This is a genomic window from Isoptericola sp. NPDC057391, from assembly GCF_042668085.1.
In the GTDB taxonomy this organism is placed as follows: Bacteria; Actinomycetota; Actinomycetes; order Actinomycetales; family Cellulomonadaceae; genus Isoptericola.
The window spans coordinates 1-56674 of record NZ_JBHVBO010000002.1 but is presented as its reverse complement, the minus strand read 5'-3'; the positions used below and the strand labels follow the sequence as shown (position 1 = coordinate 56674).

The 56674-nt window shown below is 75.0% G+C and carries 53 protein-coding genes (1 of these 53 cut by a window edge); 30 read left to right on the top strand and 23 right to left on the bottom strand.

Going from position 1 to position 56674, the window contains the following annotated elements:
• The 6 genes in view from ACFUVW_RS00675 to rbsD are tightly spaced (at most 55 nt apart) and all read left to right on the top strand, a layout consistent with a single transcriptional unit that may run on beyond the window.
• Positions 1–488, top strand: the 3' end of a protein-coding gene (locus tag ACFUVW_RS00675) for an ABC transporter substrate-binding protein (RefSeq protein WP_430569417.1). It extends 790 nt beyond the left edge of the window; 488 of the gene's 1278 nt are visible here — the last part of the coding sequence; its start codon lies off the left edge, out of view; its stop codon occupies positions 486–488.
• 25 nt (positions 489–513) lie between these two features.
• Positions 514–1407, top strand: a complete 894-nt coding sequence (locus ACFUVW_RS00670; RefSeq protein WP_430569416.1) for a carbohydrate ABC transporter permease — start codon at positions 514–516, stop codon at positions 1405–1407.
• Complete coding sequence (locus tag ACFUVW_RS00665; protein ID WP_430569415.1) at positions 1404–2258, top strand: carbohydrate ABC transporter permease; 855 nt, start codon at positions 1404–1406, stop codon at positions 2256–2258. Before ACFUVW_RS00670 ends, ACFUVW_RS00665 begins: the two co-directional genes overlap by 4 nt.
• Before the next feature lie 42 nt (positions 2259–2300).
• Positions 2301–3005 (top strand): deoxyribose-phosphate aldolase, encoded by a 705-nt coding sequence (gene deoC, locus ACFUVW_RS00660; RefSeq protein ID WP_430569414.1) that lies wholly within the window; start codon positions 2301–2303, stop codon positions 3003–3005.
• A 55-nt stretch (positions 3006–3060) separates the two neighbouring features.
• A complete protein-coding gene (locus ACFUVW_RS00655) occupies positions 3061–4011 on the top strand; it encodes a ribokinase (RefSeq protein ID WP_430569413.1) in 951 nt (316 codons plus the stop codon).
• Positions 4008–4505: a D-ribose pyranase gene (gene rbsD / locus ACFUVW_RS00650; protein WP_430569412.1), complete on the top strand. Its 498-nt coding sequence runs from the start codon at positions 4008–4010 to the stop codon at positions 4503–4505. Before ACFUVW_RS00655 ends, rbsD begins: the two co-directional genes overlap by 4 nt.
• 50 nt (positions 4506–4555) lie before the next feature.
• Here rbsD and ACFUVW_RS00645 read toward each other — a convergent pair whose 3' ends face one another.
• Complete coding sequence (locus ACFUVW_RS00645) at positions 4556–5230, bottom strand: DUF4287 domain-containing protein (RefSeq protein ID WP_430569411.1); 675 nt, start codon at positions 5228–5230, stop codon at positions 4556–4558.
• A gap of 242 nt (positions 5231–5472) precedes the next feature.
• Here ACFUVW_RS00645 and ACFUVW_RS00640 point away from each other — a divergent pair, with 242 nt between their 5' ends.
• Positions 5473–7125: a DHA2 family efflux MFS transporter permease subunit gene (locus ACFUVW_RS00640; protein WP_430569410.1), complete on the top strand. Its 1653-nt coding sequence runs from the start codon at positions 5473–5475 to the stop codon at positions 7123–7125.
• Positions 7126–7210: 85 nt separating this feature from the next.
• Here the strand turns inward: ACFUVW_RS00640 and ACFUVW_RS00635 are convergent, their stop codons facing one another.
• Positions 7211–8572, bottom strand: coding sequence for an MFS transporter (locus ACFUVW_RS00635; protein ID WP_430569409.1), 1362 nt, complete (start codon positions 8570–8572; stop codon positions 7211–7213).
• 256 nt (positions 8573–8828) lie between these two features.
• Between ACFUVW_RS00635 and murA the strand changes: the two genes are divergently transcribed.
• The 3 genes from murA to ACFUVW_RS00620 are packed head-to-tail and all read left to right on the top strand — an operon-like array spanning position 8829 to position 11991.
• Positions 8829–10145, top strand: coding sequence for a UDP-N-acetylglucosamine 1-carboxyvinyltransferase (gene murA / locus ACFUVW_RS00630; RefSeq protein ID WP_430569408.1), 1317 nt, complete (start codon positions 8829–8831; stop codon positions 10143–10145).
• Positions 10146–10186: 41 nt separating this feature from the next.
• Entirely contained in the window at positions 10187–10945 is a 759-nt protein-coding gene (locus ACFUVW_RS00625) for a lysophospholipid acyltransferase family protein (RefSeq protein WP_430569407.1), read from the top strand.
• Complete coding sequence (locus ACFUVW_RS00620; protein WP_430569406.1) at positions 10942–11991, top strand: NAD(P)H-dependent glycerol-3-phosphate dehydrogenase; 1050 nt, start codon at positions 10942–10944, stop codon at positions 11989–11991. Before ACFUVW_RS00625 ends, ACFUVW_RS00620 begins: the two co-directional genes overlap by 4 nt.
• 18 nt (positions 11992–12009) lie before the next feature.
• Here ACFUVW_RS00620 and ACFUVW_RS00615 read toward each other — a convergent pair whose 3' ends face one another.
• Positions 12010–12720: a hypothetical protein gene (locus ACFUVW_RS00615; protein ID WP_430569405.1), complete on the bottom strand. Its 711-nt coding sequence runs from the start codon at positions 12718–12720 to the stop codon at positions 12010–12012.
• A gap of 101 nt (positions 12721–12821) precedes the next feature.
• On the opposite strand from ACFUVW_RS00615, the gene ACFUVW_RS00610 reads away from it, so the two are divergent.
• Positions 12822–13556 (top strand): HAD-IA family hydrolase, encoded by a 735-nt coding sequence (locus ACFUVW_RS00610; protein WP_430569404.1) that lies wholly within the window; start codon positions 12822–12824, stop codon positions 13554–13556.
• Here the strand turns inward: ACFUVW_RS00610 and ACFUVW_RS00605 are convergent.
• From ACFUVW_RS00605 to ACFUVW_RS00595, 3 genes are read right to left on the bottom strand one after another with little or no spacing between them, the layout of a single operon-like run.
• Positions 13549–14709, bottom strand: coding sequence for a trans-sulfuration enzyme family protein (locus ACFUVW_RS00605; RefSeq protein ID WP_430569403.1), 1161 nt, complete (start codon positions 14707–14709; stop codon positions 13549–13551). The genes ACFUVW_RS00610 and ACFUVW_RS00605 overlap by 8 nt on opposite strands.
• Positions 14710–14718: 9 nt before the next feature.
• Positions 14719–16278 carry a pyridoxal phosphate-dependent decarboxylase family protein gene (locus tag ACFUVW_RS00600; RefSeq protein WP_430569402.1) on the bottom strand — a complete coding sequence of 520 codons (1560 nt, stop codon included), beginning with the start codon at positions 16276–16278 and terminating at the stop codon, positions 14719–14721.
• Positions 16275–17663, bottom strand: coding sequence for an MFS transporter (locus tag ACFUVW_RS00595; protein ID WP_430569401.1), 1389 nt, complete (start codon positions 17661–17663; stop codon positions 16275–16277). Before ACFUVW_RS00595 ends, ACFUVW_RS00600 begins: the two co-directional genes overlap by 4 nt.
• Positions 17664–17720: 57 nt before the next feature.
• Here ACFUVW_RS00595 and ACFUVW_RS00590 point away from each other — a divergent pair, with 57 nt between their 5' ends.
• Positions 17721–18680, top strand: a complete 960-nt coding sequence (locus ACFUVW_RS00590) for an aldo/keto reductase (RefSeq protein WP_430569400.1) — start codon at positions 17721–17723, stop codon at positions 18678–18680.
• Between the two features lie 74 nt (positions 18681–18754).
• Positions 18755–19411, top strand: a complete 657-nt coding sequence (locus ACFUVW_RS00585; protein ID WP_430569399.1) for an SHOCT domain-containing protein — start codon at positions 18755–18757, stop codon at positions 19409–19411.
• 7 nt (positions 19412–19418) lie between these two features.
• Here the strand turns inward: ACFUVW_RS00585 and ACFUVW_RS00580 are convergent, their stop codons facing one another.
• From ACFUVW_RS00580 to ACFUVW_RS00565, 4 genes are read right to left on the bottom strand one after another with little or no spacing between them, the layout of a single operon-like run.
• The gene (locus tag ACFUVW_RS00580) at positions 19419–20612 is read right to left on the bottom strand and encodes an acyl-CoA dehydrogenase family protein (RefSeq protein WP_430569398.1); all 1194 of its coding nucleotides are present in this window, start codon (positions 20610–20612) and stop codon (positions 19419–19421) included.
• A 21-nt stretch (positions 20613–20633) separates the two neighbouring features.
• Positions 20634–21674, bottom strand: a complete 1041-nt coding sequence (locus tag ACFUVW_RS00575) for a CNNM domain-containing protein (protein WP_430569397.1) — start codon at positions 21672–21674, stop codon at positions 20634–20636.
• Positions 21671–23110, bottom strand: coding sequence for a hemolysin family protein (locus tag ACFUVW_RS00570; protein WP_430569396.1), 1440 nt, complete (start codon positions 23108–23110; stop codon positions 21671–21673). Before ACFUVW_RS00570 ends, ACFUVW_RS00575 begins: the two co-directional genes overlap by 4 nt.
• Positions 23107–23247, bottom strand: coding sequence for a hypothetical protein (locus ACFUVW_RS00565; protein ID WP_430569395.1), 141 nt, complete (start codon positions 23245–23247; stop codon positions 23107–23109). The genes ACFUVW_RS00570 and ACFUVW_RS00565 overlap by 4 nt, the downstream gene beginning before the upstream one ends.
• A 93-nt stretch (positions 23248–23340) precedes the next feature.
• Between ACFUVW_RS00565 and ACFUVW_RS00560 the strand changes: the two genes are divergently transcribed.
• Positions 23341–24993, top strand: coding sequence for an AMP-binding protein (locus tag ACFUVW_RS00560; RefSeq protein WP_430569394.1), 1653 nt, complete (start codon positions 23341–23343; stop codon positions 24991–24993).
• Positions 24994–25036: 43 nt separating this feature from the next.
• Positions 25037–26218 (top strand): D-alanine--D-alanine ligase family protein, encoded by a 1182-nt coding sequence (locus ACFUVW_RS00555; RefSeq protein WP_430569393.1) that lies wholly within the window; start codon positions 25037–25039, stop codon positions 26216–26218.
• A 19-nt stretch (positions 26219–26237) separates the two neighbouring features.
• Here the strand turns inward: ACFUVW_RS00555 and ACFUVW_RS00550 are convergent, their stop codons facing one another.
• Together ACFUVW_RS00550 and ACFUVW_RS00545 are read right to left on the bottom strand one after the other, a co-directional pair.
• Entirely contained in the window at positions 26238–26651 is a 414-nt protein-coding gene (locus tag ACFUVW_RS00550) for a VOC family protein (protein WP_430569392.1), read from the bottom strand.
• A gap of 46 nt (positions 26652–26697) precedes the next feature.
• Positions 26698–27189: a DUF3515 family protein gene (locus ACFUVW_RS00545; RefSeq protein WP_430569391.1), complete on the bottom strand. Its 492-nt coding sequence runs from the start codon at positions 27187–27189 to the stop codon at positions 26698–26700.
• A gap of 53 nt (positions 27190–27242) precedes the next feature.
• On the opposite strand from ACFUVW_RS00545, the gene ACFUVW_RS00540 reads away from it, so the two are divergent.
• Positions 27243–28262 carry a thiamine-phosphate kinase gene (locus tag ACFUVW_RS00540; RefSeq protein WP_430569390.1) on the top strand — a complete coding sequence of 340 codons (1020 nt, stop codon included), beginning with the start codon at positions 27243–27245 and terminating at the stop codon, positions 28260–28262.
• A 14-nt stretch (positions 28263–28276) separates the two neighbouring features.
• Here the strand turns inward: ACFUVW_RS00540 and ACFUVW_RS00535 are convergent, their stop codons facing one another.
• Positions 28277–28795 carry a GNAT family N-acetyltransferase gene (locus ACFUVW_RS00535; RefSeq protein ID WP_430569389.1) on the bottom strand — a complete coding sequence of 173 codons (519 nt, stop codon included), beginning with the start codon at positions 28793–28795 and terminating at the stop codon, positions 28277–28279.
• 207 nt (positions 28796–29002) lie between these two features.
• Complete coding sequence (gene rpmB, locus ACFUVW_RS00530) at positions 29003–29194, bottom strand: 50S ribosomal protein L28 (RefSeq protein ID WP_069984843.1); 192 nt, start codon at positions 29192–29194, stop codon at positions 29003–29005.
• A 157-nt stretch (positions 29195–29351) separates the two neighbouring features.
• On the opposite strand from rpmB, the gene ACFUVW_RS00525 reads away from it, so the two are divergent.
• Genes ACFUVW_RS00525 through rsmD form a run of 3 tightly spaced genes read left to right on the top strand, consistent with a single transcriptional unit; the run spans position 29352 to position 33978 of the window.
• Entirely contained in the window at positions 29352–31067 is a 1716-nt protein-coding gene (locus tag ACFUVW_RS00525; protein ID WP_430569388.1) for a DAK2 domain-containing protein, read from the top strand.
• Entirely contained in the window at positions 31064–33319 is a 2256-nt protein-coding gene (locus ACFUVW_RS00520) for an ATP-dependent DNA helicase RecG (RefSeq protein ID WP_430569387.1), read from the top strand. The genes ACFUVW_RS00525 and ACFUVW_RS00520 overlap by 4 nt, the downstream gene beginning before the upstream one ends.
• Positions 33320–33345: 26 nt before the next feature.
• Positions 33346–33978, top strand: coding sequence for a 16S rRNA (guanine(966)-N(2))-methyltransferase RsmD (rsmD, locus tag ACFUVW_RS00515; RefSeq protein WP_430569386.1), 633 nt, complete (start codon positions 33346–33348; stop codon positions 33976–33978).
• Here rsmD and ACFUVW_RS00510 read toward each other — a convergent pair.
• On the bottom strand, positions 33909–34727 hold the full coding sequence (locus tag ACFUVW_RS00510; RefSeq protein WP_430569385.1) for a GNAT family N-acetyltransferase: 819 nt from the start codon (positions 34725–34727) through the stop codon (positions 33909–33911). The genes rsmD and ACFUVW_RS00510 overlap by 70 nt on opposite strands.
• 84 nt (positions 34728–34811) lie before the next feature.
• On the opposite strand from ACFUVW_RS00510, the gene coaD reads away from it, so the two are divergent.
• The 6 genes from coaD (at position 34812) to mutM (ending at position 38589) form a co-directional block, all read left to right on the top strand.
• Positions 34812–35297 (top strand): pantetheine-phosphate adenylyltransferase, encoded by a 486-nt coding sequence (coaD, locus tag ACFUVW_RS00505; protein WP_430569384.1) that lies wholly within the window; start codon positions 34812–34814, stop codon positions 35295–35297.
• A 58-nt stretch (positions 35298–35355) separates the two neighbouring features.
• Positions 35356–35925 (top strand): hypothetical protein, encoded by a 570-nt coding sequence (locus ACFUVW_RS00500; protein ID WP_430569383.1) that lies wholly within the window; start codon positions 35356–35358, stop codon positions 35923–35925.
• 230 nt (positions 35926–36155) lie between these two features.
• Positions 36156–36707: a YceD family protein gene (locus tag ACFUVW_RS00495; RefSeq protein WP_430569382.1), complete on the top strand. Its 552-nt coding sequence runs from the start codon at positions 36156–36158 to the stop codon at positions 36705–36707.
• A 2-nt stretch (positions 36708–36709) separates the two neighbouring features.
• The gene (gene rpmF, locus ACFUVW_RS00490) at positions 36710–36904 is read left to right on the top strand and encodes a 50S ribosomal protein L32 (RefSeq protein ID WP_079574722.1); all 195 of its coding nucleotides are present in this window, start codon (positions 36710–36712) and stop codon (positions 36902–36904) included.
• A 1-nt stretch (position 36905) separates the two neighbouring features.
• Entirely contained in the window at positions 36906–37652 is a 747-nt protein-coding gene (gene rnc, locus ACFUVW_RS00485) for a ribonuclease III (RefSeq protein ID WP_430569381.1), read from the top strand.
• On the top strand, positions 37645–38589 hold the full coding sequence (gene mutM, locus ACFUVW_RS00480; RefSeq protein ID WP_430569380.1) for a bifunctional DNA-formamidopyrimidine glycosylase/DNA-(apurinic or apyrimidinic site) lyase: 945 nt from the start codon (positions 37645–37647) through the stop codon (positions 38587–38589). The genes rnc and mutM overlap by 8 nt, the downstream gene beginning before the upstream one ends.
• Before the next feature lie 20 nt (positions 38590–38609).
• Here mutM and ACFUVW_RS00475 read toward each other — a convergent pair whose 3' ends face one another.
• Positions 38610–39548, bottom strand: coding sequence for an NAD(P)-dependent oxidoreductase (locus ACFUVW_RS00475; protein ID WP_430569379.1), 939 nt, complete (start codon positions 39546–39548; stop codon positions 38610–38612).
• Between the two features lie 126 nt (positions 39549–39674).
• Between ACFUVW_RS00475 and ACFUVW_RS00470 the strand changes: the two genes are divergently transcribed.
• The 4 genes from ACFUVW_RS00470 to ACFUVW_RS00455 are packed head-to-tail and all read left to right on the top strand — an operon-like array spanning position 39675 to position 44653.
• A complete protein-coding gene (locus tag ACFUVW_RS00470) occupies positions 39675–41153 on the top strand; it encodes an APC family permease (RefSeq protein WP_430569378.1) in 1479 nt (492 codons plus the stop codon).
• A 1-nt stretch (position 41154) separates the two neighbouring features.
• Positions 41155–41667: a hypothetical protein gene (locus tag ACFUVW_RS00465; RefSeq protein ID WP_430569377.1), complete on the top strand. Its 513-nt coding sequence runs from the start codon at positions 41155–41157 to the stop codon at positions 41665–41667.
• On the top strand, positions 41664–43052 hold the full coding sequence (locus ACFUVW_RS00460; protein WP_430569376.1) for a dipeptidase: 1389 nt from the start codon (positions 41664–41666) through the stop codon (positions 43050–43052). Before ACFUVW_RS00465 ends, ACFUVW_RS00460 begins: the two co-directional genes overlap by 4 nt.
• On the top strand, positions 43049–44653 hold the full coding sequence (locus ACFUVW_RS00455) for a phytoene desaturase family protein (protein WP_430569375.1): 1605 nt from the start codon (positions 43049–43051) through the stop codon (positions 44651–44653). Before ACFUVW_RS00460 ends, ACFUVW_RS00455 begins: the two co-directional genes overlap by 4 nt.
• 4 nt (positions 44654–44657) lie before the next feature.
• Here ACFUVW_RS00455 and ACFUVW_RS00450 read toward each other — a convergent pair whose 3' ends face one another.
• The 7 genes from ACFUVW_RS00450 to ACFUVW_RS00420 all read right to left on the bottom strand — a co-directional run bounded on the left by ACFUVW_RS00450 (position 44658) and on the right by ACFUVW_RS00420 (position 52589).
• Positions 44658–44882 (bottom strand): hypothetical protein, encoded by a 225-nt coding sequence (locus ACFUVW_RS00450; protein ID WP_430569374.1) that lies wholly within the window; start codon positions 44880–44882, stop codon positions 44658–44660.
• A complete protein-coding gene (locus tag ACFUVW_RS00445; protein ID WP_430569373.1) occupies positions 44882–45478 on the bottom strand; it encodes an ABC transporter permease in 597 nt (198 codons plus the stop codon). The genes ACFUVW_RS00450 and ACFUVW_RS00445 overlap by 1 nt, the downstream gene beginning before the upstream one ends.
• Positions 45475–46401, bottom strand: a complete 927-nt coding sequence (locus tag ACFUVW_RS00440) for an ABC transporter ATP-binding protein (RefSeq protein ID WP_430569372.1) — start codon at positions 46399–46401, stop codon at positions 45475–45477. Before ACFUVW_RS00440 ends, ACFUVW_RS00445 begins: the two co-directional genes overlap by 4 nt.
• 70 nt (positions 46402–46471) lie before the next feature.
• A complete protein-coding gene (gene cydC, locus ACFUVW_RS00435) occupies positions 46472–48226 on the bottom strand; it encodes a thiol reductant ABC exporter subunit CydC (RefSeq protein WP_430569371.1) in 1755 nt (584 codons plus the stop codon).
• Complete coding sequence (gene cydD / locus ACFUVW_RS00430) at positions 48223–49992, bottom strand: thiol reductant ABC exporter subunit CydD (protein ID WP_430569370.1); 1770 nt, start codon at positions 49990–49992, stop codon at positions 48223–48225. Before cydD ends, cydC begins: the two co-directional genes overlap by 4 nt.
• A 4-nt stretch (positions 49993–49996) precedes the next feature.
• On the bottom strand, positions 49997–51046 hold the full coding sequence (cydB, locus tag ACFUVW_RS00425; RefSeq protein ID WP_430569369.1) for a cytochrome d ubiquinol oxidase subunit II: 1050 nt from the start codon (positions 51044–51046) through the stop codon (positions 49997–49999).
• A 43-nt stretch (positions 51047–51089) separates the two neighbouring features.
• Positions 51090–52589: a cytochrome ubiquinol oxidase subunit I gene (locus ACFUVW_RS00420; protein ID WP_430569368.1), complete on the bottom strand. Its 1500-nt coding sequence runs from the start codon at positions 52587–52589 to the stop codon at positions 51090–51092.
• 450 nt (positions 52590–53039) lie between these two features.
• Between ACFUVW_RS00420 and ACFUVW_RS00415 the strand changes: the two genes are divergently transcribed.
• The gene (locus ACFUVW_RS00415) at positions 53040–56621 is read left to right on the top strand and encodes an Rne/Rng family ribonuclease (RefSeq protein WP_430569367.1); all 3582 of its coding nucleotides are present in this window, start codon (positions 53040–53042) and stop codon (positions 56619–56621) included.
• The last annotated feature ends 53 nt before the right edge of the window (positions 56622–56674 follow it).

Genomic DNA, 56674 nt, shown 5'->3' with positions numbered 1-56674 from the left:
ACGTCGGGATCTACCCGATGGGCTCCTGGTTCACCACGACGCTCGCGGGGTCGCCACCCGAGTTCGAGGTCGGGATCTTCGCGCCGCCCGTGGACGACGCCGGCGACCAGCCGGCGCCGATGGGCGCCACGATGGCGTTCCCGTACATGGTCTGGAACGGGACGCAGGCCAAGGACGCCGCCACGCAGCTCGTGGAGTACCTCGTGACGGACGAGGCCGCCATCGCCGCCCAGGCGGAGATGGACAACTTCAACCGCGAGGGCCTCGACACCAGCGCCAACCCCTACGCGGGCCAGGTCCAGGAGCTGCTCGACGCCGCGCCGTCGTTCGTCGTGCCCGGCAACCAGACGGTGGGCGACTTCGCCCTGCCGGTCGCGGGGTTCAACGAGAAGTTCACCGAGGTCGCGCAGGGGCTGTGGCAGGGCACGTCGGCCGCGGACGCCGCCGCCCAGCTCACCGCCTGGTACGACGCGGAGGCAGCGGGCTGACATGGCTCGAGCGAGGACGGCACGCGTGCTGGGGAGAAGGGGCGCGCTGGGCCGGGGCCTGATGACCGTCCCGGCGGCGCTGGTCTACGTCGGTCTCATGGTGGTGCCCGTCGGGTACGCCGTCTACTACTCGTTCACCGAGTACAACGGCATCCCGACCCAGACGCCCGAGTGGGTGGGGCTGGAGAACTACACGCGGATCTTCACCGACCCGACGGGCGACATGCACTCGTCGCTGTGGGTCACCGGGGTCATCGCGGTGGTCGGCGCGTTCGCCGTCAACGCGATCGCGCTGGCCCTGGCGCTCCTGCTGCGCCGGACCACGCCGTTCACCGCGTTCGCCCGGGCCGTGATGTTCTACCCGCACGTGCTGTCGGCCCTCATCGTGGGCTTCCTGTGGCAGGCGATCCTCGGCCCGCAGGGCGCGGTGAACAACCTGCTCACCGGGTCGGGCCGGTCGGCCCTGCCGTTCCTGTCCGACCCGGACTGGGCGCTCGCGACGATGATCGCCGTCATCGTGTGGGCCCAGCTCGGCGTCCAGCTCGTGCTGTACCTGGCCGGGCTGCAGGCCGTGCCGGCGGACCTCCAGGAGGCGGCGACGCTCGACGGCGCCGGCCGCGTGCAGGTGTTCCAGCACGTCACGTGGCCGGCGCTCGCCCCCACCGTGACGGTGACGATCGTGACGTCGGTGCTGTCGCTGCTCAAGGTCTACGAGGTCGTCCTCGGCCTGACCAACGGCGGGCCCGGCGACGCCACGCAGACCTGGGCCTACGAGATCCTCGCGGTCTCCTTCGCCAACAACAAGGTAGGCCTGGCGTGCGCCCAGGCGGTCCTCCTGATCGTCGTCGCCGGGATCCTGTCGTTCACGATCATCGCGCTGCGCAGGCGCGCCGAAGAGGGAGCGGAGGCGCTGTCATGAGCCTGTCGGGCAGCCGGACGGCGCGGTCGCGCGCGACCGTGCGCACCGTGGCGATCGCGGTCCTGTCGGTCGCGATGCTCGTGCCGCTGTACATCGTCGTCGTCAACGCGTTCAAGCCGCAGCAGGAGATCCTGCTGTCCCCGCTCGGGTTCGACCCGGCCACGGCCACGACCCAGTTCCTGCAGGACGCGTGGACCAACCCCAACTTCCCGGTCGTCTCCGGTTACGCGGTGACGCTCTTCCTCGTCGTCGCGTGCAACGTCGTGGCGATCGGGGTCTCGGTCCCCACCGCGTACGTGATCGCCCGGACGCCCACGGCCTGGTTCCGGGTGCTGCTGATGTTCTTCGTGGCGGGCATGTTCATCCCCGCGCAGATCATCCTGGTGCCGGCGATCTTCGTGCTCAAGGCGCTGCACCTCATGGGGACCCTGCCGGGCCTGGTGCTCTTCATGTCGTCGACGATGATCCCGTTCACCCTGTTCATCTTCACCGGGTACATCCGCATGCTGCCGAAGTCCCTCGACGAGGCGGCGGCCATCGACGGCGCGAGCCAGCAGCGCGTGCTGTGGCGGATCGTGTTCCCGCTCATGAAGCCGATCGTCGCGACGGCGTTCATCCTCAACGCGCTGAGCGCGTGGAACGACTTCGTCAGCCCGCAGCTCATCCTCGGTCCCGGGTCGTCGTTCCGGACCATCACCACCGGGGTGTACGCGGCCGTGTCCTCGTACACGACCAACTACGAGATCGTCTTCCCCACCCTGCTGCTGGCGGTGGTCCCGATCCTGCTCATCTTCGTCCTCATGCAGCGGCACGTCATGAGCGGCCTGTCCGCCGGCGCGGTCAAGGGCTGACCTGCGCACCCCACCCGTCTCCCACCAGTCTTGGAGCACCGCATGACCCTCGACTTCACCGACCGGGCGCAGGTCGCCCGGGCGATCCAGTACACGAACGTCAACCCCGACCTCACCCGCGACGGCGTGGTGAAGCACCTCGAGACGTGCGCGGCCTACGGCTTCGACGCCGCGATGATCGCGCCTTACTGGGTGCCGCTGGCCAAGGACGTGCTCGCGGGGACCGGCGTCAAGGTCGCCTCCACGCTCAACTTCCCGATGGCGAACGACACCCCCGAGATGCGGCTTGCGGCCCTGCGCGCGCTCGTCGCGACAGGGGTGGACGAGTTCGACTTCCCGCCGCACCCGGGCCTGCTGCTCGGCGGCGACGAGGACCTGTACGCCCGCGACGTCGAGGACGTCGTCCGGCTCGCGCACGCCGAGGGCGTGGCCGTGAAGGTGATGCTCGAGTTCGGCTTCCTGCCCACCGACGACCTCAAGGCCCGCGCCACGCGGATCGCGTACGAGGCCGGCGTCGACTGGGTGAAGCAGTCCTCGGGCTGGGGCAAGGGCGGCCTGGAGGCGACCGAGCACGACGTCCGGCTGCTCGCCGCGAACATCGAACCGCCGTGCCGGGTCAAGGTGTCCGGCAAGGTCAACTCGCTGGAGAAGATGCAGCGCCTGTTCGAGGCGGGCGCCGAGCTGGTCGGCACCAGCTCCGGGCCCGCGATCGTCGACGGGCTCGTCGGCGACGCCGACGCCTACTGACCCGCACGCCGGACGGCGCAGAAGACCGCACGACGACGCGACACGAAGGGGAGCGATGAGGCTCACGGTGGTGGGGAGCTATGCCAAGGCTCTGGTGATGACGGTCGACCGGCTGCCCGAGGCGGGGGAGACGCTGCTCGGGCGCGAGTACCGCGAGACGTACGGCGGCAAGGGCTCCGACATGGCCGTCCAGGCGGCCCGCCTCGGCGCCGACGTCGTGTACGTCGGGGCGGTGGGCGACGACGCGCACGGCGCGGAGTTCCGGGCCCTGATGGCGGCCGAGGGGGTCGACGACTCCCGGGTGACGGTCGACCCGGCCGCGCCGACGGGGGTCGGGTTCATCGTCAAGGACACGGCCGGGCGCAACCTCATCGTCGTGGACAAGGGCGCCAACGACGGGCTGCTGCCCGAGGTGCTGGACGCGTCCGCCGACGCGCTGCGCGGGGCGGACGTCGTCCTCGCCCAGCTCGAGATCCCGCTCGGCTCCGCCCTGCACGCGCTGGGCGTCGCGCGGGACGCGGGCGTGCCGACGGTGCTGAACCCGGCGCCCGCCGTGGACCTGCGGGGCGTCGACCTCTCGGCCGTGGACGTGCTGACGCCGAACGAGCACGAGGCCCGGGTCGCGCTGGGCATGCCGCCCGGCGACCCCACGCCGGTCGAGGAGCTCGCGCGGCGGCTGCTCGCCCTCGGGCCGCGCGCCGTCGTCGTCACCCGCGGCGAGGACGGCGCGCTCGTGGTCGACGCCGCGGGCGCGACCGCGGTGCCGACCGCGGCGGTCGACGTCGTCGACTCCAACGGGGCGGGCGACAGCTTCAACGCGGCGCTCGCCGTCGCGCTCGGCGAGGGGCACGGCCTGCGGGCCGCAGCCGGCTTCGCGGGCGTCGTGGCGGCGCTGTGCTGCGAGCACTGGGAGACGGTGCCGTCCTACCGGACGCGCGCCGAGGTCGAGGAGTTCCTCGCCACCACGAATGCCACCACGAATGCCACCACGAAGGAGACGGCATGAGAAGCGGACGGATCCTGCACCCCGGGCTGGCCGGGGCGCTCGCGACGCTGGGGCACACCGACGTCGTGCTGGTGACCGACGCGGGGTTCCCCATCCCGAAGGACGCGCACCGGGTCGACCTCGCGCTCACGCGCGGGCACCTCGACGTGCGGACGATCCTGCGGGTGCTTCTGGAGGAGGTCTTCGTCGAGGAGGTGCACCTCGCCACGGAGGTGAAGACGCACCACCCGCGGCTGTACGGCGACGTGCAGGACCTCTTCACCGGGTCGGGCGCCACGTTCCACGGCACCACCCACGGGGACCTCGTCGAGCACTGGGCGCCGCGGGCCAAGGTCGTGGTGCGCTCGGGGTCGTTCGAGCCGTGGGCCAACTTCGCGCTCGTCGCGTCGACCGCGCCGTTCGAGTGGTTCGCCGACGAGGACGTGACGATCCTGCCGGAGTACGTCGAGCGGCGGCGGCTGATCGCCGAGGGCGTGCGTCCCGGGCTCGGGTAGCTCGCCCTCGGCGACCGGCCGGCACCGGTCGGGCACCGGTGGGGTGCCCGTCAGGCGTCGTCGAGCGCCGCCAGCCAGTCGGCCCAGAACGCCTTCCACAGCTCGGCCGCGGCCGCGGAGCCGAGCCGCTCGTGGGTGACGGTGAGCCGCAGCCGGGACCCGGCCGGGTCCAGCGAGAACATCGCGACGCCGTGCTCGCCGTCGCCGTCGGACACGCCGAACCGCGGGCTCTTCACGCCCGGTCGCGACCGCGGCACGAGCGTGAGGCCCGGCACGAGGTCGGCGCGGTCCGCCTCGTCGTCGAGCAGCGCCCGGAGCGCGTCCCGGTCGACGTCGAGCAGCCGCGACCGGCTGACGGAGAACGTGCCGTCCGGCCTCTGGCCCGGCACTCGCAGGCCCGTGATGCGCTCGTAGCCGACCGTGACGGACTGCGCCCACCAGCCGGACACGCCGTGCGCGTCGACGAGCCAGGCGGCGATGGCGGTGTGCCCGGCGTCGCGGCCGGGCCCGGCGTCGACGAGCGCGACCCACTCGTCCCACCCGCGGCCGGTGCTCTCGCGGATCGTGTCGTCGGACAGGTCGGGCTCCGAGACCCAGGCGCGGGCGGGGGTGGTGCCCGGGGGTGCCGCCTGGGCGAGGAGGGTGCGGCGCGCGGCGCCGTACTTCTCGCCGGTGGTGGCCATGCGCGCGCGGACGCGCTTCTTGAACGACTCCTGCGTGGTCATGAGGACTCCTGCGTGCTCGCTCGGTGCGCCACCCGCGGCTCGCGCCCGCCGGCAGGCACCGGTGAACACGGTGTCCTGACCGCGTCGAGCACTCGAGGTCCCCTCTGCCCCCACCGCTCGCGCGGTCCCGACGGCGCGAGCGCCGGTCCGGGGGTCGGGCGGGACGCGCCGCCCTGCCGACCAGCATAGGGGCAGGCCCGGAACGGCGCGCGGGCGTGGGTGGCGCGTGCCACCCTCGTCGCATGTCCACCTCGCCCGGGCGCGCCCCGGTGACCCCGCTCGTCGACCTGCACGGCAGGTCCGCGTGGAGCGTGCTGCCGCCGCTCATCCTCGGCTTCTTCATGATCATGGTCGACACGACCATCGTGAACATCGCCATCCCCACGCTGACCGAGCAGTTCTCCGCCTCCCTCATCGAGGTGGGCTGGGTCAACAGCGCCTACCTGCTGTCGTACGCGGTGCTGATGCTCCTCGCCGGCCGGCTCGGCGACCGCTATGGGCAGAAGTCGGTGTTCGTCGCCGGGCTGATCGTGTTCACGACGTTCTCGTTCCTGTGCGGGTTCTCCGGCAACATCGGCTCGGAGCCCGAGATCGGCTGGCTCATCGCATTCCGCGTGGTCCAGGGCGTCGGCGCGGCGATGATGACGCCGCAGACGATGTCGATGATCACGCGCGTCTTCCCGCCCACCCAGCGTGGCGCGGCGATGGGGCTGTGGGGCGCGACGGCGGGCGTCGCGACGCTCGTCGGGCCGCTGCTCGGCGGCGTCTTCGTGGAGACGATCGGCTGGGAGTGGATCTTCTACGTCAACATCCCGGTGGGCGTGGCGGCGCTGTGGCTGTCGGTCGCGCGGCTGCCGCACCTGCCCTCGCACGGCACCACCATGGACCCGCTCGGCGTGGTGCTGTCCGTGCTGGGCCTCGCCGCCGTCGTCTTCGGCCTGCAGGAGGGCGAGAACTTCGACTGGGGCCACATCTGGGGGCCGTTCTCCGTGTGGTCGATGGTGGGCCTGGGCGTCCTCGTGCTCGCGGTCTTCGTGTGGTGGCAGCACAAGCAGGGTTCGCGGGCGCTGCTGCCGCTGCGGCTGTTCCGCTCACGGAACTTCTCGCTCGCGAACGTCGACGGCATGGTCGTGACGTTCGCGATGATCGGCATCTTCTTCCCGCTGACGATCTTCCTGCAGTCCATCCTCGGCCTCACGCCCATCAACGCGGCGCTCGTGATGATGCCCGGCTCGCTCGTGTCCGGCGTCGTCGCACCGTTCGCGGGCCGGCTGTCCGACCGGGTACCCGCCAAGTGGGTGGTCGCGGCCGGGTTCGCGGCCATCGCCGGGGCGGTGCTGTGGCTCGCGGCGGTGCTCGACCCGGACCTGTCGCCGGTCGCGCTGCTGTGGCCGATGGCGCTGTTCGGCGTCGGCACCGGGCTCACGTTCTCCCCGCTGTCCAACCTGGCCACGTCGGGGCTCGACGCGCGCACGGCCGGTGCGGGCGCGGGCGCGTTCAACACCAACCGTCAGGTGGGCGGCGTCATCGGGTCGGCCGTCGTGGTCGCGGCGCTCTCGGCGCGCCTGGGTGTCACGGTCCCCGCCGCCGCGCAGGACGTCGCCGCGCAGCTGCCGGAGCAGTACCGGCAGGCCTTCGTCGACGGCATCTCGCAGGCGAGCGGCAGCCTCGGCGCGACGGCGGTGGGGTCGGTGCAGCTGCCCGACTCGGTGCCGCCGGCGGTCGCCGAGCAGGTCGGCGCCGCGGCCCAGCAGGCGTTCTTCGCCGGCTTCGCCGACGCGGCGGCGCAGACCCTGCTGCTCGTGGGTGTCGTGCTCGTCGTCGGGGTGCTCTGCGCGGCGGCGATGTCGCCCGTGCAGCACCGCGAGCACGAGACCGCGCCGACGACGGCCTGAGACCCTCGGGAAAGGTTGTGGGCGCTCGTCTGGCGCTATTCCTTCCCGGAACGGCACCAAACGAGCGCCCACGACGCTCGATGGCTCAGGCGCGGATGTCCCCGCTGAAGTCGATGTCCCTGGTCTCCTTCTGCAGCCACAGCGCGACGAACGTGATCGCGGCCATCACCGTGAGGTAGACGCCCACCAGCACGGGGGACTCGGCGGCCTCCCACAGCCACACCGCGACGAACGGCGCGACGGCGGCACCGAGGATCGACGCGAGGTTGTAGGACACGGACGCCCCCGTGTAGCGCACGTTGGCGGGGAACAGCTCGGGCAGCAGCGCCGCCATCGGGCCGAAGGTCAGGCCCATGAGGGTGAAGCCCAGGATGAGCAGCGACTGCACGCCGACGGTGCCGCCCGCGAAGAGGGGCACGAACAGCAGGCCGAAGACGCCGATGCCCCCGGTGACGACCAGCAGCATCGGGCGACGACCGTACTTCTCGGCCAGGGGCCCGGACGCCAGCGTGAAGAGACCGAAGAAGACGCAGCCCACGATGAGCATCCAGAGGAAGTCGATCTTCTCGTAGCCCAGGCCGGCGGGGGAGCCGTCGGTGGGGGAGGTGGCCGCGACGCCGTAGTTCAGCGTGAACGTGGTCATCAGGTAGAAGAGCCCGTACGTGGCGAGCATGATGAACGTGCCCGAGACGATCTTGCGCCACGAGGTGCGGAAGACCTCGGCCACCGGCACCTTCGCCACGGCCTCCGCCTCGACGACCTTGGTGAAGGCCGGCGTCTCGATCAGCTTGAGCCGCACCCACAGGCCGACGATGACGAGCACCGAGCTGGCGAGGAAGGGCACGCGCCAGCCCCACGAGGTGAACTGCGCGTCGGTGAGGGCCTGGGACAGCCCGATGAACACGAGGTTGGCGAGGATGAAGCCGATCGGCGCGCCGAGCTGCGGGAACGTGCCCCAGATCGCCCGCTTGCCGGCCGGCGCGTTCTCGGTGGCCAGGAGGGCGGCGCCGCCCCACTCGCCGCCGAGGCCCAGGCCCTGGCAGAACCGGCAGAGGACCAGCACGAGCGGCGCGAGCACGGCCCAGCCCGGGGTGCTGGCGGCCGGGATGAGGCCGATGACGACGGTGGCGATCCCCATCGTGAGGAGGGACGCGACGAGCGTCGTCTTGCGCCCGACCCGGTCGCCGAAGTGGCCGAAGAGCACCGAGCCGAGCGGCCGGGCGACGAACGCGACGCCGAAGGCGGCGAACGAGGCGAGCAGCGCCGTCGTGCCGTCCTGGTTCGGGAAGAACAGCGCCGGGAACACGAGCGAGGCCGCGGTCGCGTACGCGTAGAAGTCGTAGAACTCGATGGAGGTGCCGACGAGCGATGCGACGATGACACGGCCGCGCGAGTTGACGGCCGGCGTCGGCGTGCTCGGGGCGCCCGACGTGACGGAGGAGGTCATGGTCGACGACCGTACGACCGGCGTCCCGCATCATGAACAGATGTCTCAGAATGTGAATTGCTCCCCGCTGCGTGCCGGTGCCTGCGGCGTGAAGGTGTGGTGAACGTGAATAAGCCCGCCGTGGCGCGTGTTGGCACCACCGTGCCGGGCGAGGCAGGATCGACGGCGCGCTGGGACGACGGCGGACGACGGCATCGACCACGTCGACGACGTCCCGGGACCACTGCATCCGTAACGACGGGACGAACACGACGACATGAACGATCTGCTGCACGTCAACGGCGGGACTCCTCTCGAGGGCACGATCACGGTGCGCGGGGCGAAGAACTTCGTCTCCAAGGCGATGGTGGCGTCGCTGCTGGGTGAGTCGGCGAGCGTGCTGCGCAACGTGCCGCAGATCCGTGACGTCGGCGTGGTCACCGGGTTGCTGGAGCTGCACGGCGTGACGGTGAAGTCGGACCCGGACGCCGGGATCCTGGACCTCGACCCGTCGAACGTGGAGTCGGCGCACGTCGCGGACATCGACGCGCACGCGGGCTCCAGCCGCATCCCGATCCTGTTCTGCGGGCCGCTGCTGCACCGGTTGGGCGAGGCGTTCATCCCCGACCTGGGCGGCTGCCGGATCGGCGACCGGCCGATCAACTACCACCTGGACATCCTGCGCCAGTTCGGCGCCGTCGTGGACAAGATGCCCAACGGCATCCAGCTGCGCGCCCCGCGCCGCCTGCAGGGCACGAAGATCTCGCTGCCGTACCCGTCGGTGGGTGCCACGGAGCAGCTGCTGCTGACCGCGGTGCGTGCCGAGGGCATCACGGAGCTGACGGGTGCGGCGATCGAGCCGGAGATCATGGACCTGATCGCGGTGCTGCAGAAGATGGGCGCGATCATCTCGGTGGACACCGACCGGGTGATCCGGATCGAGGGCGTCGACCGGCTCGAGGGCTACTCGCACACGGCGCTCGGCGACCGGATCGAGACCGCGTCGTGGGCGTCCGCGGCCCTGGCCACCGGCGGCGACGTGACGATCAAGGGCGCGACGCAGCCGGAGATGATGACCTTCCTCAACACGTTCCGGAAGGTCGGCGGCCGGTTCGACGTGCAGGAGGACGGGATCCGGTTCTGGCACCCGGGCGGCGACCTGGACTCCATCGTGCTCGAGACGGACGTGCACCCCGGGTTCATGACGGACTGGCAGCAGCCGCTCGTCGTGGCGCTCACGCAGGCCAAGGGCCTGTCGATCGTGCACGAGACGGTGTACGAGAACCGGTTCGGGTTCACGGACGCGCTGCGCAAGATGGGCGCGACCATCCAGGTGTACAAGGAGTGCCTGGGCGGTCGTGACTGCCGGTTCGGGCAGCGCAACTTCCACCACTCGGCCGTGATCTCGGGCCCGACGCCGCTGTCCGCGGCGGACATCGTGGTGCCGGACCTGCGCGGCGGGTTCTCGCACCTGATCGCGGCGCTGGCGGCGAAGGGGACCTCCACGGTGCGGGGGATCAGCCTGATCGACCGCGGGTACGAGTCCTTCCAGGACAAGCTCGTCGCGCTCGGCGCCGACGTCGCCCGCGGCTGAGGCGTCTCGACCACCGGGGCCGGGAGGTAGGCTCTGGGCCCGTGCCGATCGCCCGTCCTGACTCCCGTGGTTACCGCCTCGTCGCGCGCATCGTGCGGCCGCTGCTGTTCGCGATGGTCCGCTACGACTGGGACGGCGGGCAGGCGAACCTCCCCCGCGAGGGCGGCTTCATCGCCGCTGCCAACCACGTCACCGAGTTCGACGCGCTGACGCTGGCGCACTACCTCTTCGACAAGGGGTTCGAGCCGCGGATCCTCGCGAAGCGCGGCCTGTTCACCGCGCCGGTGGTGGGGTCGGTGCTGCGCGCGACGCGGATGATCCCGGTGGACCGTGGCACGGCCGCGGCCGCCCGGTCGCTCGAGGACGCGGGCAACCAGCTCGGCAGCGGCGCCTGCGTCGCGATCCTGCCGGAGGGCACGCTGACGCGGGACCCGGACCTGTGGCCGATGGAGGGCAAGACCGGCCTGGCGCGGATGGCGCTGGCCAGCCGCCTGCCGGTCGTGCCGGTGGCCCAGTGGGGCGCCCACAAGATCCTGCCGCGCTACGGGCGCCTGCTGCGGCCGTTCCCGCGCAAGCGCGTGACGATCGTCGCCGGCCCTCCCGTGGACCTGTCCGACCTGTACGACCGGCCGATCGACACGCAGACCCTGCGCGAGGCCACCAACCGCGTCATGGACGCGATCACCGTGCAGCTCGCCGGGATCCGCGGCGAGGCGGCCCCGTCCGCCCGCTTCGACCTGCGCAAGCACCCGGAGTACGAGCGCAAGCAGACCGTCTACCCGCCCGTGGAGCGCCCATGACGAACCCGACCGCCGCACCGTCGCCCGCGCCGCCGGGAGAGCCGACGCGCGTCGCCGTCCTGGGCTCGGGATCCTGGGGGACGACGTTCGCGATGGTCCTCGCCGACGCGGGCTGCGACGTCCGGCTGTGGGGCCGCGACCCCGCCGTCGCGGAGGAGGTGACGACGCGGCGCACGCACCACAAGTACCTGCCGGGGGTCGAGCTGCCCGCGATGACCGCCACCACCGACGCGGCCGCAGCGCTGGCCGGCGCGCAGATCGTCGTCGTGGCGGTGCCGTCGCAGGTGGCTCGCGCCACGCTGACGAGCCTGCGCGGGCTGGTGGAGCCCGACGCCGTGGTCGTCTCGCTGATGAAGGGCGTGGAGCTCGGTTCGGACGAGCGCATGAGCCAGGTGATCGTCGAGGCGCTCGACGTCCCGATGTCGCGGGTGGCCGTGGTCTCCGGCCCGAACCTCGCGGCCGAGATCGCGCGCCGGCAGCCCGCGGCGACCGTGGTGGCGTGCACCGACCCGTCGGTGGCGCGGCTCGTCGCCGACGCCTGCTCGAACTCCTACTTCCGCCCGTATACCAACGACGACGTGGTCGGTGTCGAGTTGTGCGGGGCGGTGAAGAACGTCGTCGCGCTGGCCGTCGGCATGGCGCAGGGCCGCGGCTTCGGGTCGAACACGGTCGCAACCGTCATCACGCGAGGGCTGGTCGAGATCACGCGCCTGGGCCTCGAGCTCGGGGCGGACGCCGCGACCTTCGCCGGCCTGGCGGGCATGGGCGACCTGGTGGCGACGTGCACCTCGCCGCTGTCGCGCAACAACACCCTCGGCCGGCACATCGGCGAGGGGATGACGCTGGAGGAGGCGGTCGCGGCCACCGGCACCACGGCGGAGGGCGCCAAGTCGTGCCGCTCGGTGCTCGACCTCGCCGCCAAGCACGGCGTCGACATGCCGATCACCGCCGGTGTCGTCGCGGTGCTCTACGAGGGCCTCCCGGTGGAGGAGATGGCGCGCGGCCTGCTCGCCCGTCCGCAGAAGTCCGAGGGCGTCGGCGGCTGACGCGCGAGGTGGTCGGCGTCAGCCGTCCGCCGGGTCCTGCACGTCGACGACGACGCGCGCCGGGTCCTCGAGCGCGAACACGCGGAACGGCAGCCCGGGCTCGTCGACGCCAACGAACGCGGTCGTGTACCCCTCGAACCAGAACCGGTAGACGACCTCCTCCACGGCCTGCGTGCCGTCGGGGTCGATCGTGGCGCCGTCGTACTCGGCGATCTCCGGGTCCTCGCCGGGCATCGCCATGCCGGACAGGCGCACCTGCAGCACGCCGTCCCCGTCGACGCGCACGGGCTCGCCGCTGCCGTCGTCCGCGGCCGCGTCCACGTACTCGACGCTCCAGCCGGGCCGGCCCCCGCCCTCGAGGTCGAACACCACCCGGTCGAAGCCGTCGTGCCGGCCCACCCGGACGTCCGTGACCACGAGCGCGGCGTCGGCGCTCGGGTCCGCGGAGTCCGGCGACGCGTCGGCGGGGAACGGCGCGGTGGTCGCGGGGCCGTCGCCGGCGGTGTCGTCGAGCGGTGCGTCGTCGTCGCCCGCGTCCGGTGTGCCCGAGGGCGTCCCCGAAGCCGTGTCCGACGGCGTGGCGGCGTCGCCCGGGGACGTCGTCGGGCCGGCGCCGGGGTCGTCGCCGGTGCCGTCGCCCGCGCACGCGGCGAGCGCGAGGGAGAGCAGCGCGGCCGCCAGCGCCCCGGCGACGGGCCGGGCCCTGCCACGGGTCCTGGTGCTGGTCATGGCGCCTCCCGGTGTCGACCTCCGTGCGGCACGACCGTACGCACCCTCGCCCGGTCCTGCAGCGCGTGGCCCGCGGCGGACCCGGCCCGTACCGTGACGACATGACTCTCTCGCCGCGGCCCGTGCTGGTGCTCGACGTCCTCGGCACGCTGGTCGACCAGGCGGGGAGCCTCGTGTCCCAGGTGCACGAGGCCGCGGGCCTCGACGCGGACGCCGCCCGCGACGTCGTCGCGACGTGGCTCGGCCGGGTCGCCGACCGGGAGCGCGCGGTGGTCGAGGGCCGCCGGGCCTTCGCGCCGAGCGGCGTCCTGGACCGCGAGGTGCTCGCCGGGCTGGCCGCCGAGGGCGCGCTGCCGGCGTCCGTCGTCGACCGGCTCGCGACCGCCGCCGAGCGACTGCGTCCCTGGCCGGACTCCGTGGCGGGCGTGGCGGCGCTGGCCCGTGACTTCACCGTGCTCGGCCTGTCCAACGCGGACCGACGCACCCTGGCGGCGCTGCGCGCGGGCGCCGGGCTGCGGTGGCACGGGGCGCTGTCGGCGCAGGACGTGGGCACCTACAAGCCGGCCCCCGGGATCTACGCGGCGGCGGTCGCCGCCGCGGGAGAGGCCCTGGCCCCGGGGCGGGCGGACGGGCCGGTCGCCGTCGAGCCCGTGATGGTCGCCGCGCACGCGTGGGACCTGCGCGCGGCGGCGGCCGCGGGGATGCGGACCGCGTACGTGCCGCGCCCGCAGGGCGACGACCCGCGGGCCGACGACGCGTTCGACCTGCACGCGGTCGACCTGGCGGACCTGCACGACCGCCTGCTCGCCGGGGAGCCGAGCGCGCGGCTCAGCTGATGACGGCGCCGGAGCGCAGCGCCTGGTCGAGGTCCGCCCAGAGGTCCTCGACGTCCTCGACGCCGACGGACAGGCGCAGCAGGTCCTCGGGCACGGTGACGGACTCGGTCGCGAAGCGGCGGCGGCGCTCGAGCGTGGACTCGACCCCGCCGAGCGACGTCGCGGGCACCCACAGGCGCACGGCGGCGACGACCGCGTCGGCGGCGGCGGGGCCGCCGTGCGGGCGGACTCCGAGGATCGCGCCGAAGCCGTTCATGAGGCCGGCGGCGCGCTCGTGCCCGGGGTCGCCGGGCAGCGACGGGTGCCGCACCTCCGCCACGCCGGGGTGCTCCGCGAGCCGGCGTGCGAGCTCCGCCGCCGAGGCGTTCGCCCGCTCCACCCGCAGGTGCAGCGTGCGCAGCCCGCGCAGCGCCAGCCACACCTCCATCGGCCCGGGGATGGCGCCGTGCAGCGTGCGGTACGCCCGCAGCCCGGCGGCGACCTCGGCGTCGCGGGTGACGGCGGCGCCCAGCACGACGTCGGAGTGGCCCGCGAGGTACTTGGTGACCGAGTGCACGACGACGTCCGCCCCCAGGTCGAGCGGGCGCTGCCCGAGCGGCGTCGCGAACGTGTTGTCGACGACGGTGCGCACGCCGCGCTCGCGCGCGGCCGCGAGGATCGCGGGCAGGTCGGCGACCTCGAGCATGGGGTTGGTCGGCGACTCGGCGAGGAGCACGTCGGCGCCGTCGAGCGCGGCCACGACCTGGTGGGTGTCGGCGATGTCGACGCGGCGCACGTCCACCCCGTGCCGTGCGGCGAGGTCGTCGAGATAGCCCAGCGACACCTGGTAGGCGTGCCTCGGCACCACGACCGCGCCGCCGTCGGGCACGTCGCCGACGGCCGCGATCACGGCCGCCATCCCCGAGCCGAACACGACGCCGTGGCCCGCGCCCTCCAGCGCCGCCAGCGCCTCCTCGAACGGGTGCCACGTCTCCGTGTCCATCCGCGTGTAGAGGAGCTCGCCCGGTCCGGTCACGCCCTGGTTGACGTAGGTCGAGCTGAGCACGACCGGCGGGTTCACGGGGCCGCCCTGGACGCGCGGCGGGCGGCCCGCCGTGACGGCGAGGGTGGCGGGGGACAACGGCACCTGCGGTCCGTGCGGGTCGTGCGTCATGCGCGAAGGTTACGACGCGGGCTCCACGAGGCGCGCCAGCAGCTCGACCAGCAGACGCTCGACGAGCGGCGCGGGCAGCGCCTCGACGAGCGCCAGCAGCGGCGCCATGGGGCCGACGCCGGGCGCGGCCCCGGGGACGCGGCCGACGGCACCCAGCCCCACCGCCTCGAGCAGCGCCGCGGCCGTCGCCGAGTCGAGGGGCGTGGTGGGGTCGAGCGACGGGAGCGCGCCCAGCAACGCGCCGGCGTCGGGCCGCGGGCGGCCGCGCACGTCGTCCGCCGCCGCGCGGAGCACGGGCACCAGCTCGTCCAGCACCCCCACGGTCACGGGCGTGACGGTGAGGTGGGTGGTGTTCGGCAGACGCGTGCCGTCGGCCTGGTCCAGCCCGGGCTGCGCCTGGAGCGTCCAGCCTCGCGCGGCGACGGCGTCGGCCCAGAGGTGCGGGTCCACGCGCCGCTCCGCCGGAGCGGCGTCGTCGGCGGCGACGGCGAGCAGCGGCCCGACGGGCGAGCCGACGACGCGGAGCCCGTCGATCGCGCCCACCGCGTCGCGCAGCGCGAGCGTGGCGCGCCGGGCGCGGCCGGCGAGCGTCGCGAGGCCGTCCGTGCCGAGCGCCTGGAGGATCGCCCACGCGGCGGCGAGCGGGCCGCCCGAGCGCGAGCCGAGCAGGGTCGGGTTCACCACGGGGTAGCCCGGCCAGCGGGTGGTGGCGAAGTACTGCGCCCGCTGCCGGTCGCGGTCGCGGTGCAGCAGCACCGACACGCCCTTGGGGGCGAACGCGTACTTGTGCAGGTCGGCGCTCACGCTGGTCACGCCGGGCACACGCAGGTCCCAGGCGGGCAGGCCGGGCCAGAACGGCAGGGCGAAGCCGCCGATGCACGCGTCCACGTGCACCGGCACCCCGGCGGCGGAGGCGACGGCCGCGACGTCGGCCACCGGGTCGGCGGCGGCGTGCGGGTACGACGGCGCGGAGACGACGACGAGGGCGACGTCGTCGGCACCGTCCGGGCCGGCGCCCAGGCGCGCGCCGAGCGTCGCGGCGTCCACGGCCCCCGCCCTCGGCCCCTCGGCGGCGACGGGCACGAGGTCGAGCTCCAGCCCGTACAGGTGCGCGGCCTTCTGGAACGCCGCGTGCACCGTGACGGGCGCGACCAGCCGGGGCCGCGCCTCGCCCGGTCGCAGCCCGCGGGCGGCGAGCCACGTGTCCCGCGCGGACTGCACCGCGAGGAGGCAGCTCTCCGTCCCGCCGCTGGTCACCGTGCCGACCGTGCCCGCGTCGCCGCCCAGCAGGTCCCGCGCGAAGGCGACGACGTCGCGCTCCAGGGCCGCCACCGAGCCGAACGTCGTCGGGTCGAGGCCGTTGACGGCCTGCATGGCGCGGGCCGCGTCGCCGGCGAGCGCGTCCAGCTCGGGGACGCCGGGGTCGTAGACGTAGCTGAGCACCCGGCCGCCGTGGGTGGGCGCGTCGCGGTGGCGCAGGGTGGCCAGCGCGGCGAGCACGGCGGCGGGGTCCTGGGTCAGGTCGAACCGGTCGTCGAGCGCGTCGGCGGGCAGGGCGGGGCGGTTCACGGGGTCTCCTGGTGGTCGGTGGTGCCGTGGGCGAGGGAGTGGCGGGTGGCGTCGACGTCGTCACGGCGCAGCGGGTAGCGCCCGAGCGGCAGCAGGCTCGCGGCCACGAGCAGCGCGGGCAGGACGCTGAACGACGCGACGATGCCGAGCACGGCGGCGGGCGGCTGGTCGACGGTCTGCCCGCCCGTGGACTCCACGTAGCCGGTGACGGCGAGCACCACGGTCAGCAGGGTGGTGCCGAGGGCCATGCCGCTCGTCTCGCCGGCGGTCCAGACACCGCCGAACGCGCCGGCCCGGTCGACACGCGTCACGCGGGCGTCGTGCGAGATGACGTCGGGGAGCATCGCCATCGGCAGCGACTGCATGCCGGCGTACGCCGCGCCGGCGAGGGCCACGGGCGCGTACACCCAGGCGCCGGGAGCCCAGGCGAGGGGCAGCAGCGCGAGCGCCGCCACGGCGAAGAGCACCGACGCCAGCCGGAACGCGCGCTCCTTGCCGACGCGCCGGGCCACCACGCCCCAGGCCGGCGTCACGACGAGGGCCGGCCCCACCAGGGCGACGAACAGGAACGTCACGGCGGCGGTGTCGTGCAGCACCCAGGTCGCGACGTACTGGGCGCCCGCGAGCATGGCGCCGGTGGCGAGCGCCTGCAGCACGAAGGCGCCGAGCAGCGTGCGGAACGGACGGCTCGAGCGCAGCAGCCCGAGGCCCTCGCGGTAGTGGGCGGCGAGCCGGCCCCGCGCCGGGACCGGCCGGGGCGGGGCGGGCGGGCCCGCGGAGCGCTCGACCGTCGACGCGACGAGCAGCGCCGCCCCGAGCACCAGGGACGCGGCCACCGCCATGAGCAGGTAGCCGAGCCGCTCGTCGTCGCCCCCGAGGCCCCGCAGCGCGGGCCCGCCGCCGCCGAACAGCAGGATCGCGGCGGTGAGCACCACGACGCGTGCCGTGAGCAGGCGGGTACGGGCGTCGTACGTGTCCGCGAGCTCGGCGGGCAGGGCGATGTACGGCACCTGGAACAGGCTGAACGCGGTCGCGGCCGCGAGGAACGCGAGCAGCACCCACGTCGCGGCGCCCGCGGGTGCCAGCCCGGCCGGCACCGCGAACGTCAGGGTGAAGAACACCGGCAAGGCCAGCCCGCCCACCACCATGAGGCGACGACGGCGGCCGGTGCGGGCGCGCTCGCGGTCGCTGGCCGCGCCGATCAGCGGGTCGACGACGACGTCCCACACCTTCGCGCCGGTGACCAGCAGGCCCGCCAGCGCGGCCGCGACGCCGAGGGTGTCGGTGAGGTAGAAGACCAGCACCAGGCCGGGGAGCGTCGCGAACCCGCCGGTGCCGACGGACCCGACCGCGTACCGGGCGACCGTGCCCCTGCGCAGCGTCATGACGCGGGATCGTAGCGGTCCGGGAATGCCGCGGGCTCCGCCGGGCTTGTGGGTGCTGTGACCCAGGCGACGAACTCTGCCCCGGCCGGCCCCGCGCTCGGCTCCCTCGACCTCGCCGGCGCGCCGCTGGTGCTGGGCGGCAACGTGTTCGGCTGGACGGCCGACGACGCGGCGTCCTTCGCCGTCCTCGACGCGTTCGTCGACGCAGGCGGCCGGATGCTCGACACCGCCGACGGCTACTCCGCCTGGGTGCCCGGCAACTCCGGCGGGGAGAGCGAGGCGACGATCGGACGCTGGCTGGCCCGCACCGGGCGCCGCGACGACGTGCTGGTCGCGACCAAGGTCTCCACGCACCCGGAGTTCCGCGGGCTGGCGGCGGAGACCGTGCGCGCGGCGGTGGAGGCGTCCCTGAAGCGTCTCGGCACCGACCGCATCGACCTGTACTACGGGCACTTCGACGACCCCGACACCCCGATCGAGGAGACCGCCGCCGCGTTCTCCGCCCTCGTGGACGACGGCCTCGTGCGCGAGATCGGCGTCTCCAACTACACGCCGGAGCGGATCGACGCGTGGTTCGCCGCCGTCGAGGACGGCGGGCTGCACCGCCCCGTGGTCCTGCAGCCGCACTACAACCTCGTGGAGCGCGGGTTCGAGGACGGCCTGCGGCAGTCCGCCGAGCGGCACGGGCTCGGGGTGCTGCCGTACTACGCGCTCGCGGCCGGTTTCCTCACCGGCACCTACCGCGACGGCGAGACGCCCGACAGCCCGCGGGCGCAGGGCGCGGCCCGCTATCTCGACGACCGCGGGCGGCGCGTGCTCGCCGCGCTCGACGACGTCGCCGCCGCGCACGACGTCCCCGTGGCGTCCGTCGCGCTGGCCTGGCTGCGCGCGCAACCGACCGTCGTCGCGCCCGTCGCCAGCGCCCGGCACACGGGCCAGCTCGGGGCGCTGCTGCGCTCGATGACGCTCGAGCTCACCCCCGACGAGCTCGCCCGCCTGGACGGCGCCTCCGCCTGAGCCCTCCACCTGAACCCTGCGACTTAGCCTCCGCCTGAACACGGCTCGACGCCCGGGTCCGGGACAATGGGCGCATGCCCGAGCACACCGATCCGTCGCCGCACGCGCTGGAGGACGACCTGTACGCGTCCGCGCGCCGCATCCGCTGGACGAACGACGGCGTGGCGGCGCTGATCTCGCTGGTGCCGGCGGTCGGCGCGGTCCTGCTGCTGCACCTCGGCGCGCGCGAGTGGAACCTCGTGCGGTGGGAGTGCGCCGCCGCGAGCTGCGCCTCCGACGACTTCGCCTCGGTGACACCGGTGCTGGGCGGCGGCCTCCTCCTGCTCGCCGCGCTGATGAGCCGGCGCGCCACCCGGCGGGCGTCCTTCGGGCTGGCCCTCGCGGCCGCGGCGGGCGCCCTGCTGTGGGGGTGGCACGACGCCGTCGCGCAGCACCTCGCCACGCCTGACGAGGTCCACCTGCGGGTGATCCTCGGCTGGGTCGCCGTCGGCGTCGGGCTCGTCGGCGCGGTGGTGGGGCTGGCGCGCGGACCGGTGTCGCCGCGGCCCGAGACCCCGAGCCTCGCTCCGACGCCCGCGCCGTCGGCCCCGGCCTCGCCGACGGCCCCGCCGCCACCGGGGGGCGGTGACGTCGTCGACCGCCTGGAGCGGTTGGACGCGCTGCACGCCGCCGGGTCCCTCACCGACGCCGAGTACGCGAGCGCCAAGGCCCGGGTGCTGACGGGCGGCTGACAGGGCGTCAGTCCTCGAGCGGGCCCAGGATCGCCTGCGCGACGGTGGCGTGCGCGGACTCGTCGTCGGACGGGTGGAAGATGCCCGCGAGCACGTCCCGGTACAGCCGCCCGAGCTCGGAGCGGTTGAAGTACGTCGACCCGCCGGAGCAGCGGATCGCCTCGTCGACCACCTCTCGCGCGGTCTCCGTGACGCGCACCTTGAGCCCCGCCGTCGAGCGGAAGAACCCGGCGCCCTTGTCCACCTGCGCGTCGACCTCCCCTGCCACCAGGTCGAGCTGCGGCCACAGCCCGTCGAGCGCGAGGGCGGCCGTGCCGATGCGCCAGCGGATGTCCGGGTCCTGCGAGTACGCCTTGCCCGTCTTCATCGAGCGCCGCTTGCCCACCGTCTCGACGGCGAGCGCCAGCGCGCGGTCGGCGATGCCGAGGTACACGCTCGCGAGCAGGATCTCGAACGACGTGAAGATGCCCAGCACGTAGGGGTCGAGGCTGGGGCCGGGCGCGATGCGCCGCAGCACGCGGTCGGCGGGCGCGTGCGCGCCGTTGAGCACGGTGGTGCACGACTGCGACGCCCGCATGCCGAGCGTGTCCCAGTCGTCCTTGATCTCGAAGCCCCCGCCGTCGCGGGTGACGAACGCGTGCACGATGCGCGGGTCGTCGGGGTCGGTCGCGTCGTCCAGCCCCATGACGCCGAGGCGCGTCCAGCCGGGGGAGTTGGACGTGAAGATCTTGGTGCCGTGGAAGGAGTAGCCGCCCTCGCCGTCGGGGCGGGCCTCGGTGCGCGAGCCGAGCAGCACCAGGTCGTTGCCGGCCTCGGAGTAGCCGAAGCCGAAGACCTCGCCGCGCGCCGTCTCCTCGAGCAGCCAGTCGAGGGAGGAGTCGCCCCGCTCGTGCAGGAACCGGGCGACGCCCACCCACACGTGGTGCATGTTCACCGCGAGGGCCGTGGCAGGCGCGGCGCCGGCGAGCCGGGCTTGCTCGCGCGCCGTCTCGCGCAGGGTCAGGCCGGCGCCGCCCAGGTGCTGCGGGACCATCGCCTGCAGGTACCCGGACGCCTTGAGGTCGGCGAGGTCGTCGGCGAAGAACGCGTTCTCGCGGTCGTACGTCGCCGCACGGCCACGGATCGTCTCCAGCAGCTCGTCGGTGAGGATCTGGCGAGGGGTCGAGAACGGTGACGGCGCGTCGAACGGTGAGGGCGGCATGCCCTCACCGTACGACGACGGTCAGTCGACTGCGGCGACGGGCTCGGGGAGCAGGCGGTGCAGCACGTCCGCCAGCGTGACGACGCCCAGCGTGCGCCCGTCGCGGCGCACCAGCGCGAGCTGCTCGCCTGCCTCCCGCAGCAGGGAGATCGCCGCGTGCACGGTGGTCGACGCGTCGAGCACGAACGGCGCGCGCGCCACCGGCGCCACCGGGGCGGCGTCGTCGAGCAGCAGCGTGTCGCGCACGTGCACGACGCCGGTCACCTCGCCCTCAGCAGTCTCGGCCCCGGCACCACCGTCGCGCACCAGGATGCGGAGGTGGCCGGACGCCACGGACGCGGCGCGCACGTCCGCGGCGGTCGCGTCCGCGGCGACGGCGGTGGGGCGCGCCCCCGGCGGCACCAGTGCGTCGACGGTGAGCGTCTCGAGCTCGAGCGCCCCGGCGATCTGCGTGGAGTACGTGGCGTCGAGGGCGCCGACGTTCACGGAGTGCTCCACGAGGTGACGCAGCGTGGCCGGGTCGTGACCCGCCTCGATGTGGTCGACCGGCTCCACGCCGACGGCCTGCAGGCACCGGTTGGCCAGCGCGTTGAGCCAGCGCAGCACGGGGCGCGTGAGCCCCATGAACGCCCGCATCGGCAGGGCGAGGAGCGTGGCGGACGCCTCGGGGTGGGCGATGGCCCACGACTTGGGCGCCATCTCGCCCACCACGAGGTGCAGGAACGTCACGAGGATCAGCGCGAGCACGAAGCCCGCGACGTCGGCCACCCAGTACGGCGCGCCCCACGCCGCGAACAGCGGCGTGAGCCAGTGGTGCACGGCCGGTTTGGTCACGGCGCCGAGGGCGAGGGTGCAGGCGGTGATCCCCAGCTGCGACCCGGCGAGCAGCAGCGTGAGCTCGGACGAGCTGCGCAGCGCGGCCCGCGCGGACCGGCTCCGGGGGGCGGCGTCCTCCAGCCGGTGGCGGCGCGCACCCAGCAGGGCGAACTCCACGGCCACGAAGAACGCGCTGAGCGCGATGATGACGACGGTCGCGGCGACGACGACCCAGGGGTTGCTCATCGGTCGTCCTCCGTCGTCGTGGCGGTCCCGCCGGTGTCCTCCGTGCCCTGCGTGGTGTCCTGCGTGGTTCCCTGCGCGGCGTCCTGCGTGGCGCCCTCGAACAGCCGCACGCGCACCAGGTGGGGCACGTGCCGCTCGACGGAGATCACGTCGACGTCGAGCCAGCGCCGGTGGGGCTCGTCGTGCACGAGGTCCGCCGGGTCGAGGGGGAGGTCGACCGTCACGGTGTCCCCCGCACGCGGCAGCGCGCCGGTCTGCGCGATGAGCAGCCCGGCGACCGTCTCGTGGTCGCCGCGCGGCAGGTCGTGCCCGATGGCGCGCTCCGCCTCGTCCAGGTGCACGTCGCCGCCCATCACCCAGGCGCCGTCGTCCTCGTACGCCACGGTGACCGGCAGGGCCGGGTCGTGCTCGTCCGTGATCTCGCCGACCAGCTCCTCGGCGAGGTCCTCGAGGGTGAGCACGCCGGCGAAGCCGCCGTACTCGTCGACGACGACGGCGAGCTGGTTGCGCGTGCGCGTCAGCTCGGTGAGGGCGTCCGGCAGCGCCATGAGGGTGGGCAGCACGGTGACCGGGCGCATGAGGTCGGTGACGGGAGCGGAGTCGTCGAGACCGGTGCGCAGCAGGTCGGTGAGCTGGACGACGCCGAGCGCGCGGTCCTCGGCGTCCACCACCGGGTAGCGGGAGTGGCCGCCGGCCATGAGCGTGCGCAGCTCGCCCACCGTGAGGGCGGGGTCGACGGTGCCGACGCGCGAGCGCGGGATCATCGCGTGCTCCACGTCCTGGTGCGGGAAGTCGAGGATGCGGTCCAGCAGCACCGACAGGTCGCCGGGCAGGTCGCCGCTCTCGCGGGAGTCCGCGACGATGTGCTCGAGGTCGCGGGCGGTGGCGGAGTGCTCGACGTCGTGCACCGGCTCGATGCGCAGCAGCCGCAGCAGCGCGTTCGACGCCTTGTCGAAGACGGCGATGAGCCAGCCCAGCACCGTGAGGTACGCCGTCGTCGAGCCGGCCAGGCGCAGGGCGGTGGGCTCCGGCCGGGCGATGGCGAGGTTCTTCGGGAACAGCTCGCCGAAGAGCATCTGCACCAGCGTCGAGACGACGAGGGCCGCGACCGTGCCGACGGCCACGCCGACCCCGGTCGGGACGCCGACGCCGCCGAGCAGGGTGCCCAGCGCGTCGCCCACCAGGGGCTCGGCCACGTAGCCGACCAGCAGGCCGGTCACGGTGATGCCGAGCTGGGCGCCCGAGAGGACGAAGGACGTGCGTCGGGTGACGGCGAGGGCCCGCTTCGCGGTCGCGTCACCGGCCTCCGCGCGGGCGGCGAGCCGGGAGCGGTCCACGGTCATGTAGGCGAACTCCTGGGCGACGAAGTAGGCCGTCGCCGCCGTGATCACGAGGATCACCAGGATGCCGAGGAGGAGGGAGAGGACGGCGGTCACCGGTGGCGCACCGCCTCAGGGTCGAGCGGAGTCGGGAGCTGGGGCGAGCCCGGACTATGACTGGGGTCGTCGGCGGGCGCGGCCTGGTCCTCGGCCGCGGGCGCCGCGACGGCGTTCGCGTCGTTCGTGATGTCCACGATCGCCCCAACGACGCTCCCGCGCCATCGGTTCCCGGCGCTACGCTCCCGTGCACACGGTCGACGAGGACCGTGCCGCACGAAGGGACCGCCATGTCCGACCTGTTGCCCGAGGCCAGCGCCGACACGAGCGTCGACACCGTCGCCGACCGTTCCGCCATCCGCAGCCCGCACCCCGACGTCGAGATCCCCGACGTCAGCCTCTACGAGTTCCTGTTCGCGTCGCTCGGCGACGACGACGGCGGCTCCGACGCCGACCGGGTCGCGCTGGTCGACGGCCCGAGCGGCGCCACGACCACGTACGGCGAGCTGCGCGACCGCGTGGACGCGATCGCCGGGGCGTTCGCCGCCCGCGGCCTGGGCGTCGGGGACGTGGTGGCCCTGCACAGCCCCAACGTGCCCGCCTTCGTCGCCGTCTTCCACGGCCTCCTGCGGGCGGGCGTCACGGTGACGACGATCAACGCGCTCGCGTCCGGGCGTGAGGTCGCCAAGCAGCTCGAGTCGTCCGGGGCGAAGGCGCTCGTGACGGTCTCCGCGCTGCTGCCCGCCGCCGAGGCCGGTGCCGACGCCGTCGGGCTGGCCGCCGCCGACGTCGTCGTGCTCGACGGCGCGGACGGCCACCCGTCGCTCGCCGAGCTCCTCGCGGGCGGGCATGCCGCACCGGACGTCGCGTTCGACCCCCGCACCCACCTCGCCGTCCTGCCCTACTCGTCCGGCACGACCGGGCTGCCCAAGGGCGTCATGCTCACGCACCGCAACCTCGTGGCGAACGTCGTGCAGACGGAGGCGTTCCTGCCGCTCGCGCCGGACGACGTCGTCCCCGCGGTCCTCCCGTTCTTCCACATCTACGGCATGACGGTGCTGATGAACGGCGCGATCTACCAGCGCTCGGCGCTCGTCACGCTGCCACGGTTCGACCTCGCCGAGTACCTGCGCGTCGTCGAGCAGCACCGGGCCACCGTGCTGTTCGTCGCGCCGCCCATCGCGCTCGCGCTCGCCAAGCACCCCGCGGCCGCCGACCGCGACCTGTCCAGCGTGCGCATCCTCATGTCGGGGGCGGCACCGTTCGACGAGCACCTGGCCGAGGCCGTGGGCCGGCGGCTGCCGGACGCGCGGGTGCTGCAGGGCTACGGGATGTCCGAGATGTCGCCGGTCTCGCACGTCATCCCGGTCGACCGGACCGACATCTCGCCGGGCACCGTCGGACTGCTGGTGCCGAACATGACCGCCCGCATCGTCGACCCGGCGACCGGCGAGCCGATCGCGCAGCCGCGCGAGGGGGTCAGCGCGCCGGGCGAGCTGCTGTGCGCCGGGCCGAACGTCATGGTCGGGTACCTTGCCGACGAGCAGGCCACCCGCGACACCCTCGAGCCGGACGGCTTCCTGCACACCGGCGACATCGTGACCGTCGACGCCGACGGCGCGTTCACCGTCGTCGACCGTCTCAAGGAGCTGATCAAGCACAAGGGGTACCAGGTGGCGCCCGCCGAGCTGGAGGCGCTGCTGCTCACGCACCCCGAGGTCGCGGACGCGGCCGTGATCGGCGTGCCCGACCCCGAGTCGGGGGAGGTGCCGAAGGCGTTCGTCGTGCGGGCCGAGGGCAGCGCGTTGACGGGCGCGGACGTCCAGGACTTCGTCGCCGAGCAGGTCGCCCCGTACAAGAAGGTGCGCGTCGTGGAGTTCGTCGACGCGGTGCCGAAGTCGGCCGCGGGCAAGATCCTGCGCAAGGAGCTCCGCGCCCGGTGATCCGGTCCGGACGGCGGGGACGGGTCCGGTAGGTTGGGCGGCGATGTCCGACGCCACCACCGCTCCCTCGACGAGCCCCGTTCCCGCCGTGCCGATCGCGGGCGACGGCACCCCGCGCAAGACCCGTGTCGCCGTGCTGTTCGGCGGCCGCTCGGGCGAGCACGCCATCTCCGCGTCCACCGCGGCCGGCGTGCTGCGCGCGATCGACCGCGACCGCTACGACGTCGTGCCCGTGGGCATCACGCGCGAGGGCCGCTGGGTGATCGCCGCCGACGACCCGGAGCGCTGGCAGATCGCCGACGGGCGCCTGCCGGAGGTGACGGCCGACTCGGGCGCCGAGGTCGTGCTGTCGCTCACCCAGGGCGAGCGCACCCTGCGCGTGCTGGAGCCGGGCCAGGTGCCCGCGCTGCTCGGCGAGGTCGACGTCGTCTTCCCGCTGCTGCACGGCCCGTTCGGCGAGGACGGCACGGTCCAGGGCCTGCTGGAGCTGTCGGACGTGCACTACGTCGGCGCGGGCGTGCTCGCGTCGGCGGTCGGCATGGACAAGCACTTCATGAAGCTCGTGCTCGCGGGTCAGGGCCTCGCCGTCGGCCCGTACGTCGTGATCCGCCCCCGGGACTGGGAGCGGGACCGTGACGCGTGCGTGGCCGCCGTCGAGCCGCTGGGCCTGCCGCTGTTCGTCAAGCCCGCGCGCGCGGGGTCGTCGCTCGGCATCACGCGCGTGGACGACCTGGCCGACCTGCCCGCCGCCGTCGAGGCCGCGCGCGAGCACGACCCCAAGGTGGTCGTCGAGGCCGGGATCGAGGGGCGCGAGATCGAGTGCGCCGTGCTCGGCGGGCACGACGGCGCGCGGGCGCGTGCGTCGCTGCCCGGCGAGATCGTCGTCGACCACGACAGCCACGCGTTCTACGACTTCGAGGCGAAGTACCTCGACGAGGCGCACGTCGACCTGCGCTGCCCGGCCGAGCTGCCGCAGCCCGTCATCGACGAGATCCGCGAGGTCGCGGTGCGCACGTTCGAGGCCGTGGAGGCCGAGGGGCTGTCGCGTGTGGACGTCTTCGTCACGCCCGACCAGCGCGTGATCGTCAACGAGATCAACACGATGCCCGGGTTCACGCCCTTCTCGATGTACCCGCGCATGTGGGAGGCCTCGGGCGTGAGCTACCCCGAGCTCGTCGACGAGCTGATCCAGCTCGCCCTCGAGCGGCCCACCGGCCTGCGCTGACCGCGCCCGGTCCGGCGGGTCAGGGCACCACCAGCCCGCCGAGCGGGCCCGGCGCGTGCGCCACCTCCCACAGGAACCCGTCGGGGTCGGTGAAGTACCCGGAGTAGCCGCCCCACTCCCGTGCCACGCCCTCGCGGACGGTCGGGGCGCCGGCGCGGCGCGCGTGCTCGAGGACGGCGTCCACGTCGGCCGGCGCGCCGACGTTGTGCGCGAGGGTCAGCGGCGCCGTGCCGCCGCGCACCACCGGCCCGATCTCCTCCGTGGCGTGCCCCTCGTCCCACATCGACAGCACGACGTGCTGCCCCACCTGGAACATGAGCACCTCGCCGGGTGCCTCGACGAGCGGTTCCCAGCCCAGGCCGTCCACGTAGAACCGCCGGGTGGCGGCGAGGTCCGCGACGACGAGGGTGACGAGGCTCAGGCGCTGATCCATCCCGACACCGTGCCACGGGCGCCCGACACGCGCCTCGGCAGCGTCGTCAGGTGCACTGCGCGGTCGGCGGCACGTTGCTCACGGCCTGGGCGAGGTCGCCGACGAACGACGTCGAGTGGTCCTCGGTGACCGACGGCGGCACGACGACCTCGACGGCGGGCTCGCGGCCGTAGGTGGTGAACCGCCAGGTGCCGTCCTGGCCGGCCTCGACGATCCAGTCGACGGCACCCCCCGGGGACTCGACCCGCTGGCAGTCGGGGGACGGGCCGGGCGGCGTGACGCCGCAGCGCAGGGTCACGGCGGCCCCGGGCTCGCCCCACGCGGCGGTGGCCTGCGCGTTGGTCTTCGCCTTGTCGAGGTCGCCGGCGAGCACGTCGGGCAGCGCGAGCATGACGGGCGCGCAGTCCGGGTTCGCGGCGTCCTCCGCGGGCGTGGCGCCGATCGTGGTGGCGCACGCCGCCAGCGGGACGACGAGGACGCCCAGCGCGACGGCGCGGGCGGCACGGGACGGCATCAGGGCACGGGCACGACGGGGCACGGCGACCACGCTACCGGCCGGGACCCGCCCGACGACCGCCTACAGTCGTCCCCGTGACCGACGCCACCCGCCCCCTCGTGCGCGACCTGTCCGAGGAGGACCTGCTCGCCCGGATCTTCCCGCTGCTGCCGGCCGCGTCGGCGACCCTGCTCGGCCCGGGGGACGACGCGGCGGTGGTCGCGGCCCCGGACGCGCGGTTCGTCGTCACCACGGACGTGCTCGTCGAGGACCGGCACTTCCGCCGGCGCTGGTCGGGCGGGTACGACGTCGGGGCGCGGGCGGCGACGGCGAACCTCGCGGACGTCGCGGCGATGGGCGCGCGCCCGACGTCCCTGGTCGTGTCGCTCGTGGTGCCGGGGGACCTGCCGGTCGACTGGGTGACGGGGCTGGCCCGCGGCCTGGCCGACGTGTCCGCGCCGGTCGGGGCGGGCGTCGTGGGCGGGGACCTGTCGGGCGGCGAGTCCGTGGTGGTGGCGGTCACCGCGCACGGCGACCTCGAGGGGCGCGCGCCCGTGACACGAGCCGGAGCGCGGCCGGGCGACGTGCTGGCCTACGCGGGTCACCGGGGGCTGTCCGCGGCGGGCCTCGCGCTGCTCGACGCCGGTGCGGCGAGCGCCGCCGACGCGACGGCCGTCGACGAGGCGGGGGTCGCGGCCTGCGTGGCCGGCTACCTGCGCCCGCGGGCGCCGCTCGCCGCCGGCCCGGCGGCCGCGCGGTGCGGGGCGACCGCGATGCTCGACGTCTCGGACGGCCTGCTGCGCGACGCGGGCCGGCTGGCCCGCGCGAGCGGCGTCGGGGTGGACGTCGAGGCGGCCGCGCTCGCGGCCGACGTCGCGCGCCTGCTGCCCGCCGCCCGGGCCCTGGGGCTCGGGCCGGAGGCGGCGCAGGACGCCGCGCTGGGCTGGGCGCTGACCGGGGGAGAGGACCACGGCCTGCTCGCCACGTTCGGACCGGGCGTCGCGCTGCCCGAGGGCTTCCGGCGGGTGGGGCGCGTGCGCCCGGGGCCCGCCACCGTCACCGTGGACGGCGCGGAGCCCGCCGTGCCCGGCGGGTGGGACCACTTCGGCGGCTGACGCCCCGGAGCCGGTCAGCCGCGGCGGTAGCGCACCTCGGTCACGGGGGTGTCGCCGATGTCGTCCATGCGCTCGACGCCGTCGGGCTGGAACCCGTGACGGCGGTAGAAGTGCCGGGCGCGCTCGTTCTGCGCGAGCACCCACAGCGACATCGGCACGCCGTCGGGGACGTCCGCGAGGACGGTGCGCATGAGGTCACGGGCCACGCCCCGGCCCCAGGACTCCGGGTCGAGGTAGATCGCGTAGAGCTCGAGGTCGCCGTCCTCGGCGTCCTCGTCGCGCGACGGGCCGTAGCTCGCGAAGCCCAGCAGGCGCCCGTCGCCCTCCGCGACGAGCGTGGTGCGGGTGCCCTCGTCGAGGATCTGCTGCCACTGGGCGGCGCGCTCGGAAGCGTCGAGGGAGTCGAGGTACTCGGCCGGCAGCACGCTGGCGTAGGCGCCCTTCCACGAGGTGAGGTGCACCTGGGCGATCCGCCCGGCGTCGGTCACCGCGGCGGGCCGGATCTCCACGTCGCTGTCGGTCTGCACGATCATCTGCTCAGAGTGCCACGGGGGTACGACCCCGGCCAAGGCAGTTTGGTGAATCCTTCACGAATTCTTTGCCGGTGTCCGCGGGCGACCCGTGCGCGGACGACCCGGAGTCGTCGACCCGTCCGAGGGGACGACGAGACGCCCGCCGGGAAGATCCCGACGGGCGTCTCGTGGAAGCGTCGATGCACCGGGGCGTCCCGGTGCGCAGGCTCAGGCCTGGCGCGTGACCTTGCCCGCCTTGAGGCAGGAGGTGCAGACGTTCACACGCTTGGGGGTGCCCGCGACCACGGCACGGACGCGCTGGATGTTCGGGTTCCAGCGGCGCTTCGTGCGGATGTGGGAGTGCGAGATGCTGTGCCCGAAGCCCGGGCCCTTGCCGCAGACGTCGCAGTTGGCAGCCACGGTCTCTCCTGAATCGTCGTGACACGACCCGCGCCAGGGCAGCAGGACGTGAAGCTTGGTGGTTGGGGGAGCCCGGAACAGGCCGGGCAACCACACGAGGATAGCCGATCCCGGGAGTGCCCCTCAACGTGTGGTGTCTCACCGCTACCGTGGGGGCGTGCAGCAGCCCGAGCTCCTCGACGCCGCCGTCGTCCGTGCCTGGGTGAGCACCGCCGCCCGCGCCCTGGCCGAGGCCCGCGCCGAGATCGACCGCGTGAACGTCTTCCCCGTGGCCGACGGCGACACCGGCACCAACATGTACCTCACGATCCGCGACGCCGCGGCCGCCGTCCGCGCCGCGCCCGCGGACGCCGGCGGGGCCCGCCTGCTGCGGCTGGCCGCACGGGCGGCGCTGCTCGGCGCCCGCGGGAACTCCGGGGTGATCCTCAGCGAGTGGTGGCGCGGTCTCACGGTCGCGGCGACGCGCGGCGACAGCCTCGCCATCGCGCTCGACGTCGCGGCCCGGACCGCGCGCCACGCCGTCGCGCACCCCGCGCCCGGCACCATCCTCACGGCGGCGGAGTCCGCCGCGGCCGCGGCCCGGCACGTCGAGGCCGGCGGGATGGTCGGGCCGCCCGGCGCCCCGGCGCGGCTGTCCACGACCGACGCGGCGTGCCGCGGCGCGCGGGAGGCGGCGCTGCGCAGCGTGGGCGCGCTGGAACCCCTGCGGGCCGCGGGCGTGCTCGACGCCGGCGCCTGCGGGCTGGTGCTGGTGCTGCGGTCCCTGGCGGCGGCGCAGCGGGCGGCCTCTGCTCGGGACGTCGAGGGTGTGTCGGAGGCGGACGGCAGCATCGGCCCCGTGCTGCTGGACATCGACCTGCGCGGCCACGCCGCTCCCGTCGCCGGGGCTGCCGAGGGCGACGGCGCGTCGTCCCCCGAGGAGGGCGCGGCGACCGGAGGCGTGCTCGACGCCGGCCGGCACGAGCACGACCACGGCGGCGTCGCGACCGACGACGTCGAGCTGATGTTCGTGCTCGAGCGGTCCGCGTCCGCCGAGGACTTCAGCCCCGGCGCGGTGGCCGACGCGCTGCGGGCCGACCTGGACGACGTCGGGAGCTCCGTCGTCGTCGTGGGCGGCGGGGCCGAGGGCGGCACCGACGACGCCGACCGCTCGCTGTGGCAGGCGCACGTGCACACCGCCGACCTCGACGCGGCGCTCGGGGTGGCGCGGCGCTGGGCCGCGCGGGGCGCGGTGTCCCGGGTGTCCGTACGCCACCTCGCGGTGCCGCCCGACCGGTGGGCGGTGGTCGTCACGACGGCGGCGCCGGCGCTGGCCGCCGAGCTCGCGCGCGGGGGCGCCGTCGTCGTGCTGAACCTGGACGTCCCGCCCACCGCCGACGACCTCGCCGCCGCCGCCCTCGGGGCCGGCGCGCCGCACGTGCTCGTCCTGGCGCCCGAGGCGCTGCAGGGGGAGTCGTCCGGCCCGACGCCCGTGGACGGCCCGGACGCCGCGCCGGAGGTCGTGCGCGTCGTCGCACCCGGGGACGTGCACCTGGTGGCCGGCACGTCCGCGCTGGCCGCGACGCTCGACGACCCGCGGGAGCAGGACGCGGGCGTCCCCGCCGCGGTCGGCGCGGTGGTCGCCGGGCTGCGCGTCGACGGCGGGCCGGCGGCCACGGCGGGCGCGGTCGTCGCGCGGCTGGTGGCGGGCGGCCCCGCGGCGATCGTCACCCTGCTGCCCGACGACGACGTGCCCGACGCCACGGTCGAGGAGCTCGCGACGCGGGCCGCCGCCCTGTCCGACGGCGCGGACGTCGTCGTCATGCGCACGGGTCGCCCCGGGGACCACGTGGCGATCGGCGTCGAGCCGCTCGTGGACGAGGGCACCGCATGACCGGGCGCGAGGGCGAGGCGCTGACCAAGGTGCTGGGGGCGCGCAGCGCGGGCCCGCTCGCCAAGCTGGGCCTGACCACCGTCGGGGACCTGCTGCGGCACTACCCGCGCCGGTACGGCGACCCCGGCACGCTCACGGACATGGACAGGCTGGCGCTCGGCGAGCACGTCACCGTCATGGCGCGGGTCGCGCGGGCGACCGTCCGCACGATGCGCTCGCGCGCCGGCGCCATGCTGCAGGCGACCGTGACGGACGGCCGGCACGAGCTGGCGCTGACGTTCTTCGCCAAGCGCGCCGGCGCGCTGCGGCCGCACGAGGAGAAGCTGCGGCCGGGGCGCGTCGGGCTGTTCACCGGGGTGGTCAGCGAGTACCGCGGCACCCGCCAGCTCACCCACCCGGACTACGTCCTCGTGGGCGTCGACGCGGACGACGCCGAGGAGGCGATGTTCGAGGCGAGCCGCCCCATCCCGATCTACCCGGCGTCGTCGTCCGTGCCCTCCTGGCGCATCCAGCGGGCCGTGCGCACGGTGCTCGACCCGCTCACGGAGGCGGACGTCGAGGATCCCCTGCCCGACGAGGTCCGCGCCCGGCACGGGCTGGCGAGTCGGCTCGACGCCCTGCGCGCGATCCACCACCCCGTCGACCAGCGCGCGTGGCAGCAGGCTCGCCACCGGTTCCGCTTCGAGGAGGCGTTCGTGCTGCAGGCGGCGCTCGCGCAGCGCCGGGCGCACGCCGCCGAGCAGGAGGCCACGGCCCGCCCGCTGCGTGGGCCCGGGGAGCCGAGCCTGCTCGCCGACTTCGACGCGGGCCTGCCCTTCACCCTGACGGACGGCCAGCGCTCCGTGGGGGAGGACCTGGCGCACGAGCTCGCCCAGGCCCGCCCGATGCAGCGGCTGCTGCAGGGCGAGGTGGGCTCCGGCAAGACGGTCGTGGCGCTGCGCGCGATGCTGCAGGTGGTCGACGCCGGCGGGCAGGCCGCGCTCCTGGCGCCCACCGAGGTCCTCGCGGCGCAGCACGCCCGCACGCTGCGCCAGCTCCTGGGGCCGCTCGCCGAGGGCGGGCTGCTGGGGGGCGCGGCCCACGGCACCCGGGTCGCGCTGCTGACGGGCTCGCTCGGCGCCGCCGCCCGCAAGGAGGCGCTGCTGCAGGCGGCGAGCGGCGAGGCGGGGATCGTCGTGGGCACGCACGCCCTGCTGGGCGACCAGGTGCAGTTCGCCGACCTGGGCCTCGTCGTCGTCGACGAGCAGCACCGGTTCGGCGTCGAGCAGCGGGACGCGCTGCGCGCCAAGGGGCGCGTGGCGCCGCACGTGCTCGTCATGACGGCCACGCCCATCCCGCGCACCGTGGCGATGACGGTGTTCGGCGACCTCGAGACGTCCTCGCTCACCCAGGTGCCCGCCGGCCGGGCCGGCATCACGTCGCACGTGGTCCCCGCCGGCAACCCGCGGTGGATGGAGCGCACGTGGGCGCGCGTGCGCGAGGAGGTCGACAAGGGGCACCGCGCGTACGTCGTGTGCCCCCGGATCCACCCCGACGACGACCTGCCCGCCGGCGGCGGGGCGGCCGCCAAGGACTTCGACGACGTCCCGGACCTGCTCGAGCTCATGGACGGCGACGGGCCGGGCGACGAGCGTCCGGCCCTGCGCGCGGTGCTCGAGGTGGCGGACATGCTGCGCGAGACGCCGGCGCTCGCGGGCCTCGACGTCGGCGTGCTGCACGGTCAGATGGCGGCCGCGGACAAGGAGTCCGCGATGGCGCGGTTCGCGGCCGGCGACCTGCAGGTGCTGGTCTCGACCACCGTGATCGAGGTGGGCGTGGACGTGCCCGAGGCCACCGTGATGGTCGTCTTCGACGCCGACCGGTTCGGGCTGTCGCAGCTGCACCAGCTCCGCGGCCGGGTCGGGCGCGGCTCCGCGCCCGGGCTGTGCCTCCTGGTCTCCACGGCGCAGCCCGGCACGCCCGCGGCGACCCGGGTCGAGGCGCTCGCGGAGACGACCGACGGCTTCCGGCTCGCCACCCTGGACCTCGAGCTGCGCTCCGAGGGCGACGTGCTCGGTGCCGCCCAGTCCGGCCGCTCCAGCTCGCTGCGCCTGCTGCGGGTCGTGCAGGACGCCGACCTCATCGCCGACGCGCGGCGCGAGGCCACCGCCGTCGTCGGCGCCGACCTCGAGCTCGGCTCCCACCCCGAGCTGCGCGCGGCGATCGCGGCCCAGCTCGACGACGAGCAGGAGGAGTTCCTCGAGCGGGCGTGACCCGTCGACTGGTTAGGCTCGGCGCCATGACGAGGATCGTGGCCGGCCGGTTCGGCGGGCGCTCGCTGCAGGTGCCGCCGAAGGGCACCCGACCCACCAGCGACCGGGTCCGCGAGGCGATCTTCTCCCGGCTCGACCACCTCGACGTGCTGGACGGCGCGCACGTGCTCGACCTGTACGCGGGCTCCGGCGCGCTCGGCCTCGAGGCCGCCAGCCGCGGCGCGGCCGACGTCGTCCTGGTGGACGCGAACCGGCGGGCGGCGGACGTCGCCCGCCGCAACGTGGCAACGCTGGGCCTGCAGCGCGAGGTGCGCGTCGTCGCCGACCCCGCGGAGCGGTTCGCGGCGGGCGCCACAGCCTCGCCCGCCGGGGCGGGCGAGGCGCCCGGGTACGACGTCGTCTTCCTCGACCCGCCCTACGACCTGGCCGAGGACGCGCTCGCGACCGTGCTTGCCCACCTGGCCGCACCCGGGGTGCTGGCCGCGGGCGCCGTCGTCGTGGTGGAGCGCTCCACCCGCAGCCCCGAGCCGGCCTGGCCCGCGGGCCTGGAGCCGTTCGCCCGCAAGGACTACGGGGAGACGGCGGTGCACTACGCCGAGCCGGTCGACCCCGCCGACCCCGACGCGCCCGATGCTCCGGGAGCCGCCGGCGGGGCGTAGCGCTCCGCGCCCTCGAGGACTGCGACGGGCACGGTGGCCAGTGCCTGCGCGTCGGCCGCGTCGACGAGCGCGACGTCCTCCCCGCCGGCCGCCGCGAGCAGCCGCCTGACCGCGGGGTCACCCGGCACGGTGCCCTCGCACTCCCGCAGGTGCTCGAGGAGGAAGCCGCGGACGGCGGGGGCCGGCACCGAGACCGTGCCCGGAGGGGTCCCGAGCGCCACCAGGAGCATCGCGGGGACCCGCGGGGAGCCCGGCCCGCCGATGCCCGGCTGGAAGTAGGGCAGGGCCAGCGCGCGCGCCCCGTGCCGCGTGTAGAAGCGCAGCCGCGCCGCCGGGTCCCCGTGGCTCGGGTGGGGGGCGTGGTGGCCCGGGTGCTCGACCTCCGCCAGCACCAGCACGGGGTGCAGCTCCTCACGCCACCCGGCGAGCGACCGGTCCAGCAGCCGCCCGCCGACCCCGCCGCCGCGGTGGCCGGGCGCCAGCGCGAGGTAGTCCACGAGCAGCACCTGGGTGGCCCGCGACCACGAGGCCACGATCCCGGCGACGACCCTCCCGTCCTCCTCCACGCCGTAGGCGGTGAGCTCGCCGGAGGCGAGTCCGGCCCGCAGGTCGTCGGACGACGTGAGCTCGTCGGGCGGGAAGGAGGGCTCCAGGACGTCCCGCCACAGCGAGTCGAGCTGGGCCGCCTCGGTCAGCGGCACCACGGTCGGCTCCGCGGGCGAGGGGTGGGGCGCGGCGTCGTCGGTCATGCCCCCAGGGTGTCCCCGTCGCGAGGTCACGGCACCCCGACCGGGCTCCCGGGGATCGCGACACCGCTGTACTAGCGTGACGGCGTGAGCATCGCCGTCTGCCCCGGGTCGTTCGACCCGATCACACTCGGCCACCTCGACATCGTGCGGCGCACGCGCCGGATGTTCGACGTCGTGGTGGTCGGGGTGGCCCGCAACGCCGCCAAGAACGCGTTGCTCGGCCCCGAGGAGCGGGTGGAGCTGGCCCGGACGGCGCTCGCCGCCGACCCGGAGACCGCCGACGTGCGGGTCGAGGTGGTGCCCGGGCTGCTGGTGGACTTCTGCCGGGAGGTCGGGGCGGTCGCGGTGGTCAAGGGCCTGCGGGGCGGCGCGGACTTCGACTCCGAGCTGCCGATGGCCCTCATGAACCGGCACCTGACCGCGATCGAGACGGTCTTCGTGCCGGGGGAGCAGCGGTACGCGCACGTCGCGTCGTCGCTGGTCAAGGACGTGGCCCGGTACGGCGGGCCGATCGACGACCTGGTGCCGGACGGCGTCGCCGACGCGGTGCGCGCGGCCCTGGGGCGATGATCCGGGCCAGACGGGCAGCCGGACGAGCAGCCGGACGAGCAGGATCGAGGAGCAGGGGATGAGCGAGACGACCGAGACCACGACCGGCGCCGGCCAGGGAGACAACCCCGCCGGCGGGCTGCTGGACATTCTGGAGGACCTGGCCGCGCTGGTCGAGAACGCGCGCTCCGTGCCGCTGTCGACCAACGTGAAGGTGGACCGCGACCAGGCCCTCGCGCTCGTGGACGAGCTGCGCGACGCGCTGCCGACGCAGGTGGCCCGCGCCGACGAGGTGCTGGCGGCCGCCCGCGACACCCTGGACGACGCGCACCGTCAGGCGGAGGAGATCGTGGCCGCCGCCCGCGCCCGCGCGATCGAGCTGGTGCAGTCCGAGCAGGTCGTCGTGCAGGCGCAGTCCCGCGCGGCCGAGGTGATCGCCGAGGCGGAGACGCGTGCGGCGGCGCTGCGCACCGACGCGGACGCGTACTGCGACGGGCGCCTGGCCGACTTCCAGCAGGACCTGGACGCCCTGTCGAACCAGGTGCGCGCCGGGCGGGAGAAGCTGGCCGAGCGCCTCGAGCAGGGGACGCCGCGGGTGCGGTGGGACGCGGTCGCCGACCCGCGCTGGCCGCAGGAGCGGCGCGCCTGACCTGCACCGTGACCTGCAGCGTGAGCTGCACCGTGAACTGTGCCGTCGGTCGTCGCACGGCGTGAGAGACGCGTCACTCCCGCGTGTGCTGCGGCGCGGCGTCAGGATGGCCTAGACTAGGTCGCTGGCCCGAGTCCGGGCCGAACCCCCTTCCCGCGCCCGTCGGGTCCAGCCCTGCTCATCACTGTTCATCGGAGCCTGCCATCGCCACCGCGAAGCCCTCGCCGCTCGTGCTCGACACGCACGAGCTGTCTCGGCGACCCGGTTCGATGGAGGAGGTCGCGCGCGTCGTGCCCGCTCCGGCGGACATGGGGACCGCCGTCATCGGCGTCCCCGAGGGCGACGACCTCACCCTCGGCCTCCGGCTGGAGTCGGTCATGGAGGGGGTGCTGGTGTCCGGCGTCGTGCGCGGCACGGCGGTGGGGGAGTGCGTGCGCTGCCTCGACCCGGTCTCCCAGCAGGTGACGGTGCGCGTGCAGGAGCTCTTCGCCTACCCCGAGAGGGCGCAGGCCGCGGAGGAGTCCGGCGACGAGGACGCCGAGGACGAGGCGGTGCTGGTCGACGACCAGGCCGACATCGAGCCGGCGGTTCGGGATTCGCTCGTGACTGCACTACCATTTCAACCGCTGTGCCGTCCGGACTGCCCCGGCCTGTGCTCCGTCTGCGGGGCGCGGCTGGCGGACGACCCGGACCACCATCACGACGTTGTCGACCCCCGGTGGTCGGCGCTGCAGACCATGCTCGAGGAGTCGAGCGTGTCCGACGAGACGAAAGAGAGCTAGCCGTGGCTGTTCCGAAGCGCAAGATGTCGCGCAGCAACACCCGTGCGCGCCGTTCGCAGTGGAAGACCACCGCGGCGGTTCTCACGACGTGCCCGAGCTGCAAGGGGCAGAAGCTGTCCCACGCCGCGTGCCCCACCTGCGGTGCCTACAAGGGCCGCCAGTACGCCGAGGCGCTGCGCACCGAGCACGCGGGCTGACATGCCTGCACCCGGCAGCCGGCCCCGGCCGGAGCCGACCGCTCTTCTCGAGAAGCTCGGGGTCCACCTGGACCCCGAGCTTCTCGTGCTTGCCCTGACGCACCGGTCGTTCGCGCACGAGGCCGGGGGCATCCCGACCAACGAGCGGCTCGAGTTCCTGGGCGACACCGTGCTGGGGCTGGTCGTGACCGAGGCGCTGTACCGGCGCCACCCCGACCAGTCCGAGGGCGAGCTGGCGAAGATGCGCGCGGCGACGGTGTCCCAGCGCGCCCTCGCGGCGATCGCCCGCCGGCTCGACCTCGGCGGCTACGTACTGCTCGGCAAGGGCGAGATCCGCACCCGCGGCTTCGACAAGGACTCGATCCTGTCGGACACCGTGGAGGCGCTGATCGGCGCGACCTACCTGTCGCACGGCCTGGAACCGGCGCGCGAGCTGGTGCACCGGCTCGTGGACACGACGCTCGACGCGGCCGCCGGGCTCGGTGCGGGGCTCGACTGGAAGACGTCGCTGCAGGAGGCCGCCGCCGTGCGCGGCTTCGGCGCCCCGGTGTACGAGGTCACGGGCGAGGGCCCCGAGCACGCGCGCGTCTTCCACGCGCAGGTGACCGCCGGCCCGGTGCTTGGCCTCGGCACCGGCACCGCGAAGAAGCACGCCGAGCAGGCCGCCGCCGAGGAGGCCTACCGCGCCCTGCAGCAGGTCCCCGTGCCCGGCGCCGACGCCGTCCCGGGAGACTCCGCCGGTGCCTGAGCTCCCCGAGGTCGAGACCGTCCGCGACGGCCTCGCCCGCCTCGTCGTGGGCGCCGTCGTGCGCGACGTCGAGGTGTTCCGCGACTACTCGGTGCGGCGGCACGACGGCGGGCCGGCCGGGTTCGCCGACCAGCTGCGCGGCCGGCGCCTGGCCGCCGCCGCGCGCCGCGGCAAGTTCCTCTGGCTGCCCCTCGAGGCTCCGGACGGGGCCGCGCCGGGGCCGGACGACGGCGCCGCGCTGCTCGCGCACCTCGGCATGTCCGGCCAGCTGCTCGTGCGCGACCCCGCCGTCGCGGGCGACTGGGCGCACCCGCACCTGCGGGTGCGCCTCCACCTCTCGGGGGCACCGAGCGGCGCCGAGTACCTCGACTTCGTCGACCAGCGCACCTTCGGCCACCTGCTCGTCACGGACCTGGAGCCGACGCCGGACGGCGCGCCTGGCGGCCTGGGCAGCGACCTCGCCGCCGTCCCGGAGCCGGTCGCGCACATCGGCCGCGACCCGCTCGACCCGGCGTTCGACGCCGACGCCGTCGTCGCCGCAATCCGGCGCCGGCGCACCGGGATCAAGCGGGTGCTGCTCGACCAGACGCTCCTGTCCGGCGTCGGCAACATCTACGCGGACGAGGCGCTGTGGCGCGCCCGGCTGCACTTCGCGCGCGCGACCGACCGGCTGCGGCCGGTGGAGGTGCGCCGCGCCCTGGACGCCGCCGCCGAGGTCATGGCCGAGTCGCTGGCGCAGGGCGGCACGAGCTTCGACGCCCTGTACGTCAACGTCAACGGCGAGTCCGGCTACTTCGCGCGCGGCCTCGCCGCCTACGGACGCGCGGGCGAGCCGTGCCCCCGCTGCGGCGCCCCGATCCGCCGGGACGCCTTCATGAACCGCTCGTCGTACACGTGCCCGGTCTGCCAGCCGCGGCCGCGCCACGGACGCTGGTAGGGCCTCGACCGCCGACGCTCTCAGCGCGTGACGACGTTGCGCAGCCCGGTTGCGCCGTCGGCCAGCCAGGCCCGCACCTGCGCGGTGACGAAGCCGGCCGCGCCCTGCGGCCGCCCGCCCGCGACGTGCGGCGTGAGGATGAGGTGCGGGGCGTCCCACAGCGGCGAGTCCTCCGGCAGCGGCTCGGTCTCGGTGACGTCGAGCGCGGCGCCGGCGAGCGAGCCGTCGCGCAGGGCGGCGACCAGCGCCTCCTCGTCGACGGTGGCACCCCGCCCGGCGTTGACGAACCGGGCGTGGTCGGGCAGCAGGCCGAGCACGCGGGCGTCGAGCGCGTGGTGGGTCGCCTCGGTGGCGGGCAGCAGGGAGATCAGCACGTCCGTGGTGGGCGCCACCTCCTCGACGGAGTCGACCACGGGGAAGCCGTAGCGCTCGCCCGCCGACGACGCCACCCCGGTCACGCGGGCGCCCAGCGCGGCGAGGAGCGGGGCGAGCACGGCGGCGATGGACCCGAAGCCCCAGATCGTCACGCGGGCGCCGTGCAGCGTGAACTGCGACTCGTGGTTCGCCTGCTCCTTGCCGAGCTCGCGGTCCCAGCGGCGCTCGTGCTGGGCCTCGAGCGTCCGGTCGACCCGGCGCACAGAGGCGAGGACGAGCGCGAGCGTGTGCTCGGCGACGGTGGCGTCGTGCAGGGAACGGCCCGAGGAGATGACGACGTCGGGGCCGAAGCCGGCGGCGAGCGCCTGGTCGGGGCCGGCGTTGAGGGTCTGCACCCAGCGCAGGCGCGTCATCCGGCGCGCGGCGTCCTCCATGACCCGCTGCGGGCTGGACCAGGTCACGAGGGCGTCGGCGTCCACGTGCTCCTCCGGCACCGGGTCGCGCATCACGTAGCGCGCCACCTCCACGCCGGGGACGTCGATCGTCAGGTCGAAGGGCACGTTGCCGGGCACGAGGATCTTCACGCCTCGCGACGTTAGCAGCCGGCGGCGGGCCGGTTCCCGGCCGTTCGCCGTGCGCCCCGTGACCTGCCCTCTTATCGTGCGAGAGGCCGGCGTCCGCCGGGTGGGCAGAGTGTCGAGGAGGTCGGCATGACGACGTCGGGGACGGGGACGGCACCGCCGACCCGCGAGCAGGTGCGGCAGGCCATGACGGCGCGCACGCCGCGCAACTACATCACCTGGATCACGCTCGCGTTCATGATCACGTCGTCCGTGGCGAGCCTGCGGGCCGCGCCCACGATGGCGGTCTACGGCCTCGCGGCGGTGTTCCTGTACGTGGTGCCGGCGCTCGTGTTCCTGCTGCCGACGTCGCTGGTCTCGGCGGAGCTGGCCTCCGGCTGGTCGGGCGGCGTGTACCGCTGGGTGGCGGAGGGGCTGTCCAAGCCGCTCGGCTTCCTGGCCGTGTGGTGCCAGTTCGCGATGACGATCTTCTACTACCCGAGCCTGCTGGGGTACGTGGCCAGCACGTTCGCCTACGTCATCAACCCGTCGCTGGCGTCCAACGGCGTCTACGTGGCGATCGTCATCGTGGTCATCTACTGGACCGGCGTGTGGGTCTCGTCGCAGGGCACGAAGACGGTCGCAGGGCTGTCCAGCGCCGGGCTGATCATCGGGACGCTGATCCCCGCCACGATCCTCGTGGTGCTGGGCATCGTGTTCCTCGGCCAGGGCAACACGTCGGCGGCGCCGATGGACGCGTCCCACCTGCTGCCGCAGTGGACCGGCATCGCCTCGCTGGTGCTGATCGTCAACAACTTCCTGTCGTACGCGGGCATGGAGATGAACTCCGTGCACGTGAACACCCTGCGCCACCCGGGGCGCGAGTTCCCCCGCGCGATGTTCCTGGCGATCGGTCTCGTGCTGGTGATCTTCATCGTCCCGGCGGTCGCCATCAGCTGGGTGATCCCGGCCGACCAGCTCAGCCTCACGGCGGGCGTCATGCAGGCGTTCGACGCGTTCTTCGCCAACTTCGGCGTGTCGTGGCTGACGCCGATCCTCGGCCTCATGCTCATCGCGGCGGCGCTCGGCGGCATGCTGACGTGGCTCGCCGGGCCGTCGAAGGGGCTGCTCACCGTGGCGCGCGAGGAGGGCTACATGCCGCCCTTCCTGCAGCGGCTCAACAAGCACGGCGTGCAGCAGAACATCCTCGTGGCGCAGGGCGTGTTCACCACGCTCATCGCGCTGCTGTACGCGTTCATCCCCGATGTCTCGAGCGCGTACTGGATCCTGTCGGTGATCACCACGCAGGTGTACCTGATCATGTACCTGCTGCTGTTCGTGGCGGCGATGCGGCTGCGGCGCACGGCACCGGACCACCCGCGCGGCTACCGCGCCCCGGCGCTCGGCGTGCTCTGCGTGGTCGGCTTCCTCGCCTCGGTGGCCGCGCTGGTCATCGGCTTCGTGCCGCCCGCGCAGTTCTCCAGCGGCTCGGTGGGGACCTACATCCTCATCGTCGGCGGCGGGCTCGGCCTCATCGGGCTGCTGATCCCGTGGCTGTTCCTGAAGCTGCGCAAGCCGTCGTGGCGGCAGCCGGCGTCGGCCCACGCGGCCGCGGACGAGGAGGCGTGAGATGACGACGACGACGCCCGGCCAGGCGCCGGAGCCCGGTGCGCCACAGCGCCACCGGTGGATCGTGTACACGGCCGCCGGCCTCCTGCTCCTGGTGCTCGGCGCGATCATGATGATCCAGTTCGCGGGCTACCAGGACCGGCAGGACCAGCGCGAGGCGGAGCAGAAGGCCGCCACCCTGCACGCCGCGTTCGCCGACATCGGCATCACCGCGTTCTCCGAGGAGACCATCGCCCGTGTGCTCGGGGCCGACGGCGGCGGGTTCTGCACCGACCCCGCCGCCCTCGTCGACGCGACGGCCAACCTCGGGTCGGCGAACGGTGCCGCCGGGCCGGGCCTGCGGCCGTCCGTGCTCGACGAGCGCCGCCTCGAGGGCGACCGCCTCGTCATCGAGACCTACTGCCCCGACCAGCTCGACGAGTTCGACGCCTACGTCGACTCCCTGAACCTGGACGACTCGACGACCCAGCCCGGGTCGGAGCCCACCACCGACGACGACCTGGAGGCCTCATGACCGCCACCGCCCCCGAGGGCGCGCCCGACGCCGAGGCGGTCCGGGCCGCCGTCGCCCCGCTGCTGCCGCGCGCGCTGGACGACCTGCGTGCCCTGGTCGCGATCCCGTCCGTCGCGGACGAGCGCCTCTACCCGCGCGAGGAGTGCGAGCGCGCGGCGGACTGGGTCGTCGACGCGTTCCGTGCCGAGGGCATCGACGACGCCCGCCGCGAGCGCACCCCCGACGGCTCGGACGTCGTCGTCGGGCACCGCCCGGGCCCGCCCGGCGCGCCGACCGTGCTCCTGTACGCGCACTACGACGTGCAGCCGCCGCTCGACGACGCCGCGTGGACCACGCCGCCGTTCGAGCTCACCGAGCGCGACGGCCGCTACTACGGCCGCGGCGCCGCGGACTGCAAGGGAAACCTCGTCACCCACCTCACGGCGCTGCGGGCGCTGCGGTCGCTGGTGGGCGACGACCTGCCGGTGGGCGTGCGCATCGTCGTCGAGGGCTCGGAGGAGCAGGGCACGGGCGGACTGGACGCATGGGTCGAGGCGAACCCGGGCGCGCTGGCCGCGGACGCGATGCTCATCCAGGACACCGGCAACGCGACGCTCGGCCTGCCCACGCTCACGGTGTCGCTGCGCGGCGCGACGAGCCTCGTCGTGCGCGTCGAGGCGCTCGAGGGCGAGATCCACTCCGGCATGTTCGGCGGCGCCGCGCCCGACGCCCTCGCGGCGCTGGTCGCCGTCCTGGCCTCGTTGCGCGACGCCGACGGGAACACGACGATCGACGGCGTCGACGCCTCGGGCACCTGGCCGGGCGTCGGGTACGACGCCGACCAGTTCCGCGCCGATGCCGGCGCGCTGCCGGGCACGCGGCTGCTCGGCGACGGCACGGTGGCCGACATGCTGTGGGCCCGCCCGGTCGTGACGATCCTCGGCATCGACGCGCCGTCCGTGGTCGGGTCGGCGGCGGCGATCCAGCCGCGCGCCGCGGCCCGCCTCAACCTGCGCGTGCCGCCCGGCGCGGACGCCCGCGACCTGCAGGACAGGCTGGCGGCGCACCTCGAGGCGCACGCGCCGTGGGGCGTGCGCGTCACCGTGGAGCGCGACACCCCGGGCCAGCCGTTCGCCGCCCGCACCGACGGGCACGTCTTCGAGACCCTGTCGGCGGCGCTCGCGGACGCCTACGGGAAGGACACCGTGACCGCCGGGCAGGGCGGCTCCATCCCGCTGTGCAACATCCTCGCCGGCCAGTACCCCGACGCCGCGATCGTGCTGCTCGGCGTCGAGGAGCCGGCCTGCCTCATCCACGCGCCGAACGAGAGCGTGCATCCGAGCGAGATCGAGAACCTTGCCGTCGGAGAGGCGCTGTTCCTGGCCCGCCTCGGCCACCGCCCGTGACGAGCCTCGCCCCCCGCTACGACGCCGTGGTGGTGGGCGGCGGGCACAACGGGCTCACGGCGGCCGCGTACCTCGCGCGGGCGGGGCGCAGCGTGCTGGTCCTCGAGCGCCTCGACCACGTGGGGGGCGCCGCCGTGTCGGCGCGGGTGTTCCCGGGCGTGGACGCGCGGCTGTCGCGCTACTCGTACCTGGTCTCGCTCCTGCCGCGCCGCGTGATCGACGAGCTGGGCCTGCCTGTCACCCTGCGCCGCCGCCGGTACTCGTCCTACACGCCCGTGGGGGACGGCGGCCTGCTCGTCGACACCGGGGACGACGCCGCCACCCGCGCGTCGTTCGCGGCGGTCGGCGCGGAGGGCGACCACGCGGCGTGGGGCCGCTGGTACGCCGCCACCGGGCGCCTGGCGCGCCGGCTCTTCCCGACGCTCACCGAGCCGCTGCCGTCGCGCGCCGAGGCCCGTGCCCTGGTGGACGACGACGCGACCTGGCGCGACGTCGTCGAGCGGCCGCTGGGCGAGGCGCTGCGCGAGCGGTTCGCCTCCGGCGTCGTGCGGGGCGTGGTCGCGACCGACGCGCTCATCGGCACGTTCGCCGGCCTCGGCGACGGATCGCTGGCGCAGAACCGCTGCTACCTCTACCACGTGATCGGCGGCGGCACCGGGGACTGGGACGTCCCGGTGGGCGGCATGGGCGCCGTGTCCGGCGCGCTGCGGGACGCGGCCCTCGCCGCCGGCGCGACGGTCGTGACGCGGGCCGACGTGTCCGCCGTCGACCCCGGGACGTCCGGCGACGCCCGGGTCGCATGGACCGACGACGACGGCAACGACCACGAGGTCGCGGCGGGCGCGGTGCTGTGCGGAGCCGCGCCGGACACCCTCGACCGCCTGCTCGCGGCGACCGGGGCCGCGCCGTCGGGCCGGGCCACGGCGCAGCCGCCCGAGGGAGCCCAGCTCAAGGTGAACCTGCTGCTGCGCCGCCTGCCCCGGCTGCGGGACCGCGTCGACCCGGCCGCCGCGTTCGGCGGCACGTTCCACGTCAACGAGTCGTTCGAGCAGCTCGCGGCCGCACACGCCCAGGCCGCCGCCGGCCAGGTCCCCGACGTGCCGCCGTGCGAGATCTACTGCCACTCCCTGACCGACCCGAGCATCCTCGGGCCCGAGCTGCGGGCCTCCGGCGCCCAGACCCTCACCCTGTTCGGCCTGCACATGCCCGAGCGGCTGTTCCGCGGAAGCGCAGCCACCCACGACGCCGCGCGGGTGCGGGCCCTCGCGGCCACGCTCGCGTCGCTGGACTCCGTGCTCGCCGAGCCGGTCGACGACGTGCTGCTGCGCGACGCCGACGGGCGGCCGTGCGTCGAGGCCCGCACCCCCGTGGACCTGGAGGGCGACGTCGGGCTGCCGGGCGGGCACATCTTCCACCGGGACCTGTCGTGGCCGTGGGCCGCCGGCGCCGACCACGGGGACGACACCGGGCTGGACCGCCCCGGCACGTGGGGCGTCGAGACCGTGCACCCGCGGGTGCTGCTGGCCGGAGCGGGCGCCCGCCGCGGCGGGGGAGTGAGCGGCGTCCCCGGCCGCGCCGCGGCGATGGCGGTGCTGGGGTAGCCGGTTAGCGGATCTCGATCCGCAGCAGGCGACGCATCCCGAGGGCGAGCGGCAGCCCCACCCACACGAGCGTCGCGACGCCGAGCCGGGCCCACTGCTCGCCCGCGACCGTGGGGGCGGTGAGCACCGTCATCGTGGTGGACAGGTCCACCCAGGGCGCCACGGCGGCGTACCCGTCGAAGACCGCGGCGAGCATGCTCGACAGGGGCGGCAGGACGAGCATGAACATCAGGACGCCACGAGGGTCGGGGCCGAGGCGCGGATCGCGACCGCGAGGGCGAAGCCGACGGCGGTCGCCAGCACGAGGAGCAGCGTCAGCCGTGCCGCGGCGTCGAGGGACAGGTCCCACACGGGGTCGATCCCCCGCGCGGCGGACGCCGCGGCGGTGCCGAGGGCGCTCAGCGCGAACGAGAGCAGCGACGCGCCGACCGCCACCACGAGCCCGGCGGCGGCCTTCGCGCCGACCACGCGACCGCGGCGCGGCACCAGCGCGAACGTCGCGAGCGCACCCCGCTGGGTCCACTCGCCGGTCACCGCGAGGGCCGCCACCATCGGGACCACGAGCTGCAGGGGATAGGCGACGGACCGTGCGAGGTAGGCGAGGCCGAGCTCGTCCTCGCGGCCCCAGACCGCGAGCGCGCCCACCACGAGCGCGGCGACGCCCGCGACCCCCGCGAGCAGCGCGGCGCTGGCACGCGTGTCCACGGTCTTGCGGAGCTCGACGTCGAGCAGGCGTCGGACCGGGATGCGCGCCGAGGACCGGGGCACGGAGCCTGCGGCGCTCGGGGCGGCGCTCGGGGGAGCGGTCGGGTCGGTGGCGGTCATGCGGAGGCTCCGGTCGGTGCGGCGGGCGAGGCGGGGGCGCCGTCGCGCTGGGCGCCGGCGGTGAGCGCGAGGAACATCTCCTCGAGGCCGCCGTCGGCGGCACGCAGCTCGGTCAGCGGCAGCCCGGCGTCGAACGCGACGCGGCCGGCCGCGCCGAGGTCCGCGTCGGTGGCGAGGGCGCCGTCCCCGGTGGCCGTCGCGCTGTGCCCGGCGGCGCGCAGCGCGGCGGCCAGCGCGTCGGCGTCGGCGGCGCGCACGAGCGTCGCGGCGCCGGACAGCAGCGCGGCCTTCGGGCCGGAGGCGACGACGCGGCCCTCGCCGATCATGACGATGTCGTCGGCGATCATCTCGATCTCGGCGAGCAGGTGGCTGGACAGCAGCACGGTGCCGCCCTCGTCGGCGAACGAGCGCAGCAGGTCGCGCATCCAGCGGATGCCGGCGGGGTCGAGCCCGTTCGCGGGCTCGTCGAGCACGAGGACCGAGGGAGCGCCCAGCAGCGCGGTGGCGATGCCGAGCCGCTGCCGCATCCCGAGCGAGTAGTCACGCACGCGGCGACGCGCCTCAGGGCGGGTGAGGCCCACGAGCTCGAGCACCCCGTCCACCCGCGCGCGGGGCAGCCCGAGCGTGCGCTGGGCGAGCACGAGGGTCTCGCGACCGGTGCGCCCGCCGTGCTGGGCCGAGGCGTCGAGCAGCACGCCGACCTCGAGGCCGGGGTTCGGCAGGTCGACGTACCGGCGCCCGAGCACGGTCGCCCCGCCCGACGTCGGCTCCGCCAGCCCGACGACGACGCGCAGGGTGGTCGACTTGCCGGCCCCGTTGGGGCCGAGGAACCCGGTGACCCGCCCGGGCTCGGCGGTGAAGGACACGTCGTCGACGGCCGTGAAGTCTCCGTAGCGCTGGGTGAGCGCGTCGATCTGGATCACGGTCCGTGACCCTAGCCAGGACATGGCCGCGGCCGCGTCATCCTCCGGGGGGGACTCTCGGCGCCGCGCGTCACCCCGCGACCGGCGGGGCGGCGGTGCGCTCCTGCGCTGCGGCCCACGCGTACGCGGCGTCGTCACGCAGCAGCTCGGGGTGCGTGCCGCGCGCGACGACGTGGGCCGGCCGGTCCGGACGGGTGCCCGGACCGAGCAGCAGCACCTCGTCGGCGACGGCGAGCGGCGTGAGCCGGTGCGACGCGACGACGACCGCGCGCCCCGTCCCGCGGGCGTGCTCCGCCAGGGTGGCGACGAGCGCGTCGGCGGTGGCGGCGTCGAGGTGCTCGGCGGGCTCGTCGACCAGCAGCACCCGGGCCGGGGCGAGGAGGGCCCGGGCGATCAGGAGCCGCCGGCGCTCGCCGCCGGAGACGTCGGCGCCGTCCGGGCCGAGCATCGCGTCGAGATCCTCGGGCAGGGCGGCGAGCCAGCCGTCCAGGCCGACGGCGGCGAGCGCGCCGCGCGCGTCGTCCGCCGTCACGTCCGGCCGCGCGACCCGGAGGTTCTCCAGCACGGTGGTGCCGAACAGGTGCCCGTCCTCGGCGACGAACAGCGCCCCGCCGTCGCCGACCCCGACGGTCCCTGCGCGCGCGGGGAGCAGGCCCGCCGCCGTGAGCAGCAGCGTCGTCTTGCCGACCCCGGACGGGCCGGCGAGGGCGACGACGGAACCCGGCCGCAGCGTCAGGTCGACCCCCGCGACCACGGTGCGGTCCGTCCAGCCGGCGTCGACGCCGTCGAGTTCCAGCAGGTGGTCCGTCGGCCCTGCCGCGGGGGCGTGGGCAGGGCGGTCCGGCGCGGGGTGGTCGTCCGGCAGCAGGGCGACGAGCCGCCGTGCGGCCTCCCGCGAGCGGCGCAGCTGCACGGCGGCGGCGGGCAGCGTCGACGTCGCCTCGAAGACGGCGAGCGGCGTGAGCACGACGACCGCCAGCTCCACGGGCGTGAGGGTGCCCGCCGCGACGGCGGGCAGCCCCAGGAGCAGCGAGCACAGCACGGCGAGCGCCTGCGCCCCCGCGTCGATCGCGGCCGACGTGCCGGAGATGCGCGCGCCGTCGTCGGTGGAGCGGGTGAGCCGCGCGTCGGCGGCGCGCAGGCCGGACAGCCGGTCGTCGAGCCGGCCCGCCACGCGCAGCTGCTGGCCGTCCTCGAGCAGCTCGAGCGCGCGCCCGGTCACCTCGGCCCGGGCCGCGGAGCCGCGGCGCTCGACCGAGGCGGCGGCGCGGGAGGCCAGCCACGGGGCGAGCACGCCCGTGAGCAGCAGGCAGCCGAGCAGGGTGGCACCGGCGGCGGGCAGGAACGCCCCCACCAGGATCACGGAGCCGAGCCCCACGCACGCCGCCACCCCGGCCGGGATCAGCGCGCGCACGACGACGTCGCCCACGGCGTCGACGTCCGCTCCCACGCGGGCGAGCAGGTCGCCGCGGCGCAGCGCGATCACCCGCGTCACCGGCCCGCGGGCCAGCGCGTCGTAGAGGTTGGCGCGCAGGGCGGCCATGCCGCGCAGGGCGACGTCGTGGGAGGCGAGCCGCTCGAGGTAGCGCAGCACGCCGCGGCCGGTGCCGAAGGCGCGGACGGCGACGACCGCCACCGAGAGCTGCAGCACGGGCGGCATCTGCGACGCGCGGGCGACGAGCCAGGCCGCGGCGGCGGCGAGGCCCACCGAGAACCCGAGCGCCAGGGTGCCGAGCGCGACGGCGCGCGCCACGCGGCTCCAGCGCACCTCCAGCATCGGCAGCACCCGGCGCAGCGGGTCGGCGGCACTCCCGGAGCGTCTCACGACGCCACCGCCTCGGCCGGTCCGACGGCGCGCGAGGCGACGTCGACGACCTGGTCCGCGAGCGCCAGCAGCGAGGCGCGGTGCGCGACGACGACGACGGTGCGCCCGGCGTCGCGCCAGGCGCGCACGGTGTCGAGCACCACCTGCTCGCCGCGGGCGTCGAGGTGCGCGGTGGGCTCGTCGAGCAGCACGAGCGGCGGGGGAGCGCCGTCATCGGACACACGGCCCGTGGCCTCCCCGTCGAGCAGCGCGGCCGCGAGCGCGACCCGCTGCCGCTGCCCGACGCTCAGGCCCGTGCCGCCGAGGCCGACCGGCGTGTCCCAGCCCTGCGGCAGCCCGGCGACGACGTCGTCCAGGCCGGTGGTCCGTGCAGCCGCGGCCAGGGCGTCGGCGGGCACGGGGCGGCCGTCGGTGACGGCGTCGCGCACGGTGCCGGGAGGCAGGGTGGGGCGCTGCGGCACCCAGGTGACCTGCGGCCACCAGGTGGCCGGGTCGACGTCGGCCAGGTCGAGGGGAGCCGCGGCGGCGTCGTCCGGGACGGGCTCGACCAGCACCCGGCCCTCGTCGGGGCGCAGCAGCCCCAGCAGGACGAGCGCCGTCGTCGACTTGCCCGCGCCGCTGGGCCCGCGCAGCGCGACGACGCGGCCGCCGCCGGGGCGGCCGGTGCCGAGGGGCACGCGCGCGGTGAGCCCGGCGGGGGCGAGCACGCCCCGGTCGCCGGCGCGCACCCCCACGCCGTCCAGCACGAGGGTCGCGCCGGCGAGGGCGGGCGCAGGCGAGGCGCCCGCGGCCGGGGCCGGTCGCTCGAGCAGGGTGAACGCGCGCTCCGCTGCAGCGAGGCCGTCGGTGGAGGCGTGGAACTCCGCGCCGACGCGGCGCAGCGGCAGGTACACCTCGGGCGCGAGCACGAGCACGGCGATGGCGGGCACCAGGGCGATCATCCCCTCGACGAGGCGCAGGCCGACGCCGACGGCGACGATCGCGACCGACAGCGTGGTGAGCAGCTCCAGCACCATGCCGGACAGGAACGCGATCCGCAGCGTGCCCATCGTGGCGCGCCGCGAGGCGTCCCCGAGGGCGCGCACGCGGGCGCCGGGCCCGATCTCGCGGCCGAACGCCCGCAGGGTCGGCAGCCCGGCCAGCAGGTCGAGCACCTGCGACCCCAGACGCTCGATGGTGCGCAGCCGGCGCTCGGAGGCGCCCGCGGTCATCACGCCGACCAGCCACATGAACAGCGGCACGAGCGGCAGCGTCACGACGCAGATCAGCGCGGAGACCCAGTCCAGCCCGAGCACGACGAGCACGAGCGCGGGGGTGAGGATCGCGGTGAGCAGCAGCTGCGGCAGGTAACGCACGAGGTACGGGCCCAGGTCGTCCAGGCCGCGCGTGGCGAGCGTGGCCGTGGCGGCGGCGCCGTCGTCCCCGGCAGGACGGGGACCCAGCGCCGCGGCGTGCGCCACGACCTGCTCGCGCAGCTCCGCCACGACGTCGGCCGCCGCCTTCTGCGCGTACCGCTCCTGCGCCCAGCCGATCAGGGCGCGGACGGCGATCGTGGCGCCGAGAGCCCCGAGCCACGGCGCGACGTCGGCCAGGGCGAGCGGCGTGCCCGCGCTGCCCGCCGTCACGGCCGGGCCGAGGGAGTGCGCGATCGCGAAGGCCTGCAGGACGACGGCGCCGGCGGCGGCGACGCCGAGCGCCGCGGTCAGGGCGACGTACCGGCGGGCGGCACGCGCACGCTGCAGGAGCCGCGGGTCGAGAGGCTTCACGGGGTCAGAATGCCGCGTCCTTGATCTTCTGCCACGACAACCCGGCCGGTGCGGGGATGTCCTTGCTGGACAGCCGGCGGCGGAAGATCCAGTACGTCCAGGCCTGGTAGGCGATGACGAGCGGCGTGAGCACCACCGCCACCCACGACATCACGGTGAGGGTGTAGGGGGTCGAGGCGGCCTCCGCCACCGTGAGCGCCTCGCCGCCGTCGAGGGCGGGGATGACGTCCGGGTACATGGAGCCGAAGATCAGGACGACGGCGCTCGCGATGGCGACGGCCGAGAGGGTGAACGCCCAGCCCTCGCGGCGCGCCCGCGCCGTCACGACCACGCCGATCAGCGCCAGCGCGGCGACGGCGACCGCCGCCCACGTCCACGTCACCGAGAAGGCGAGCTGCGCCCAGACGGCCCAGCCGCCGGCCACGACGAGCGCGACGACGGACAGCCCGGACGCGAGCCGGCCCGCGCGCTCCCGCACGTCGCCGTCGGTCTTGAGCGCCACGAACACGCTGCCGTGCAGCAGGAACAGCACGAGCGTGGTGAGGCCGCCGGCGAGCGCGAACGGGTTGAGCAGGGCCCAGAACCCGCCGACGTACTGGTGGGACTCGTTCAGGAGCAGCCCGCGCACGAGGTTGCCGAACGCGACGCCCCACATCACCGACGGGATCCACGACCCGAGCTGGATGGCGAGGTCGCACCGCCGCGCCCACCGGGCGTCGGAGATCTTGCCGCGGTACTCGAACGCGACGCCGCGGGCGATAAGGCCCAGCAGGATGATCAGCAGCGGCAGGTAGAAGCCGGAGAACATCGTGGCGTACCACTCGGGGAAGGCGGCGAAGGTGGCGCCGCCCGCGGTGAGCAGCCACACCTCGTTGCCGTCCCACACCGGGCCGATCGTGTTGATCAGCACGCGACGCTCCTTGTCGCGCTGCTCCCTGCCGCCGCGGGGCAGGATCGACAGCAGCATGCCGACGCCGAAGTCGAAGCCCTCGAGCACGAGGTAGCCGGTCCACAGGACGGCGATGATGACGAACCAGAGGATCGCGAGGTCCATGGGTCTCCCAGTCTCGGTCTCTATGCCTGCGACGTGATGGCGCTCAGTAGGCGAAGGACAGCGGGCGGTCGGCGTCGTCGGCGTCCTGCGCCTCCGGCGACTCGTCGCGGACGGCGTCCGGGACGCCCTCGACCGCGTACCGGCGCATGAGCCGGTACCAGACGACGGCGAGCACCGCGTAGACGAGGGTGAGCACGATCATCGAGGTGAGGATCACGCCCGCCGGGACCGCGGTGGACACGCCCCGCTCGGTGAGCAGCCGCACCTGGTCGATCCCCGTCGGGTTCGGCGCCACCACCCAGGGCTGGCGGCCCACCTCCGTGAAGATCCACCCGAACGAGCAGGCGAGGAACGGCGTCGGGATCGCGAGCAGGCCGAGCCTGCTCAGCCAGACGTTGTCGCTCACCCTGCCCTTGCGGGTGGCCCACAGCGCGGCGAGCGCGAGGGCCAGGGAGAACGCCGCCAGGCCGATCATCAGCCGGAACGACCAGTACGTGATGGCCAGCGGCGGGGTGTAGGTGACGGGCTCGCCCGACGCCGTCGTGTCGCCGTACCGCTCGGTGTACTGCTCCTGCACGTCGTAGACGCCGGGGAGGTAGGACTCAGGGCCGGAGAAGTGGCCGGTGCCGAGGAAGCTGGTGACGCCCGGCACGGAGATGAGGTGGTCCACGTCCTCGCACCCGGCGTACAGGGGGCCGACGGCGAGGATGGAGAACTCGGCGGCCTCGGTGCCCTCGCACAGGGCCTCGGCCGACGACATCTTGCCCGGCTGCTGCTCGTACATGAGCTTGCCCTGGAGGTCGCCGGACCAGATCACCCCGGCTCCGGCGATGATCATGGTCCACACGCCGACCAGGACGGCGGGCCGGTACACGGTGCGCGCCTTCTCGACGTTCTCGGGCTTCCTGCTGCGCACCAGCCGCACCATCCACCAGGTCGCGATGCCGCACACGAACGTGCCGGCGGTGAGGAACGCGGCGCTGATGGTGTGCGGGAAGGCGGCCCACAGCGTGTTGTTGCCGAGCACGGCGCCGATGGACTCCATCTCGGCGCGGCCGGTCTCCTCGTTGTAGATCGTGCCCACGGGGTGCTGCATCCACGAGTTCGCGGCGAGGATGAAGAACGCGGAGAGGTTCGTCGCGAGCGCGAACAGCCAGATGGCCGCCAGGTGCACCTTCTTCGACACGCGGTCCCAGCCGAAGATCCACAGGCCGAGGAAGACGGACTCGACGAAGAACGCCGCCAGGGCCTCCATCGCGAGCGGCGCGCCGAAGACGTCGCCGACGAAGCGGGAGTACTCGCTCCACGCCATCCCGAACTGGAACTCCTGCCAGATGCCGGTGACCACGCCCAGCGCGAAGTTGATGAGCAGGAGCTTGCCGAAGAACTTCGTCAGCCGGAGCCAGCGCTCCTTCTTGGTGACGACCCACGCCGTCTGCATCCCGGCGACCAGCGGCGCGAGGCCGATGGTCAGCGGGACGAAGATGAAGTGGTAGACGGTCGTGATGGCGAACTGCCAGCGGGCCAGTGCGAGGGCGTCCACGGGTTCTCCTTGCTCGCTCGTCCGAGCGGTCTCTCGACCGTAGGACCACCGCTGTGCGGGCGCACCGCCGGCGCGGTCGTCCTCACGGGACGGGGTTCGTGAAGACTTTCACGATCTAACTAGTGAAGGTCTTCACAAGTCAAGTCGGCCGGATGCCGGCTCGCGACCTGCGGCGTCGGGTCACGCGACGGGGCGCGCAGGATGCGATACTGGTCCGAAGCCGTCCTGGCCCACATCCCGGGGCGGCCCACGAGCTCGCAGCACTCGCGATCCGCACGCGATGCCGCCGCCAGGCACGAGGCCGGGCGGCGGGCGTCCGCGAAGAGCGCGGTGCCGCAGCCGGAACCGAGACTTCCGTCGGCCGGCGCGCTGAGCAGCGCGCCCGTCCGACGACGACCACCGGTGGCCCGCACGTGTGGGGGCGGGGCCGCCGGAGCTGGAGCGCCTTCCGTGACGTCCGACAACCCGACCGACGCACAGCCCGTCGAGCAGGGCCGCAAGCCCGCCCGCCGTCGCGCCACCCGGCCCGCCGCCGCCCCGAAGGGCCCGCAGGCCGAGCAGTCCGCCGCCCCCGCGGCGTCCCCGCTCGCCGACCTGGTCCTGCCGGAGCGTGCCGACGCCCAGGCCGGGACGACCGCCGGCGGCGCCGCGTCGCTCTCCGACATCGTCCTGCCGGAGGGCCCCGCCGGCCGCGCGGCCGACGACGCCGCTGCCGAGAAGCCCGCGCGCACCCGCCGCCGCGCCACCCGCACCGTCGGAGCGCAGCGCGCCACCGAGCCCGCGGCCACGACGAGCGCCGAGACGCGCGCTGAGCCCGTCGCCGAGCCGGCCCCCGCTGAGGCCGCCGAGGTCGCCACCGAGGCCGAGGCCGCTCCGGCCGCCAAGGGCCGCGGCGCGTCCGGCGGCACCCGCACCCGTGCCCGCCGCGCCGCTGCGCCGAAGGCCGAGGCCCCGGCCGCCGTGGAGCCCGCCGAGGCCCCGGCCAAGGACGCCGAGGCCGCCGGGGACGCCGAGCAGGCCGCCGCCGCGGAGGTTGCCCCCGCGAAGAAGGCCCCGGCGAAGAAGCCGACCAGGAAGACCACCACGCGGAAGGCCGCCGGCGCCGCCAAGGACGCCGAGCAGCCCGCCGAGAAGACCGCCGGGCAGGCCCCGGCTCGGGACGAGAAGCCGGCCGAGGCCGGCGCGGAGAAGCCCGCCGAGCAGCCCGCCGAGAAGTCGGCGCCGCGGTCGCCGGCCGCGAGGGGCGGCGGGTCCGTCACCCCGCGCCTCGCGACGACGGCCGTGCTGTTCCAGGCTCCCGACCTGTCGACCGCGCGCCGGTCCCGCCGTGCGCAGGCCCCTGCCGGCCCGCCGCGCCCCCACGACGCCCCGGCCGACGCCACGACGAGCGCGCCCGAGCCCCGGGCCGCGACGAGCGCGCCCGAGAAGTCCGCGGAGCCGGTCGTCGAGACGTCGACGGACGAGCCCACGCGGCCCCGGTCGCGCCGGGCGACGCGCGGCACGCGCGCCGCGAAGGCCGCGGAGCCGGCCGAGCAGGTGGCTCCGGAGGCACCCGTCGAGGAGCCTGCCGCCGACGTGGCGCCGGCCGAGGAGCCGACCGTCGACGTCGAGCTCAGCGAGGACGAGGCCGCCGCGGTCGAGGAGGTCGGTGCGATCGAGTCCGAGCTCGTGGCCGAGGGCGTCGAGCTCGTCGACCTGGGCCCTGAGGACCTGAGCGACGAGGACGGCGAGGACGACGAGATCCGTCCGCGCCGCCGTCGTCGTCGGGGCGGACGCGGCCGCCGGGGCGGTCGCCGCCCCGAGGGCGAGGCCGGTTCCGACGGCGACCTCGACGAGGACGGCTCCGACGAGGGCGCCCGCGAGGACGAGCGCCCCGCCGACGCGGAGGCCGACGAGCAGGCCGACGGCCAGGCCGGAGATCGCGGTGAGGACCACGCCGAGCAGGCGGACGAGCCGGGCGACGACGAGGGTGGCGAGTCCGCCTCGAGCCGCCGCCGTCGTCGGCGTCGCCGCGGCACCCGCCAGGAGCGGGCCGAGGCCGCCGTGGCGCGCACCCGCGACCGCGACGAGGTCACGGCGCTCAAGGGCTCGACGCGTCTCGAGGCGAAGCGCCAGCGCCGCCGCGAGGGCCGTGACGCCGGCCGTCGCCGCCAGATCATCACCGAGGCCGAGTTCCTCGCGCGCCGCGAGTCCGTGACCCGGTCGATGGTCGTGCGCGAGCGCGACGGCCGCACGCAGATCGCCGTGCTCGAGGACGGCGTGCTCGTGGAGCACTACGTCTCGCAGCAGTCGCAGGCGTCGATGGTGGGCAACGTCTACCTCGGCCGCGTGCAGAACGTGCTGCCCAGCATGGAGGCCGCGTTCGTCGACGTCGGCAAGGGGCGCAACGCCGTCCTGTACGCCGGCGAGGTGAACTGGGACGCCGCCGGGCTCGAGGGGCAGCCGCGCCGCATCGAGGAGGCCCTCAAGTCGGGCGACTCCGTGCTCGTGCAGGTCACCAAGGACCCGATCGGGCACAAGGGCGCCCGCCTGACGTCGCAGGTCACGCTCGCCGGCCGCTACCTGGTGTTCGTGCCGGGCGGCGGCATGACCGGCATCAGCCGCAAGCTCCCGGACACGGAGCGCAGCCGGCTCAAGAAGATCCTGCGCGACGTCGTGCCCGAGGGTGCGGGCGTCATCGTGCGCACCGCCGCCGAGGGGGCGAGCGAGGCGGAGCTGCGCGCCGACGTCGAGCGCCTCGAGGCCCAGTGGGCCGCGATCCAGAAGAAGTCGTCGTCCGCCAGCGCCCCGGCGCTGCTGCAGGGCGAGCCCGACCTCGCGATCCGCGTCGTCCGCGACATCTTCAACGACGACTTCTCGTCCCTGCAGATCCAGGGGCAGGGCGCGTGGGACGAGATCGCCCAGTACGTCGAGGAGCTCGCCCCCGACCTGCGCGACCGCGTGACGAAGTGGACGGAGAACACCGACGTGTTCGCCGTGCACCGTGTGGACGAGCAGCTCGCCAAGGGCATGGACCGCAAGGTCTGGCTGCCGTCCGGCGGGTCGCTGGTCATCGACCGCACCGAGGCGATGACCGTCATCGACGTCAACACCGGCAAGTTCACCGGCGCGGGCGGCACCCTCGAGGAGACCGTCACGCGGAACAACCTCGAGGCGGCCGAGGAGATCGTGCGCCAGCTGCGGCTGCGCGACATCGGCGGCATCGTCGTCATCGACTTCATCGACATGGTGCTCGAGTCGAACCGCGACCTGGTGCTACGCCGCCTCGTCGAGTGCCTGGGCCGCGACCGCACCAAGCACCAGGTGGCCGAGGTCACCTCGCTCGGCCTCGTGCAGATGACCCGCAAGCGCGTGGGCCAGGGCCTGGTCGAGGCGTTCTCGGAGACCTGCGAGCACTGCAAGGGCCGCGGGTTCATCGTGCACAGCGAGCCGATCGAGAAGAACGGTGCCCACCAGCACCACGACGGCGACCAGGGCGAGGGCTCGAAGCGGTCGCGCCGCAAGCGCGGCGGCAAGCAGGCCGAGGCGGCGTCCCCGGCGCCCGCGGCCGAGGTGCCGACCCTGCCCGAGGACCGCTCCGAGGCGCGCGAGGCCGTCAAGGCCACGCTCGCCACGATCGCGGCCGCGGCGGCGCACGCCCACGAGCACGAGCACGACGCGAAGGACGGCGTCAAGGACGGTGCCCAGGAGGGTGCGAAGGACGCCGCCCCGGCGGCGGACGCACCGGTCGCGGAGGCCGCGGCCCCCGCCGCGCCGGCGCCCCTGGCGCTGCCGGAGCCCGTGGAGCCTCCGGCCGTGACGCCCGTCGCGCCGGAGACGCTCATCGAGCTGCCCGAGCGGAAGCCGGAGGCGAGCGCCGGTTCGCCGACCGAGCTGCCCGACGAGCAGCCCGCGGAGAAGCCCGCGGAGAAGCCCGCCGAGAAGCCGGCGAAGAAGGCCCCGCGCCGCGCGCGCAAAGGAGCCGGAGCCCCGAAGCCTGCTCAGTCGGGTGCTGGGGAGGCTGCGGCCGCGGGAGTGACCGGCACCGAGTGACCGGCACCGAGTGACCTGACCGCGAGGTCGGACGAAGGGCCCGGGTCGACGTC

Coding starts and splice junctions, on each gene's coding strand:
- ACFUVW_RS00665 (WP_430569415.1), top strand. CDS start 1,404: ATGAGCCTGTCGGGCAGCCGGACGGCGCGGTCGCGCGCGACCGTGCGC.
- deoC (WP_430569414.1), top strand. CDS start 2,301: ATGACCCTCGACTTCACCGACCGGGCGCAGGTCGCCCGGGCGATCCAG.
- ACFUVW_RS00655 (WP_430569413.1), top strand. CDS start 3,061: ATGAGGCTCACGGTGGTGGGGAGCTATGCCAAGGCTCTGGTGATGACG.
- rbsD (WP_430569412.1), top strand. CDS start 4,008: ATGAGAAGCGGACGGATCCTGCACCCCGGGCTGGCCGGGGCGCTCGCG.
- ACFUVW_RS00645 (WP_430569411.1), bottom strand. CDS start 5,230: ATGACCACGCAGGAGTCGTTCAAGAAGCGCGTCCGCGCGCGCATGGCC.
- ACFUVW_RS00640 (WP_430569410.1), top strand. CDS start 5,473: ATGTCCACCTCGCCCGGGCGCGCCCCGGTGACCCCGCTCGTCGACCTG.
- ACFUVW_RS00635 (WP_430569409.1), bottom strand. CDS start 8,572: ATGACCTCCTCCGTCACGTCGGGCGCCCCGAGCACGCCGACGCCGGCC.
- murA (WP_430569408.1), top strand. CDS start 8,829: ATGAACGATCTGCTGCACGTCAACGGCGGGACTCCTCTCGAGGGCACG.
- ACFUVW_RS00620 (WP_430569406.1), top strand. CDS start 10,942: ATGACGAACCCGACCGCCGCACCGTCGCCCGCGCCGCCGGGAGAGCCG.
- ACFUVW_RS00615 (WP_430569405.1), bottom strand. CDS start 12,720: ATGACCAGCACCAGGACCCGTGGCAGGGCCCGGCCCGTCGCCGGGGCG.
- ACFUVW_RS00610 (WP_430569404.1), top strand. CDS start 12,822: ATGACTCTCTCGCCGCGGCCCGTGCTGGTGCTCGACGTCCTCGGCACG.
- ACFUVW_RS00605 (WP_430569403.1), bottom strand. CDS start 14,709: ATGACGCACGACCCGCACGGACCGCAGGTGCCGTTGTCCCCCGCCACC.
- ACFUVW_RS00595 (WP_430569401.1), bottom strand. CDS start 17,663: ATGACGCTGCGCAGGGGCACGGTCGCCCGGTACGCGGTCGGGTCCGTC.
- ACFUVW_RS00585 (WP_430569399.1), top strand. CDS start 18,755: ATGCCCGAGCACACCGATCCGTCGCCGCACGCGCTGGAGGACGACCTG.
- ACFUVW_RS00580 (WP_430569398.1), bottom strand. CDS start 20,612: ATGCCGCCCTCACCGTTCGACGCGCCGTCACCGTTCTCGACCCCTCGC.
- ACFUVW_RS00575 (WP_430569397.1), bottom strand. CDS start 21,674: ATGAGCAACCCCTGGGTCGTCGTCGCCGCGACCGTCGTCATCATCGCG.
- ACFUVW_RS00560 (WP_430569394.1), top strand. CDS start 23,341: ATGTCCGACCTGTTGCCCGAGGCCAGCGCCGACACGAGCGTCGACACC.
- ACFUVW_RS00555 (WP_430569393.1), top strand. CDS start 25,037: ATGTCCGACGCCACCACCGCTCCCTCGACGAGCCCCGTTCCCGCCGTG.
- ACFUVW_RS00550 (WP_430569392.1), bottom strand. CDS start 26,651: ATGGATCAGCGCCTGAGCCTCGTCACCCTCGTCGTCGCGGACCTCGCC.
- ACFUVW_RS00535 (WP_430569389.1), bottom strand. CDS start 28,795: ATGATCGTGCAGACCGACAGCGACGTGGAGATCCGGCCCGCCGCGGTG.
- ACFUVW_RS00520 (WP_430569387.1), top strand. CDS start 31,064: ATGACCGGGCGCGAGGGCGAGGCGCTGACCAAGGTGCTGGGGGCGCGC.
- rsmD (WP_430569386.1), top strand. CDS start 33,346: ATGACGAGGATCGTGGCCGGCCGGTTCGGCGGGCGCTCGCTGCAGGTG.
- ACFUVW_RS00510 (WP_430569385.1), bottom strand. CDS start 34,727: ATGACCGACGACGCCGCGCCCCACCCCTCGCCCGCGGAGCCGACCGTG.
- ACFUVW_RS00500 (WP_430569383.1), top strand. CDS start 35,356: ATGAGCGAGACGACCGAGACCACGACCGGCGCCGGCCAGGGAGACAAC.
- rnc (WP_430569381.1), top strand. CDS start 36,906: ATGCCTGCACCCGGCAGCCGGCCCCGGCCGGAGCCGACCGCTCTTCTC.
- ACFUVW_RS00470 (WP_430569378.1), top strand. CDS start 39,675: ATGACGACGTCGGGGACGGGGACGGCACCGCCGACCCGCGAGCAGGTG.
- ACFUVW_RS00465 (WP_430569377.1), top strand. CDS start 41,155: ATGACGACGACGACGCCCGGCCAGGCGCCGGAGCCCGGTGCGCCACAG.
- ACFUVW_RS00460 (WP_430569376.1), top strand. CDS start 41,664: ATGACCGCCACCGCCCCCGAGGGCGCGCCCGACGCCGAGGCGGTCCGG.
- ACFUVW_RS00450 (WP_430569374.1), bottom strand. CDS start 44,882: ATGTTCATGCTCGTCCTGCCGCCCCTGTCGAGCATGCTCGCCGCGGTC.
- ACFUVW_RS00445 (WP_430569373.1), bottom strand. CDS start 45,478: ATGACCGCCACCGACCCGACCGCTCCCCCGAGCGCCGCCCCGAGCGCC.
- cydB (WP_430569369.1), bottom strand. CDS start 51,046: ATGGACCTCGCGATCCTCTGGTTCGTCATCATCGCCGTCCTGTGGACC.